Source organism: Clostridia bacterium, assembly GCA_026414765.1.
Classification (GTDB): domain Bacteria; phylum Bacillota; class Clostridia; order Acetivibrionales; family DSM-27016; genus SKW86.
Genome location: JAOAIJ010000052.1, coordinates 115,343 through 161,134, shown reverse-complemented (window position 1 = coordinate 161,134; position 45,792 = coordinate 115,343). Strand labels below are relative to the sequence as shown.

36 protein-coding genes, 2 tRNA genes and 1 other annotated feature (1 of these 39 running past the window's edge) are annotated in these 45,792 nt (G+C 37.1%); of the genes, 13 read left to right on the top strand and 25 right to left on the bottom strand.

Annotation, left to right across the window (positions count from 1 at the left end; all coding sequences use genetic code 11):
* Positions 1–201: 201 nt before the first annotated feature.
* Both N3I35_19700 and N3I35_19695 read right to left on the bottom strand, forming a co-directional pair.
* Complete coding sequence (locus N3I35_19700; GenBank protein MCX8132305.1) at positions 202–345, bottom strand: hypothetical protein; 144 nt, start codon at positions 343–345, stop codon at positions 202–204.
* A gap of 133 nt (positions 346–478) precedes the next feature.
* Positions 479–802: a helix-turn-helix domain-containing protein gene (locus N3I35_19695; GenBank protein ID MCX8132304.1), complete on the bottom strand. Its 324-nt coding sequence runs from the start codon at positions 800–802 to the stop codon at positions 479–481.
* Between the two features lie 181 nt (positions 803–983).
* Here N3I35_19695 and N3I35_19690 point away from each other — a divergent pair, with 181 nt between their 5' ends.
* The 4 genes from N3I35_19690 (at position 984) to N3I35_19675 (ending at position 4,192) form a co-directional block, all read left to right on the top strand.
* A complete protein-coding gene (locus N3I35_19690) occupies positions 984–1,364 on the top strand; it encodes a helix-turn-helix domain-containing protein (protein ID MCX8132303.1) in 381 nt (126 codons plus the stop codon).
* Between the two features lie 31 nt (positions 1,365–1,395).
* Complete coding sequence (locus N3I35_19685; GenBank protein ID MCX8132302.1) at positions 1,396–2,250, top strand: hypothetical protein; 855 nt, start codon at positions 1,396–1,398, stop codon at positions 2,248–2,250.
* Positions 2,251–2,342: 92 nt separating this feature from the next.
* Positions 2,343–2,462: a cyclic lactone autoinducer peptide gene (locus tag N3I35_19680; GenBank protein ID MCX8132301.1), complete on the top strand. Its 120-nt coding sequence runs from the start codon at positions 2,343–2,345 to the stop codon at positions 2,460–2,462.
* Between the two features lie 260 nt (positions 2,463–2,722).
* The gene (locus N3I35_19675) at positions 2,723–4,192 is read left to right on the top strand and encodes a recombinase family protein (protein MCX8132300.1); all 1,470 of its coding nucleotides are present in this window, start codon (positions 2,723–2,725) and stop codon (positions 4,190–4,192) included.
* Here the strand turns inward: N3I35_19675 and N3I35_19670 are convergent.
* Positions 4,171–4,254: transfer RNA gene (locus N3I35_19670), tRNA-Leu, on the bottom strand. The two genes, N3I35_19675 and N3I35_19670, sit on opposite strands and share 22 nt — an antisense overlap.
* Before the next feature lie 76 nt (positions 4,255–4,330).
* A complete protein-coding gene (locus N3I35_19665) occupies positions 4,331–4,504 on the bottom strand; it encodes a hypothetical protein (GenBank protein ID MCX8132299.1) in 174 nt (57 codons plus the stop codon).
* A 418-nt stretch (positions 4,505–4,922) separates the two neighbouring features.
* On the opposite strand from N3I35_19665, the gene N3I35_19660 reads away from it, so the two are divergent.
* Complete coding sequence (locus N3I35_19660) at positions 4,923–5,750, top strand: metallophosphoesterase (GenBank protein MCX8132298.1); 828 nt, start codon at positions 4,923–4,925, stop codon at positions 5,748–5,750.
* A 49-nt stretch (positions 5,751–5,799) separates the two neighbouring features.
* Here N3I35_19660 and N3I35_19655 read toward each other — a convergent pair whose 3' ends face one another.
* The 3 genes from N3I35_19655 to N3I35_19645 all read right to left on the bottom strand — a co-directional run bounded on the left by N3I35_19655 (position 5,800) and on the right by N3I35_19645 (position 8,584).
* Positions 5,800–7,152, bottom strand: coding sequence for a glucose-6-phosphate isomerase (locus N3I35_19655; GenBank protein ID MCX8132297.1), 1,353 nt, complete (start codon positions 7,150–7,152; stop codon positions 5,800–5,802).
* A gap of 238 nt (positions 7,153–7,390) precedes the next feature.
* Positions 7,391–7,534 carry a hypothetical protein gene (locus tag N3I35_19650; GenBank protein MCX8132296.1) on the bottom strand — a complete coding sequence of 48 codons (144 nt, stop codon included), beginning with the start codon at positions 7,532–7,534 and terminating at the stop codon, positions 7,391–7,393.
* A 462-nt stretch (positions 7,535–7,996) separates the two neighbouring features.
* Entirely contained in the window at positions 7,997–8,584 is a 588-nt protein-coding gene (locus tag N3I35_19645) for a protein-L-isoaspartate(D-aspartate) O-methyltransferase (protein MCX8132295.1), read from the bottom strand.
* Positions 8,585–8,843: 259 nt separating this feature from the next.
* Here N3I35_19645 and N3I35_19640 point away from each other — a divergent pair, with 259 nt between their 5' ends.
* A complete protein-coding gene (locus tag N3I35_19640; protein ID MCX8132294.1) occupies positions 8,844–9,065 on the top strand; it encodes an alpha/beta-type small acid-soluble spore protein in 222 nt (73 codons plus the stop codon).
* 68 nt (positions 9,066–9,133) lie between these two features.
* Here N3I35_19640 and N3I35_19635 read toward each other — a convergent pair whose 3' ends face one another.
* From N3I35_19635 to N3I35_19590, 10 genes are all read right to left on the bottom strand, one after another.
* Complete coding sequence (locus N3I35_19635) at positions 9,134–10,135, bottom strand: aldolase catalytic domain-containing protein (GenBank protein ID MCX8132293.1); 1,002 nt, start codon at positions 10,133–10,135, stop codon at positions 9,134–9,136.
* Positions 10,136–10,211: 76 nt separating this feature from the next.
* Entirely contained in the window at positions 10,212–12,653 is a 2,442-nt protein-coding gene (gene pheT / locus N3I35_19630; protein ID MCX8132292.1) for a phenylalanine--tRNA ligase subunit beta, read from the bottom strand.
* 42 nt (positions 12,654–12,695) lie between these two features.
* Positions 12,696–13,715 (bottom strand): phenylalanine--tRNA ligase subunit alpha, encoded by a 1,020-nt coding sequence (pheS, locus tag N3I35_19625; protein ID MCX8132291.1) that lies wholly within the window; start codon positions 13,713–13,715, stop codon positions 12,696–12,698.
* 79 nt (positions 13,716–13,794) lie between these two features.
* Positions 13,795–14,113, bottom strand: a binding site (T-box leader).
* 49 nt (positions 14,114–14,162) lie between these two features.
* Positions 14,163–15,521 (bottom strand): MFS transporter, encoded by a 1,359-nt coding sequence (locus N3I35_19620; GenBank protein MCX8132290.1) that lies wholly within the window; start codon positions 15,519–15,521, stop codon positions 14,163–14,165.
* A gap of 115 nt (positions 15,522–15,636) precedes the next feature.
* Positions 15,637–17,208: an L-lactate permease gene (locus N3I35_19615; GenBank protein ID MCX8132289.1), complete on the bottom strand. Its 1,572-nt coding sequence runs from the start codon at positions 17,206–17,208 to the stop codon at positions 15,637–15,639.
* A 243-nt stretch (positions 17,209–17,451) separates the two neighbouring features.
* Positions 17,452–18,135: an RNA pseudouridine synthase gene (locus tag N3I35_19610; protein MCX8132288.1), complete on the bottom strand. Its 684-nt coding sequence runs from the start codon at positions 18,133–18,135 to the stop codon at positions 17,452–17,454.
* A gap of 20 nt (positions 18,136–18,155) precedes the next feature.
* Positions 18,156–19,019 carry a class I SAM-dependent methyltransferase gene (locus N3I35_19605; GenBank protein ID MCX8132287.1) on the bottom strand — a complete coding sequence of 288 codons (864 nt, stop codon included), beginning with the start codon at positions 19,017–19,019 and terminating at the stop codon, positions 18,156–18,158.
* A 109-nt stretch (positions 19,020–19,128) separates the two neighbouring features.
* The gene (gene galE, locus N3I35_19600) at positions 19,129–20,115 is read right to left on the bottom strand and encodes a UDP-glucose 4-epimerase GalE (protein MCX8132286.1); all 987 of its coding nucleotides are present in this window, start codon (positions 20,113–20,115) and stop codon (positions 19,129–19,131) included.
* Positions 20,116–20,117: 2 nt separating this feature from the next.
* Positions 20,118–21,308, bottom strand: a complete 1,191-nt coding sequence (locus tag N3I35_19595; GenBank protein ID MCX8132285.1) for a galactokinase — start codon at positions 21,306–21,308, stop codon at positions 20,118–20,120.
* A 24-nt stretch (positions 21,309–21,332) separates the two neighbouring features.
* The gene (locus N3I35_19590) at positions 21,333–22,892 is read right to left on the bottom strand and encodes a UDP-glucose--hexose-1-phosphate uridylyltransferase (protein MCX8132284.1); all 1,560 of its coding nucleotides are present in this window, start codon (positions 22,890–22,892) and stop codon (positions 21,333–21,335) included.
* Between the two features lie 307 nt (positions 22,893–23,199).
* Here N3I35_19590 and N3I35_19585 point away from each other — a divergent pair, with 307 nt between their 5' ends.
* The 4 genes from N3I35_19585 to N3I35_19570 all read left to right on the top strand — a co-directional run bounded on the left by N3I35_19585 (position 23,200) and on the right by N3I35_19570 (position 25,879).
* The gene (locus tag N3I35_19585; protein MCX8132283.1) at positions 23,200–24,027 is read left to right on the top strand and encodes an AraC family transcriptional regulator; all 828 of its coding nucleotides are present in this window, start codon (positions 23,200–23,202) and stop codon (positions 24,025–24,027) included.
* A 102-nt stretch (positions 24,028–24,129) separates the two neighbouring features.
* Positions 24,130–24,205: transfer RNA gene (locus tag N3I35_19580), tRNA-Val, on the top strand.
* Between the two features lie 110 nt (positions 24,206–24,315).
* Positions 24,316–24,786, top strand: a complete 471-nt coding sequence (locus N3I35_19575) for a chemotaxis protein CheX (protein MCX8132282.1) — start codon at positions 24,316–24,318, stop codon at positions 24,784–24,786.
* A gap of 238 nt (positions 24,787–25,024) precedes the next feature.
* Positions 25,025–25,879, top strand: coding sequence for a L,D-transpeptidase family protein (locus tag N3I35_19570; GenBank protein ID MCX8132281.1), 855 nt, complete (start codon positions 25,025–25,027; stop codon positions 25,877–25,879).
* 18 nt (positions 25,880–25,897) lie between these two features.
* Here N3I35_19570 and N3I35_19565 read toward each other — a convergent pair whose 3' ends face one another.
* A complete protein-coding gene (locus N3I35_19565; protein ID MCX8132280.1) occupies positions 25,898–26,677 on the bottom strand; it encodes a hypothetical protein in 780 nt (259 codons plus the stop codon).
* 210 nt (positions 26,678–26,887) lie between these two features.
* On the opposite strand from N3I35_19565, the gene N3I35_19560 reads away from it, so the two are divergent.
* Positions 26,888–27,385, top strand: coding sequence for a hypothetical protein (locus N3I35_19560; GenBank protein ID MCX8132279.1), 498 nt, complete (start codon positions 26,888–26,890; stop codon positions 27,383–27,385).
* A 79-nt stretch (positions 27,386–27,464) separates the two neighbouring features.
* Here the strand turns inward: N3I35_19560 and N3I35_19555 are convergent, their stop codons facing one another.
* The 7 genes from N3I35_19555 to N3I35_19525 all read right to left on the bottom strand — a co-directional run bounded on the left by N3I35_19555 (position 27,465) and on the right by N3I35_19525 (position 44,590).
* The gene (locus tag N3I35_19555; GenBank protein ID MCX8132278.1) at positions 27,465–28,814 is read right to left on the bottom strand and encodes an aspartate kinase; all 1,350 of its coding nucleotides are present in this window, start codon (positions 28,812–28,814) and stop codon (positions 27,465–27,467) included.
* A gap of 76 nt (positions 28,815–28,890) precedes the next feature.
* Positions 28,891–30,141: a homoserine dehydrogenase gene (locus N3I35_19550; GenBank protein ID MCX8132277.1), complete on the bottom strand. Its 1,251-nt coding sequence runs from the start codon at positions 30,139–30,141 to the stop codon at positions 28,891–28,893.
* Between the two features lie 13 nt (positions 30,142–30,154).
* Complete coding sequence (locus N3I35_19545; GenBank protein MCX8132276.1) at positions 30,155–30,598, bottom strand: ACT domain-containing protein; 444 nt, start codon at positions 30,596–30,598, stop codon at positions 30,155–30,157.
* Between the two features lie 239 nt (positions 30,599–30,837).
* Positions 30,838–32,844 carry a HAMP domain-containing histidine kinase gene (locus tag N3I35_19540; protein MCX8132275.1) on the bottom strand — a complete coding sequence of 669 codons (2,007 nt, stop codon included), beginning with the start codon at positions 32,842–32,844 and terminating at the stop codon, positions 30,838–30,840.
* Positions 32,845–32,861: 17 nt separating this feature from the next.
* The gene (locus N3I35_19535; protein ID MCX8132274.1) at positions 32,862–41,975 is read right to left on the bottom strand and encodes an amino acid adenylation domain-containing protein; all 9,114 of its coding nucleotides are present in this window, start codon (positions 41,973–41,975) and stop codon (positions 32,862–32,864) included.
* Between the two features lie 353 nt (positions 41,976–42,328).
* On the bottom strand, positions 42,329–43,837 hold the full coding sequence (locus N3I35_19530; protein MCX8132273.1) for a DUF3369 domain-containing protein: 1,509 nt from the start codon (positions 43,835–43,837) through the stop codon (positions 42,329–42,331).
* 507 nt (positions 43,838–44,344) lie between these two features.
* On the bottom strand, positions 44,345–44,590 hold the full coding sequence (locus N3I35_19525) for a hypothetical protein (protein MCX8132272.1): 246 nt from the start codon (positions 44,588–44,590) through the stop codon (positions 44,345–44,347).
* Positions 44,591–44,770: 180 nt separating this feature from the next.
* Here N3I35_19525 and N3I35_19520 point away from each other — a divergent pair, with 180 nt between their 5' ends.
* Positions 44,771–44,989, top strand: coding sequence for a cation transporter (locus N3I35_19520; protein ID MCX8132271.1), 219 nt, complete (start codon positions 44,771–44,773; stop codon positions 44,987–44,989).
* A gap of 12 nt (positions 44,990–45,001) precedes the next feature.
* A protein-coding gene (locus N3I35_19515) for a Gfo/Idh/MocA family oxidoreductase (GenBank protein MCX8132270.1) crosses the window boundary here: on the top strand, positions 45,002–45,792 show its 5' portion. It continues 298 nt past the right edge of the window; the window shows 791 of its 1,089 coding nt (coding positions 1–791); it begins with the start codon at positions 45,002–45,004; its stop codon lies beyond the right edge, outside the window.

Below are 45,792 nucleotides of genomic sequence, written 5' to 3'. Positions count from 1 at the left end.
ATGTAACAATTGTTTCTAAATTTAACCGGCACTGCTCAGGACTATTTTTTATATTTGATTTGTTCCAGTTCAATAAATTTTCGATCTCTTTCATTGCCTGCTTTTTCAAATCATTTATTGCTTCTAAATTAGGCATTGTATTCACCTCCCTCATGACACCATTAACGAACTGCTATTCCCATAACATTGTATTAATCAGTTTTATAGAGGCTTAATACTCTTAATCTTTATAACATCAAGTAAAAATTGTAGTATTTTATCTTCCTGTTCTGGGCTTGGAGCAAATTCACCAATTTTTGTTACTTGGCCTGTTTTTAAATCAATTATTCTTGTAACCTCATTCATAAATTCTCACTCTTTTCTATGAAAGTCTCTTATTCCTATCCTTTTATTTTTTCATCTACACATATTCTAAAAGACTAACACTCCTAGCAAGTGTTAGACTCTTCTTAATCGTTGTATTCTTTACGACAAAGTCTTATCCCGCCCTTTCACTAGAAGAATTTTTCTTTCTAAGTTGGTTTTCAGTTATTAGTACTTCTGCTAGTTCTCCATGTTTAAAACCATATACGCTTTCAACTTTATAAAGAATAATTGAATTAGGAAGAATCCTTTTTTCGTTTTCGAGTAGAGATAAATACATGGGTGTTATACCTATTTTCTTTGAGGCAGCAACGAGAGAAAGGCCTCTCTTCTTATTTTTACCGTTATAGTAATTAATCCTTGCACAGAGTATTTTCTCAGAAAACTTTATGAAATCTTCAGGTTTTTTTTTGAAGTATAGCTCTTTATAGTTAGTCATCCTATCACCCCCGTCTTCAACTTATGTTTACATTATATTTAAATCATGGTTTAAATTTCAACCTTACCGAAAGGCAATTAAGTCATTTTTTTCAATTTATTGCTATTTATCTTGACATATGGCACTTTTTTGCATACAATGATTTTAAACTACGGTTTAACTTTAAATGGGAGGTGAAATTTTGAGTCAGAAGATGCAAAGAGCAAAGGACATTATTCTATTCCTAAGAAATAAACATGAACTTACCCAGCTAGAGTTAGCAAAAAAGGCAAGGGTTTCAAACGTAACGATTTCTGACATTGAGGCTGGGAAAGTTATACCGCGTCCAGAAACTTTGGAAAAGATAGCAAATGTCTTTGGCATGGATATGGTTGAACTTTTACAGTGTAATGTAGAAAGGATAGACAGAAGGGAAGTTAGAGAACTATCACCGGATGATAAGGAAATTCTTGACTGGGCGGCAAATCCAGAGAATATAGAATATATAAAATTTGCCTATAACATTGCAAATAAGGGAGTTCCTAAATCAATGTTACACAGCTTAAAGATCGAGATTATTTAGGTAACTTCAAAAAAATAACGGAGGTCAGTCTATGGCACTAATTAGTTTATTACTTAGAGTTGTTCTTATTTCTATTCCAGAACAAGCATTTATTGTTTTGTTTGCATTAGGATTATTAGGGAAAGAAAGCAAACTGCTTCTTAAAACAAATCGGATTAGTCTTGTAGTAGTAATTATCTGTCAATCCGTATTAAGCAATCTGATAAGGATGCTTGGTTTTAGTAGTTCTATTATAGGACCAATATTTCTATTTTTCGAATTATCTCTTTTATTAGTAGTTATTGAGAGAAGAAATGCTAAAAAGATATTAGTTTATACTTTTATTTCGATATTGGTAATTATGATAACTGAATATGCCTGCGTAAATATAATTCTATATTCAACTTCAATAAAAATATCTGATTTTGATAGCAATGTACTATTAGCTTTTGTAGCTACTTTGCTAGAAAGGTCCTTACAATTTTTATTGTTATATCTTGTTATTTCTAGAAAAATAAAACTCACTAACGGTAAGGAAAAAAATATTTTAGAAGTCTTAATTTCTTCACCAAAAAAGCGTAGAGTAACAACCTTATCGATTATCTTAAACATTGCTTTTTTAATTGTTACGGGAAAGGTATTCATGTTTGAAAAAATACTTTCAAACTTACCTATGATAAGTGCAATAATAGTATGCACATTTTCTCTTTGTATGCCTTTTATGTCCTTGATTCTATTAGTATACTTTGCTAAACAAAACTGTATAAACAACGATGCTTATGTTAATTTGCTTGTTTGGGAAATGAAATGCCGAGCTGAATCAATTTTAGAAGAGGCAAAAAAAACAAATAATCAAGATATTAGGGATACTGTTAATAGTATTTTAATGAGTATGGAAGGCACTTAACTAAGTAACTAAATTGGTTCTTTTCCTTGTTTCTTGATGGTACTTATGAGAAAATATGAATATGATACTATACAGGAATAGGAGATGATCAGATGAAGTTCAAAATTCTTAAGGTTTTATCCACAATGTTGACGGTGCTTGCGCTAGTAGTTGCATCGTCAGCATCTTTCTGGGTATTCTATCAACCTAGAGAACCAAAACACATTAGATAAAAAGACAAAAAAAAGATGGCTAACGGAGTAGGCCACCCAAATATAACATTGCTGTATAAATAATAATACAAAAACCTTAAAATGTCAACCATAGATTACAAATATACATAGTTCGCAATTATTGTATATCATGTTATACAATTACATATTTTATATTTTTTCCCTTTTTCGACAATTTACACTTATTTTTTAAAAGTTATTCTAGCTAATTCTACTTACCACTCTAAAAGGTACTCGATATTATAGAAAGGATGATTATATTGAGAGGAGTAACGTACGATAGATACTCTTCTGATTTACAAGAAGATAGTTCAATAGAAGCTCAGTTACGAGAAAACTATAAGTATGCCAAAGAGCATAATATAGAAGTTTTACATGACTATATTGATGAAGAAAGATCAGGTAAATTTGATACTAGAGAACAATTTCAGAAAATGATAGCTGATGCAAAAAAGGGATTGTTTGATGTTATAATCGTACATAAAATAGATAGATTTGCAAGAAATAGATATGATTCAGCTATTTATAAGGCTCAGCTAAAAAGGCTAGGAATAAAAATTCTATATTCAGCACAACACATAACTGATAGCCCTGAGGGCAGATTAATGGAAGGAATACTTGAAAGCTTTGCTGAGTATTATTCTGACAACCTTGCAACAGAAGTTCTAAAAGGAATGAAAACTACTGCTTTGCGTGGGAACTTTACTGGAGGGTATCCTCCTCTTGGTTATGATATCAAGGATAAAAAATATGTAATAAACGAGTATGAGGCCAACATAGTAAGAAGAATATTTGATTTATATGCTTCAGGTGCTTCATATGGTGATATTTTTGCTGAAATGAAAGCTAAGGGTTACAAGACTAAATTTAACGCTGATTTCGGCAAAAATAGCCTCTTTAGCATACTATCAAACAAAAAATATATTGGGATTATGGAATATAATAAATCCTTGCCAAGGACACCCGGCCATCGCAATGGGCATAAGACAAAAGCAGAAAGTGAAATAGTTGTTGCTGAAGGTGTAATTCCACAAATTGTTTCAAAAGAAACTTGGCTAAAAGTTCAGAAAAGAAAATTGGACAGCAAACATAAGGCTCAAAACAAGGCTGTAGAAATGTACCTTCTCACCGGCTTGCTTGAATGTGGTAAATGTGGTTCGAGAATGGGTGGCCACAGAACATCAAATAGTCAAAAGAAAATATATAGCTATTATGTATGTAAGACATGCGGTAACAAAACCAAAAAAGAAAGAGCAGAAAATCTAACTTTTGAAGTAATGCTTAATGATATGTTCTCAGATAATTCTATTGAACGCTATGTGGCAAGGTTAAATGAATTTATTAAAAGTAAATTTGATAAGACAGAGTCTGAATTACTGCGTTTGAAATCTGTTGTATCTAAACTAGAAAAAGAAATCAATAATATCGTTAATGCAATAGCCAGCGGTATTACGTCTCATGCATTACTTGATAAGCTTCAAACACTTGAGCAAGCTAAGAAAGACACCACGTTTGAAATGCTAAATGTAAAAAATGCTCAGGAAGTAATGTTGTATAGCCCACTGGAGATAAAAGAAAACTTAGAGCAATATAAAAAGTACTTAAGAGATAAAGATGTACAGAACACAAAGCAATTCATTAAAAATTTCGTTAAAAAAACAGTATGCATAGACGACATTATCATCTTTACATACTGTTTAGATACTACTGGTGCGGGCGAAGGGACTTGAACCCCCACGCTCGTCGCACAAGATCCTAAATCTTGCGTGTCTGCCAATTTCACCACGCCCGCATATCACTTGTAAAGCTTTATTATTGTAGCACAAAAGTTTTTACTTTGCAAGTGGAATTTTATAGTTAATCACAAACTATATCAGGTTGTTGGCTGATAAAAATACAATACCGGCTACAATAAACACTGTTAATAATAAAGTAAGGTATAGTAATATCTTCTTAACATACACACGCTTTTTTTTCTTATAACTCTTTATTGCGTAAGTCCTCGGCGCTACGGAAGAATTATCATCAAATAACTGGAACATACTTTGACCCCCTCAAATTTATAACCCAGAAACATTCTATCCCCAAATAAACATAAAGTAGTTAAAATATTTTTAAAATGTTGTCGAAAATATTAAACCACCAAAAACCTCCGAAATCTACAGGTGTTTTTTTCTTCTTAATCCAATCAGCCCCAGCATATTCATCCAGCTATAAACCTCTCTTCCTAAGACAGTTAATTAACACCTGTCGTACCTGGTGATCCGGTAGACACCAGTAAAATTCGACCTGAGGGATGCGGTTTTTGGGAATAAAATTTATATGATCAACGCGTTAATTATTGATGATAATACAGTCAACTGATATAGTAATAAAAGAAGCTTGATTTGTTATGAATAATGAGAAATATCCCGCTGTCTGAAAAACGTGACGATGCTGTATAAATCCCGGAGGGTATCAATGAATTTCTTACACATAATACTGATAATTATAGTTATTACTTTAGTATACATGCGGATAGAGACAAGGTTTGTTCAAGTCAAAGAAGTAATGTTTACAAAAAACAAAAACTGTTTAAAAATAGTGCAGCTGTCAGATATACATATCAATTTCCTCGGAGTACCGGCAAGAGTAATAAGGGAAGTCATCTCAAGTGAAAAGCCGGATATTATACTTCTCACAGGGGATTATGTAAGCAAACCCTCGCATGTTGATGCTTTTCTAAATTTTCTCAAAGAAATAAACTGTGGGCACAATATGTACTTATCTCTTGGGAACCATGACTTCAAAGCTTTTCTAAAAAACAAGAAAACGGGCACTGTTGATACTGATGCCCTGGATAAATTCATAGAAAGTATTCAAAGTACCAATATTTCAGTTCTTCATAACCGTTCCATATGTTTTGAAAAAAACTCTAAGAAATATAACATAACAGGCATCTCGGATATGAAATACCGGATGCATAATATTGAAAAAGCATTCACTTCTGCATCCCCCGATTCCTTTATGAATATAACAATCTCGCACAACCCGGACATAGTATTTGACATACCTGAAGGAAAAGCGGATTATCTATTCTGCGGGCATTTCCATGGCGGACAGATATGGGCGCCATTTGGCATAGAGTTCCGACTGATGAGAAGGGAAAAACTATGTAAAATAGGCATCAGGCATGGATTGCACAAAGTGAATGGAATTAATCTTTACATAAACCGTGGAATAGGAAATGTGCTGTTTCCTTTAAGGTTTTTATCACGTCCGGAAATCACAGTATTCTATTTACCGTAAAAAAGAAAACCGGATATCAGTACAGATATCCGGTTTTACTTATATATGATTACTTTCCAAGTCTTGCTTCAAGTTTTTTCTTCTCTTCCTCATATCCCGGTTTGCCCAGAAGTGCAAACATATTCTTCTTGTACGCTTCAACTCCGGGTTGGTCAAAAGGATTTACGCCCAGCAGATAACCGCTTATTCCACATGCCTTTTCAAAGAAATAAACAAGATTACCAAAATAATAATCATTCAATTCAGGTATGTTGAGTATTAGGTTAGGCACTCCTCCGTCAGTATGCGCAAGAAGCGTTCCTTCAAAAGCTTTCTTATTTACAAGATCAATTTCTTTTCCGGCAAGGAAGTTCAAACCGTCTACATTATCTTTGTCTTCCTTGATAACAATCGTCTTTCTGGCTTTTTCAACATTCAAAACTGTCTCAAAAATATTTCTCAAACCGTCCTGAATGTATTGACCCATAGAGTGCAGGTCGGATGAAAAATCAACTCCTGCGGGGAAAATTCCCTTCTGGTCTTTCCCTTCACTTTCACCATAAAGCTGCTTCCACCATTCTGTAAAGAAGTGAAGAGCAGGTTCATAGTTAACCATTATTTCTGTTGTTTTATTTTTTCTATATAGAGCATTTCTTGCAGCCGCGTACTTATAACAGTCATTCTCCATAAGGTTAGGATTGCTATAAAGCTTATATGCGTCAGCAGCACCTTCCATTATCTTTTCTATATCTGCACCGCTTACTGCTATAGGAAGAAGCCCTACAGCCGTCAGTACTGAGAATCTTCCACCTACGTCATCAGGAATTACAAAACTTTCATAATGTTCTTCATCAGCAAGTTTTTTAAGAGCTCCCCTAGCTTTGTCGGTAGTAGCATAAATTCTTTTTTGAGCACCTTCCTTGCCGTATTTGTTTTCCATGTATTCTTTAAAAATTCTGAAAGCAATTGCAGGTTCTGTAGTTGTTCCTGATTTTGAAATTACATTTACAGAAATCTCCTTGCCTTCTATAGTCTCAAGCAAATCAGCTATGTATGTAGAACTTATATTGTTTCCTACAAAATAGATTTCAGGATTTTTTCTCTTTTCCTTGCTCAAGCTGTTGTAAAATGAGTGCGAAAGCATTTCTATAGCGGCTCTCGCTCCAAGGTATGAGCCTCCGATTCCTATTACGATAAGCACTTCAGAATCTGATTTGATTTTTTCTGCAGCAGCCTTAATACGCTTGAATTCATCCTTGTCGTAGTTTACAGGCAGGTCTACCCATCCAACGAAATCATTTCCGGCACCGGTTTTGTTATGCAGCATATCATGTGCAGCTTTTACATAACTCTCAAAATAAGCTATCTCATACTCATTCAAGAAATTTCCGGCTTTTGAGTAATCAAAACTCAACTTTTGCATTTGTTTTACCTCCCAAACATGTAACTTGTTATTCTTTCTGTTTTTTGTGCTATAGGTATTGCAGACTTTAATAATCCATACCTTTTCAAGTGAGTAGAATGCTATTTTACCAAACACACCCACTATAATATTTCTGTTTAGTAGCAAACAGGAGTTAGAAAATAATTCTAACCCCTGTTAGTATAACACTTTAACATATTTTTTAAAAGATTTATCTGATATTTTTATAACAATCAATTCAACTGCACTTAAAACACTTATAATACTGATAAAGCAGCCTGTCAAGTTCAACCTTTACAACCTTTATCTCTTCCCTGTTATATTTATCATTATTCCTTACTGAATCCAGTATCAAATTCTTTTCAAAAATCTGCCTTTTCAAATCTTTAATATTCGGGGCTATAGCAATCCCTCCTCCCCCAAAAACAGTTTTTATTGTGTTCCTTTACTATAATCGCTTGAATCTGACAACCTAAGCACCTCCATATCTTTTACTTCCGATATTTTTTGTATTTCCCAAATACTATAAAAACAAAGAACCGGAATCACTCGATTCCGGTTCCTACCATTTATGCATGATTAATAAATATAGCTAAATAAGTAAGTCCGAGGCCGAGCTTTAAACATTAAAGCACAATGTGCCAAGCAATATTCTGTTGAATCCATTTCTTTTGTAGTTATCTTTAACATTTAACTCACCTCTTTCTTTTATAGTAGAAGTTTTTGTGTAATAAAAGCGAAGCAACTAAGTATATTTGAACCACATTAGCTATTATAGTTTCGACCATGTCAAATGTCAATGTTTTACAGTCAATTGTCACAATATTGTAATATTTCCATAAACTCAGCTTTTCCAACCATACTGCCCTTTAAACTCCACAAATACAACTTCCCCAAGGGATTTCTTTATTACAGACCCATCTTCTTTTTTACTGAACTCAAATAATTCCTGCAATCCTTTTTTACCCACAGGTATAAGCATTTTCCCTTTAAGCCCCAGCTGTTCGAGGAGGATGTCCGGCACTCTTCCTGCTGCAGCAGTAGCTATAATCCTGTCATAAGGGGCAAATTCCCTCCATCCCTCACTTCCATCTCCAACCCTGTACTTAATATTTGTGTATCCAAATGCATTCAACCTTTCCTGAGCTTTTACAGATAAGCTTTCTATTCTTTCAATTGTATATACTTCTCCTGCAAACTCTGCTAGGAATGCAGTCTGATATCCCGAGCCTGTCCCGATTTCCAGCACCTTGCATTGCTTATTCAAATCCAGTTTGGATGTCATATGGTAAACCATGGTAGGCTGTGATATTGTCTGCTCGTGTCCTATAGGTAACGGTTCGTTATAGTGTGCATACTTTTTATATTCATTATCTATAAAAGCAGATCGGTCAAGATTCTTAAAAAAGTTATACAATTCACTATTCTCCATATTATCCTCCGTTTGCTTCAAGTTAACAAACCGTGTAAATTTAGCTTAGAAAGTACGTTAAGTTTACAGTTATACTATAAAATACTACAAAGCGAATTAAGTTCTAGTATTCTTTATTATTTCTATTTTAAGAATTAATTAATACGTAAATAATTCAGAATTCTGTCTAAACTACTATTGTAGTAAATACAGATTTAGTTTAACAGCAAAATGATTTTTAATACTGATGAAAATCTTGTTAATAAGGTAGGTGAATAACATGTCGAGACCAAGAACCCCATTGGTTCCTGATTCAAGAGAAGCTTTGACCAGGTTTAAGATGGAATGCGCTCAGGAAATTGGGCATTTACAATATGTAAAAGAAAATAACGATCATTATAAGGGAGATGTAAGTTCCAAGCAGAACGGCCAGGAAGGTGGCCCAATCGGTGGCCAGATGGTTAAGAGAATGATCGCTATGGCAGAAAGCCAGCTTAAATAATTAAAAACCGGTAGAAGCCATCATACTTCTACCGGTTTTAATCTGATTCGAAAAATCAACCTGTTTCATCAAACATTGTCAATACTCATATCATAGAATTTCACATACTGAGTATTGCCTTCGCCGGTTGAAAATTTGATTGCATCCTTGGGATGCTGGTTCAATTGTCCAGAAATCATATATGGTATGTCAAAGCCCCAGGTAATCTTTTGTTTTATTGGAATGATATTTTCTTCTATGCACTTTAATATAGGTCGCAAATGATACTTTGGGTTTTTAAGAAATCCAAGCAGCAATTCCATATTACAATTACCCGCGCCTCTACCCAAACCTCCAATTGTTGCGTCCAAATAGCTGGCTCCGTATATCAGAGCCTCTATTGTATTCGCATATGCCAGTTGTTGGTTGTTATGAGCATGAATACCGATTTTTTTACCTGTTGCATCAGCGTAACTCAAGTACTTTGCAATTAACTCCTGAATGCTTTCTGAGTAAAGGGAACCGAAGCTGTCTACCAAATAGATTACGTCTACCTGTGTCGAAGTCAGCATTTGCAGGGCTTCGTCCAGTTCATGTTCCTTTACCATTGAAATGGCCATCAGGTTGACAGTCGTTTCGTATCCCTTGTTGTGAGCATCCTTGATCATTTCTATAGCCTCAGGAAGCTGATGAATGTAGGTAGCAATACGGATCATATCAATAACACTTTCTTCCTTAGGAAGTATGTCCTTAGTGTAATCAGTGCGCCCAGCATCAGCCATTACGGATATTTTCAGGGATGTCTTGTTTTCTCCTACAATTCTGCGGATAGCACTTTCATCAGAAAACTTCCATGGGCCGAATTCCGACTCGTTAAAATACTTTCTGGAAGCTTTATAGCCAAATTCCATGTAGTCCACTCCAGCTTCCACATTGGTGTCATATACCGCCCTTACAAAATCATCCTCAAACCTGAAGCTGTTCATAAGGCCACCATCCCTGATTGTACAATCCAAAACCTTGATATCCGGCCTGTAAGAAAGAAGTGAACCTTTCTTACTCAAAAAACTGTTCTTTTTTTCACTATTCATTTTAAACCCTCCTACCATTCTACAAAATAATTTATATTTACCCTACAAGACCTACCATTTTACACTTTATAACATATTACTCTCTTAATTGCGCATCTATGTTGTTTTTAAGTCCGTCAATCACTTTAGCCATAGCTTTGTTTACATCTTCATCAGTTAATGTCCTGTCTTCCGCTCTGAAGGTGACAGAGTATGCTACGCTCTTCATTCCGTCGGGAATCTGCTTTCCTTTGTATACATCAAACAGCTTGATGCTTTCAAGAATCTTACCGGCACGCTGCTTTATTATTTCTTCTATCTGTTTTACCATAACCTCATCCTTAACCAGCATTGCTATATCCCTTGATACAGCCGGATATTTGGGTAACGGCTTATACTGCGCACTCTCACCTGCATTTTTAATAAGCATTTCTACTTCTATAATACCGACATAAGCCTTGGCTGCTATATCATATTTATCCAGTACATCCGGATGTATTTCTCCGAATATACCGGCAGTCTCTCCGTTTATAGCCAATACAGCTGTTCTTCCTGGATGGAATGTTGGATTCTCTGTTTCTCTGATAAACTCATAATCTGATATCTTGAGTTCTCCAAGCAATCCTTCGATTACACCCTTGATATCAAAAAAGTCTACATTACCGTACATACCCAGGGTAAGTGTTTCAATCTCATCAGGAAGGCTGCTTTCATCTATTCCCTCAATCTGGTTTTCTCTGGGCTTGCTCTTTGAATAAGTATATGACAGTTCAAAAAGCCTTGCTTCATCAATTCTTCTGTTATAATTTCTCGATAGCACTTCAAGCATGTCAGGAATCGTAGTTGTTCTCATTATGCTGTAATCTACTCCTAGAGGGTTGGAAATAACAACAGCATTTCTAAGTGGGCTGCCCTCAGGAATGTTGATTTTGTCGAATACACCGGGACTTGTAAATGAGTAGGTATATATCTCGGAAAGCCCCGAAGCAGTTATAGTATCACGTATTCTGTCTTCAATCTTCTGTTTGAAGGTTTTTACTCCCCTTGAAGTCTCTTTTCCCTGCATGAGTGTGGGCTTTATTGTATTATATCCGTAGAATCTGGCTATTTCCTCTGCCAGATCAGCCATTTCTTGAATATCCATTCTGAAGGTCGGCACTGTAACCTTATTTAAGGCTTCATCCACTTGAATATCAACACTTCTCAATATTTTTACCATATCTTCCTTCGAAACATCGGTTCCAAGAAGAGCATTAATTTTCTCACATTCAAGATTGATTACCTTTGGTTCTACTTTTTCCGGGTAGCAATCAATCACACCACTCACTACCTCGCCCGCGCCTAACTGAATAATAAGCTGAGCGGCTCTGTTAACAGCGTTTAGTGTATTATTTACATCGAGACCCTTTTCAAACCTTGATGAGGCCTCGGTCCGCATTCCAAGCTTCTTTGAAGTTATTCTCACTGATGTACCATTAAAGCTTGCAGATTCGAAAAGAATATTTGTTGTCGCATCTGTAACTTCAGAATTACCGCCACCCATAACTCCTGCAACTGCGACAGGCCTTTCACTATCTGTAATAACAAGCATACCGGCTTGAAGCTTTCTCTCACTACCATCCAGAGTTTCTATAGTTTCACCTTCCGCAGCTCTTCTGACAACAATCTTTGAACCCTTGATATTGTCAAGATCGAAGGCATGCATAGGCTGACCCATTTCCAGCATTACATAGTTTGTTATATCTACTATGTTATTGATAGGCCTGATTCCAGCAGCTCTCAACCTCTCCTTCATCCATTCCGGTGAATCGCCGATTTTTACATTTCTGATAATTCTCGCCGCATACCTGGGGCACAAGTCTGCATCCCGTATTTCAACACTTGCAATCTCATTTACATTACCACCTGCTTCCGTAACGCTTATGACAGGTTTCTTAAAGGTTGTTCCCAGAGTTGCTGCTGTTTCTCTGGCTATTCCTATTATACTAAGACAATCGGGTCTGTTTGGAGTTATTTCAAACTCTACAACATCATCATCTATTCCCAAAACTTCCCTTATATCCATCCCAAGTATACTCTTATCCGCATACTTTTCTTTTATCAGTTTTGCCGGCAGAATATAGATTCCATCCTCATCCGCGTCAGGAAAATCATATTTTGTATAGCCAAGTTCATTGACTGAACACATCATTCCATTTGACTCGATTCCCCTCAGCTTGCCTTTTTTAATTTTTTTCCCGCCCGGAAGTTCAGCACCATCAAGGGCAACAGGTATAAAATCTCCCACACTGATATTCTGTGCACCTGTAACCACCTGAATGATTCCGCTCCCGATATCAACCTTGGATACCTGGAGTTTGTCTGCATCAGGGTGCTTTTCAAGAGATATTATTTTTCCGGCAACTACATTTATAACCTCTTCCCCCTGCTTTTCAACTCCCTCAACCTTGGATCCCGACATAGTCATAGCATCCGCATAATCCTTGGGGGTTACATTTATATCAACGTAATCTCTCAACCATCTCAAAGGTATTTTCATAATAAAACTCCTTTCAATCTTATTCAGCAACCTAGCGTCGCATTAGAATTGTTTAAGAAAACGCACATCATTTTCAACCAGAAGCCTCATATCATCAATATTAAATCTTGACATGGCTACTCTCTCTACGCCTAATCCAAAAGCAAATCCACTATACTCATCAGGATCTATTCCACACTCTCTTAAAACCTTTGGATTCACCATACCAGCTCCCAGTATTTCTACCCAGCCTTCGCCCTTACATATCCTGCAGCCTTTTCCACCACAGCCCCAGCAGGATACATCCACTTCTGCGCTTGGTTCGGTAAAAGGAAAGTGATGAGGTCTTAAACGTATTTTTGTCTTTTCTCCAAAAAGAGCCTTTGCAAAAACCTGCAGAGTACCTACCAGGTCTCCCATAGTTACACCTTTATCTATAACCAGTGCCTCAATCTGGTGGAATACAGGCGAATGTGTAGCATCTACATCATCAGAACGGTAAACTCTACCGGGACATATTACTCTTATCGGAGGTTTCTGTGTTTTCATCACTCTTGCCTGTACCGGTGATGTATGGGGTCTCAGTACTACATTTTCATCAATATAAAATGTATCCTGTACATCTCTTGCAGGATGGTTTTTAGGAATATTCATAGCTTCAAAGCTAAAATAATCAAGCTCCACTTCCGGTCCTTCTGCAATCTGGTATCCCATACCAAGGAAGACTTCCTTGATTTCATCTATTACCTGGGTCAATGGATGTTTTCTTCCGAAGTCTTTTTTCTTACCAGGCATGGTAATATCTATTACCTCCTGCTTAAATTTCAACTCTTTTTCCTTTGATTCCAAATCACACTCTTTTTCATCTATCTTACCTTCAATATATGCTCTCACTTCATTAGCCAACTGCCCTATAACAGGCCTTTCTTCTGCCGACAGAGCACCCATACCCCTTAGTACGGCTGTGAGCTCACCTTTTTTTCCAAGATACTTTACCCTGATATTCTCAAGTTCCTGCATTGCCGATACTGTTGAAAGTTCTTTTTCTGCCTGGATTTTGATATTATTCAATTGATCTTTCATTTTGTGATTCCTCCTATCTATGAAAATTTTGTTTAAATAATTGGTTATTTATTCAAAAACACAAAAAAACTTTCATCCCAAAAGGGACGAAAGTTATCATTCCGCGGTACCACCCAAATTTTCACTGCATAATACAGTAAACTCTTGCTAGAATAACGTACTCAAAAACACGTCGAGTTATTATTCTCTTACTTTAACGGGTTTGCTCCGTCATCGCCTACTCTATATGGAAGTCTGTAACATAACCTCAATATGTTCAGGATGCAGCTCCAGAGGGAACTTCAACGTTTCATTTTACAAGAATACTTTCAGCCGGAAAAACATTATTATATAGCTTTTCAGGTATCCTCTCTCTGAATAAAAAATCCACGCCTACTTTTCTCTTTCATAGCATTTAAGTAAATTAATTTGTATTATTATACCACAAAACTTTATATCATACAACACTTATGAAATTTTTTCTGAATGTTGATATTTATCCTTTTTTCCGCTAATCTTACCATTTTCACTTAAAACACGGTGTATAAATGCAACACAGCCACAAAGGAAAATTCCTGAAAGCCCAAATACAACCTGCATATTTCCTATTGAAAAACCGGATATCATGAGTTCATGCCCCTCCAGGCTTCCTACCACAAATGAGCCGAAAAAGGCGGTTAGAAACCCCACAATACCACCTAGTGCTGCGTTGAAACCCAAGTAGACAGTCCTTCCTTCTTCTGGCGAATAAGCAAACTGTATGTTAAAAAGTGATATATTTATGCCTGCCCAAGCTGCTCCCCCCAGAATAAACCCAACCGGAACAAGAATATATGCCGTTATCGGATTTACAAAAAACCACATGCAATGGCAGACAGCTAAAATACCTATAGACATTTTTGTAGTAAAGGTCCAGGATCTTTTATCAGCAAGTTTTCCCCAGTACCTCACAAGTATCACACTGGTGATTGCCTGAAGCATACTCATGATCATAATATAAGTATATTTCAGCTTCAAGCCCGTAACCAGATACACCCCAAAAAACGGTCCGCCAACCTGCAGGCCTACATTCCACAATACAAACAACATAACTATTTTTCTGAACTTTGTATCCTTCAAAGGTACTGTAAGTACGCTCTTTATATTAAGCGGAACTCTATTTACAGAAACAGCAGGTTCTTTTATTGATGAAATAATTGTAAAGTTAGTCACTGCCAGGATGATAACAAACACAAATACCAGTATGAACCCGGTGTACGTATCTCCATTGTTTTTATATATATCAAGTATCTTGCCCATAAAAAGTGAAATAACTGTAGTCAAAGCCAGCACATATGAATCTTTTCGCCCGAAATACCTGCCCCTCATACTTTCAGGTGTAAGGTTTATAAGCCAGTTAGATGCAGCAGGCGAAATGAATGAAACCATGAGGTACGCTGCAAGATACATCCCAAAAAGGAGACTCAGCCTCATAAGCTTACTTTCTACAAGTAAAGGTATAAAGACCATTGTACCAAGCAGCAACCTGAAAATTATACAGAATAAAGATATTAGAAACTTTCTCCTTGCCAGTTTTTCAAAAATCATAGGTGAAATCACTTGAATTACACCTGACAAGGCAGGGACTGCGGCAATAATACCATTAAACTGATCATTTGCTCCCAGGTACTCTGCATAACCTGCCAAAAACGCGCCGCTTGTGAGCGTAAAAATACCCGTAGCAGTCACATTTTCAAAAATAAACAGAGTTCTGCTCCTATGATAGTCAGCTTTTGTAAGCGGAGAATGGCTAAAATAAATGCTGCTGAATAATCCTTTTATACTCATTTGAAAGACCCCGCAAATATATGTTAATCAACTTATATTCTATACCATAAGCAGCAACATTTTAAGCCATAAAACTATACTAAATAAGTCTATTTTTTTGTACATAATTCTTACTTTAATTTATAAAGAAATAGTTAATGGAATATACAAAAATCCCAAGTAGTATTACAAAGCCCGCAGCGTATTTCATTGTCTTTGAAAGTATCTTCGCTTCACTTCCGGAAAGATTTGTTGCTGTCGTTGCTATTGCTATGCTCTGTGGTGAAATCATCTTTCCGGCTGTAGCTCCGCTTGCGTTTGCGGCAGCAATCCATGAAGGATTTGCATCTATCTGCAATGCGGTCTGCTTTTGCAATTCTCCGAAAAGTACATTTGCTGACGTATCACTGCCTGTAATAAATGTTCCCAGTGCCCCTATCAATGGAGATATTAACGGGAAAAAGCCTCCTGTAATATTTGACAGTGCTGCAGCAACAGACGATATCATTCCGCTGTATCCCATGATCTTAGCAAGAGAAACTATGGACAGCACTGTAGCTATGGTCTTCGCTATCTGTTTTAAAGTAGCCCACGCTACAATAAACATTGTTTTTACCGGCACCCCCTGAAAAGCTGCTCCTATCAGAGCCGAAACAACAATTACAGTCCCGGGGTTTGTGATAAGCTTAAATGACATTGGTTTTCCGCCCGGTCCAAAGTAAAACTGCTGTTTTAGCTCAAAGGGAAAATGATTCAGGAAATCCAGGAAAGGAATCATTCTTGTTACAAGTATGAGAACAAGTATCAGTATATATGGGCTCCAGGCTTTTAGTCCTTCAACAAAATCAATATTCAGAGTTGTCTTTATTTTGTTACAATTCTCCCCCGGAAAATACCAAGGAATTTTTACAGGCAGAAGTTTAATCCATACAATTAAAAGGCCCAGGGCACAAAGCGAACCAATAACAGCTGACAGCTCGGGTCCTATAAACCAAGCAGTCAACGTTTGACCCATACCAAACGCTAGACCACTGGCCAAAGATATTCCCCCTACACCTTTCAAACCTTTCAGATTGCCTGTTGTAAGCACAACAAGAAATGCAGGCAGTATCAGTACAAACGGCAGAAGCTGCAGTGCAGTATAAATCGTCAACGAATTTACCGGAAGCTTTGTCACTTCTGCAAGAGTAGTTATCGGTATTCCGACAGCCCCAAAAGCAACAGGTATTGTATTTGCAACCAGACAAATTATTGCTGCAAATAATGGTTCAAATCCCAATGCTGCCAATATTCCTGCCGGAATTGCAACTGCAGTGCCAAATCCTGCTGCAGCTTCAAGAAACCCTCCAAAGCCAAACGCGAGAATTAATGCTTGAATTCTTCTATCGGGAGAGATTCCTGACAACATTGTCTTAATTTTTCCCATCGCCCCACTTCGTACAGAAAGGTTATATGTAAATACCGCAGAAAAAACCACCCATAGTATGGGCCAAAAACCCAGTATTATGCCTTCCAACAATGACTGTGCCGTGTATACCAAAGGCATTTTCCATATGAACACTGCCGGAAGTATACTAATTGCTACTGCTATAAGGCTGACTTTATATGCGGGAAGCTTGAATTTCAGCATACCCAGAAATATCCACAGCAATGGAACAATTGCTATAACTGCTGCTGGATAAATATTTACCGGTAACTGTTGCCACATATTATCCACCTCCAATGTAATCAGTTATGCCGACCTGCCAGATTAACCTATTGCGGTAGTATGATAAGCTCTTTAAATAGTACATATCATAAGACTCAGTAAAAAAATCAGCTTACACGACAAGTTTTCTATAGCTAAACAGTTGCAAAACCGATTGCTGCAAAAATGTATTGCTATTACAGAATATAGTTACCCAGAAAATCGGCCAGAAAATCATAAATATAAAAACTTGATAAAATTTTATCAAATCCCATCAAGTCCAAAAACACTCCACGGAAAAGCATCCGGAGGTGTACATTTAAACACAACTTCAGTTCGAAGAACCGGATGATTTAAGACTATCGAGTACGACCATAAGGCAATCTGCTGCCCTGCTTTGTTCTTATCCGCACCGTATTTCTGGTCACCATATAAGGGGTGTCCGATATGTGAAAACTGTACACGGATCTGATGAGGGCGTCCTGTATGCAGATTAATTCTGGCCAGACTCAAGTCATCTGTGTTGTCCAGAATTTGATAGTCAAGAACAGCCTCTTTTGCTTCCTTATGTGATTTATCAACCACCCTTACAGTATTTGTTTTACCATCCTTAATAAGATAATCCACAAGCTGATTGCTTACATTTTCAGGTACACCATGTATTGCAGCCAGATAGGTCTTTTTGAATTTCCTTGTCCGTATCTGTTCTGATAACCTTGAAGCTGCTTTTGAGGTTTTTGCAAAAACCATAACGCCACCTACAGGCCTGTCCAAGCGGTGAACCAAACCTAGAAAAACCTCTCCGGGTTTGCTATACCTGACCTTGACATCCTGTTTCAGAAGTGTCAGCAAATCAGCATCCCCTGTCTCATCAGCCTGTGATAGTATATTTACCGGTTTTTCAACCACAAGCAAATGATTATCTTCATAAATAATTTTTATGTTCATGCCACGCACCTCTCTCCCGCTTATGCTTCCCATCTGCCTGAAGCACCGCATGGCAGCACTAACTGCGATAAAGTGGATGGCAAACCTATTTCATCACTGGTAACTCTTCCCCCAAATTTTCTGCTCATAGACAGGGAAAGAATATTGTTCAGTACTGTTGGTGCAAGTCCTGTTGTATATGAATTTATGAGAAAGAATACAGGTCTGGGACATAGTATGTCTATGCAAAGAGTAACAAGCTTATAAAGCTCATCTTCTATCTTCCACAGTTCCCCTCCCGGACCTCTTCCATACGAAGGCGGATCCATTATAACTGCTTCGTAGCAGTTTCCCCTGCGTTTTTCACGTTCAACAAACTTAATAACGTCATCAGTAATAAACCTTACAGGTTTATCAGCCAGCCCTGACAACTGTATATTCTCCTTGGCTCTTGCCACCATTCCTTTTGAAGCATCCACATGACATACTTCAGCACCGGCATATGCAGCAGCAACTGTTGCACCACCCGTATATGCAAACAGATTGAGAACCTTTACTTTATCTTTTGAAGAACGGATTTTGTCAATAATCCATCTCCAGTTTACCGCTTGTTCAGGGAATAAGCCAGTGTGTTTGAAGCCGGTAGGCTCAACATGGAACTTTAACTCTCCATATGAAACTATCCATCTTTCAGGCATCTTTGTTTTATATTCCCAAGTGCCTCCACCACTCTTACTTCTATGATAATGTGCACTGACCTTATCCCACTTGCCTGACTTGTCCAATATGGGCCATATGGCTTGCGGGTCCGGGCGCCTTAATATGTATTTACCCCAGCGTTCTAGCTTTTCTCCCCCGCCGGTATCTATCAACTCATAATCTTTCCAATCATCAGCAAGAAGCATCTTTAGCACAACCCCTTATAGTTTTATCTGGACTATTTTACCACAGTAAAATCAAAAATAAAAGCTATTATACTAAGCTTGCCCAGTATAACAGCTTTTTATAGATTTATCAGTCTCTGTAGCCTTCAGGGTTGTTTTTATGCCAATTCCATGCAGTTTCAATAATCGTTCTTAAATCATTATATTTGGGCTGCCAGTTAAGTTCCTTTCGTATCCTTTCCGAGGATGCCACTAATACAGCAGGATCGCCGGCCCGCCTTTCGGAAATCACAGCTTTTATATCTTTACCTGTCACCTCTCGTGCCAGTTCAACAACTTCCTTTACCGAGAAGCCTTTTCCATTACCAAGGTTATAAATTCTGCTATCTCCCCCGGATTCCAGCTTCTTTAATGCCAAAATGTGAGCTTGGGCAAGATCGGTAACGTGTATATAGTCCCTGATACATGTACCATCCGGTGTATTGTAGTCATCACCGAATATGCTTACTTCTTCTCTTTTTCCCAAAGCAACTTGAAGAACAATCGGGATCAAATGACTTTCCGGGTTGTGATCTTCTCCTATAATGCCGCTCATATGAGCACCTGCAGCATTAAAGTATCTTAGAGAAGTATATTTTATACCATATGCATTATCTGCCCATTTTAAAGCTTTTTCAACTGTAAGTTTGGTCTCTCCGTAGGGATTTGTCGGAACTGTCCTGTCTGTTTCAAGTATCGGAGTATTTTCCGGCTCGCCATAGGTAGCAGCCGTCGACGAAAAGACTATCTTATTAACACCGTGTTCTTTCATTTTATTCAGTAGTTTCAAAGTAGAAACAACATTGTTATTGTAGTACTTGAGCGGTTCTCCTACACTTTCCCCGACAAGCGAATCTGCTGCGAAATGTACTACTGCCTTAATATCATTTTCGCCAAACATCTTATCCATGAATTCATCATCCCGGAGGTCTCCCTGATAGAATTTACCGCCAACCACTGCCTCTCTATGCCCTTTTTGCAAGTTATCCAGTACAACTACCTCTTCACCTGAACTCAATAATTCAGCAACTGTATGGCTCCCTATATACCCGGCACCACCCGTTACCAAAACTGCCATATTTACACCTCCTTTATTTCTCTTCCTCCATCACCTGTTTCTGTTACATAGAATTCCGCATTGTGTCCTATTTTCTGTAAATAAGCTTCTCCAACCTGTTCTATAAACTCTTCTATATTCTCTTCTCTGACAATACTTACAGTGCATCCCCCAAAACCGGCTCCTGTCATCCTTGACCCAATCACTCCATCAATTTTCAGAGCTTCTTCAACCAGTGTATCAAGTTCTTCACCCGTAACTTCAAAAAGATCCCTCAAAGAATTGTGTGACTCAACCAAATACCTTCCAAACAACTCTATGTCTTCCCGTTCCAAAGCTTCAATAGATCTTAAAACCCTGTCGTCCTCATATATGACATGCTCTACCCTTTTTCTGACTATCTCATCCTCAATAATGTGTTTATATTTTTCAAACTGCTCTACCGATATATCCCCCAGACATGTTACTCCGGGTAATGCAGTTTTTAAAACTCCAAGTCCTTTTTCACACTCAATTCTCCGCTCATTATATTTTACAGATGCCAGACTTCTCTTCTTTTTAGTATTTGAACAAATAATCTTATACCCTTTGATATCAAGTGGTACATGTTTATAATTCATATCCCTGCAATCAAGAAAAATGGCATGCCCAGCCTTTCCCATAGCAGATGCGAACTGATCCATTATACCACATTTTACACCAATATAGTTATGTTCGGCAATCTGACTGATTTTTGCCATATCAATCATATCTATAGCTTTATCTATACCATGTATTTCGTTTCCCAGAGTAACAAGGGTTATGGCAGTAACAATTTCTATGGCCGCTGAGGAAGATAGGCCGCTCCCTAAAGGAACAGCATCATAAAAAAGCATGTCACATCCGGTAAGCTTGTACCCGGCTTTCTGCAATTCATCCGCCACACCAAGCTGGTAATTTCCCCACTTTATCTCCCTATAATTATCAAGTTCATCAAGTGATGCAGAAACCATCACGCCCAGATCGTCTGCTATAAGGTTAATGTGTCTGTCTTCACGCGATCTTGCAACTACTGTAGAGTTTAATGTAAGAGCAGCTGGGAAAACGAGGCCGCCATTATAATCCGTATGTTCTCCTATAAGGTTGACACGTCCCGGAGCTGAGAATACTCTCAGATTTTCCCCGTTATCTCCGAAAATCCCAATGAATTTCTCTATCAGATTCTTTATTTTCATTATTTTACCTCCAGTTTACAAAAATTAATTCGCCTTAAATCCCAAATGATCCATAAACCTGATAAATGAATCTGTGCCATTCTTATTCCGTTTAAACACTCCTGCATTCTCAAGAATACAGGCAAATATCTTCCCTATTTCAATGCGCAGTATTTTAGTGGCTTCTGTTTTTTCATTATTTGTACCATATTCAGAAACCATTTTCTTAATCCATGGAAAATGTTTTGCAAGTCCTTCATCATTTTTTACTTCTTTTTCATCAAACTCCCTATTACCCGTAAGGATGGATTCTATTTCTTTCATCTCTTCATCCAGCCTTCCCGGCAGTACAGCCAGTCCCATAACCTCTATAAGTCCGATATTTTCTTTTTTTATATGATGGAATTCTTTATGTGGATGGAATATTCCATCCGGATATTCCTCTGAGATACGATTATTTCTTAGTACCAGATCTAATTCAAATTCCTGGTCCTGATTTTCCCTTGCAATAGGTGTTATTGTATTATGAGGAACGCTTCTCCCATTTTCTTCGCTGAATGCCAGTACATCTGCCGTATTATCGCTATACTTTCTCCATTGTTCCAATATGTATCCAGCCACTTCCGCCAGATCATATTTACTTTTACCTGCTATCCTGATAACAGACATAGGCCACTTTACAATCCCAATCTTAACACCCGGATAATTCTTATATGTAAAAGCTCTCTCTACCAGGGCCTTTTCCATCGGGAATCTGTGGTGTCCCCCCTGGAAATGCTCATGACTCAGTATTGATCCGCCAACAATAGGCAACTCGGCATTTGATCCGAGAAAATAGTGAGGTACTTGCTCTACGAAATCAAGCAGTCCAACAAATGTTTTTTTATCTATTTTCATAGGGCGATGTGTTTCAGAAAAAATAATACAGTGCTCATTATAGTAAACATAAGGTGAATATTGAAAAAACCATTGTTCATTGCTTAGCTCAATCGGAATCACTCTGTGGTTTTGCCTTGCAGGATGGTTTACTCTACCGGCATACCCTACATTCTCAACACATAGCAGACACTTAGGGTAATCGCTCTTTTTCATATTTTTTTCCGCTGCTATAGCTTTTGGGTCTTTTTCAGGTTTTGATAGGTTTACAGTAATTTCAATATCTCCATATTCTGTTGGCGAAACCCAATACAGATTCTTTTCAATCCTGTCCGTCCTTATATAGTTTGATGCTTTGGACAATGAATAATACTCATCTGTAGCTGCCCTTACGGATTTTTCCCTTACTGTATCATAAAAATTCCTGATTAACTGGGACTGTCCCGGCATCATCAGACCCATTATTTTTGTATCCAGCAGATCTCTATAAGTTATTGAATTCTCTTTTAAAAGACCTGTCTGGAAAGCATAATCAAGCAGGTTGTTCAGAATTCCTGCAGGGCAATTATCTACCTTCTCATCTACATTTCCTTCAAACGGCTCAAAAATCTGAAGAAGGTCCAGTATTGCATTCCGTACAGGAACAATATCCCATTTGCCCAACAAGCCCCAGTGTTGTCCAAATTTGAGGAGTCTTTCTATTTCATAAGCAGGTTCTATCTTATGCATGATTTGCCTCCTATTGATATCATATATGATATGATTATTTTGATCAGTCCATTCTGCAATCCGCTTTTGGTCGAATAAACAAAGAAGAGGAATTCATCCGTAATTGATATGTTCCTTATAGTTTCATTTTAAGTCATAGCATTTTAAAGTAAATAGCAATATGTTATGTAAATATGTTATAATGTTGTAAAGCTTTAGTTTACCTGAGTAAAATCCACATAATACAAGCATCTATTCTAAGCTTTATTGCCAAATAATTTCAATTTGCTGTATATACGAAAACATTTATGGAAACAGGTGAAATGTTTTGTTAGAAAAGATATATATTAACAAGCCTGTTCATACAGATTTGAACATGTACAGGTGTGGCATAGAAGACTGTACCCCCGGACACTATTGGGGACCGGCGGTAAGGGATCACTTTTTAGTACACTATATCATAAAGGGAAAAGGTGTATTTCAAACAGGAAACAACTCCTATGAATTAAAAGCCGGCCAGGGATTTCTTATTTGCCCTAATACAGCAACTTATTACCAGGCTGATAATAAAGATCCATGGAGATACTCCTGGGTGGGCTTCCACGGAGTAAAAGCTGAGACATACCTAAAGCGTGCAGGTCTAACTGCAAATACCCCTGTATTTACATATGACAATGACGACTTCTTAAAAGATTGTCTTTCACAAATGATTGCTTCAAATAACTTGGGGAAAGGAAGAGAAATACGTATGCTCGGCCTTTTATATGTTTTCCTGTCCCAATTAATTGAAACTTTAGGTAGTATCCATACTTATGACAACAATGAAAATAAAAAGGAGATCTATATAAAGAAAGCAGTAGAATATATTGCAATGAACTATTCACGTGAGATCAGCATATGTGAATTGGCGTCTTATATAGGTCTGGACAGGAGCTACCTCTATTCTGTTTTTAAAGAGTATCTTAAGGTATCTCCGCAGGAATTTTTAATAAACTTCAGGATTGATAAAGCTTGTGATCTCATGCACAACCGTATTTTATCGATAGGCGACATCTCCCGTTCTGTGGGATATGAAGATCAACTGTTGTTTTCAAAGGCGTTTAAAAAAATAAAGCACGTTTCTCCGAGGGACTATAGAAAATCACTTTGTATTTGAGAAAAGATTAACACTTGACAGCATTTTATCTAGCATTTAAAATATTATCTATAATATAAATTAACCTTATATACAACATCAATTGATTTATCAAGTTTTTACGGGCAATTAACTCAGCTGGTAGAGTGTCATCTTGACGTGGTGAAAGTCGGGGGTTCGAGCCCCTCATTGCCCACCATTATCCAGAGAGTTTTATTAATAAAACTCTCTGCTTACTTTTTCAAGCACTTCCTAAATGTTATTTTAGCAATTTCATTGTAAACAATACAATCCACAGGAGAAAACTCTATGAATGTACAATATATCAATCCATTTATCGAAGCGAGTAAAAATGTACTTAAGGAAGTAGCAGCAATTGATTTAACATTAGGAAAAGTTTATGTAAAAAATGCTCCGTATTCAAGCAGTAATGTTGTTATTATAGTAGGTATAACCGGGAAAATAAAGGGTCAGGCAGTTTTCTCCATGAGCAAGGACGTAGCACGCAGTATAGCATCCGCAATGATGATGGGCATGCCCGTAACTGAGCTGGATGAAATGGCAAAAAGCGCATTGTCAGAATTAGGAAATATGATAATGGGAAATACCGCCACAGTTTTCTATGGTAAAGGCCTAAATATAGACATTACCCCTCCGACAATACTTACAGGCGATAACATGCAGTTTTCACCAAATAAGCTGACTACAGTATCAATTCCTCTCATGCTAAATGTTGGAGGCTCTTTGGAAATTGACATATCTTTTATAGAAAACGATTGATTACCCACTGATTCCTTATGATTTCTGATAAGAATAAAGTACCGCGACACTGCTAAACTCCTTTTTAGAAGGAGTTTTTTATTTCACACTTTTTTTGGATATAGCTCATCCCTATCCGCTGGCAATTTTTTTTAAAAATAGACTTGCACCCTTAATATATAACATCAACTACCTTCATATAAATAATGTATAACAAATTGTTCAAATTCTACTATAGTAAGTTTATGGGGGTATGATTTTGCTGCATAAGAGATTTATAGTTATTCTGTGCGCCGCACTTTTCTTCCTTATAGCATTTTACCTGTGGGATAATATCTTAATACTTGACGACTCGCATCCAAGCTATCTTGAAACTACACAGATTGAAGGTTCACCTCTCAAGGATCCGTCAGAATCTCAAAAAGATGCAAAAGAAGATAAAACACCGGTTAGAAAAGGGTATCATATACACATCAATCTTGACCAATTGATGCTGTATGTATATAAAAATGACCAGCTCCTTAAAACCTATCCTGTTTCAGGCGGTAAACCAACTACCCCTTCTCCTTTAGGAACGTGGAGAATAGTAAATAAAGATAAATGGGGGGAAGGCTTTGGAGGTTCCTGGATGGGTTTCAACGTACCCTGGGGTAAATATGGAATACATGGAACTGTCTATCCCTGGTTCATAGGAAAATCAAATTCTTCAAAAGGTTGTATACGGATGAAAAATAAAGATGTTGCAGAATTATATAAAATGGTTCCTCATGGTACTACAGTGACAATTTCACACACAAATAGAGTATTCAGAGTACTTAAGAGTGGTGATATCGGATCAGATGTGCTGGAAGTGCAAAAAAATCTTAAGGAACTTGGGTATTTCCATGGTTATCCTAATGGAGTTTTCGGCAGCAGCCTTTCAAACAGCATAAGGAAATTTCAAAAGGATAATAAAATCAGGGTTAACGGAAAAGTTACAAATCAAACTTACAGTCTAATATTGGAAAAACAGAAGCAGCGTAGTGAACAGAAGAAAAAAGAACAGGAAAAACTTCAACAAAAAATACAAGCACCCCCGGAGCTACCTCCACAAGAAAACAAAACAGGAGAATGAAAAATCATTCTCCTGTTTTTAGTACTCAAGATCAAAATACATCAGTCCCACAATTCTAATCTCTATCAAGCTTATTATTGTGCTGACAAAGGATTCAACAAAAAAAACAATAATCCCATTATCCTGAGCCGGTACAAAAGATACGGCAAAAAACATAAACACAAGAGATAGGAACTTAAAAATCAGGATAATACTAAATATTTCTATCTTATGCCCTTTGGTTAGATTTGAGCTTGCCCTAAAGGCACTGAAAATTCTACTTCCCTTATCCTGTATATAACATGTACTGAATATCAGAACAAAATATAAGACTATGAAGAAAACAGCAACAAGTGTAAAGATACCTGACGCCACATAAGCTGTCAAATCCGGCAGTTTGAGCAGTAGCGCATAAACAGGAATATAAATGAAAACCGTAAGATAAGTAAATACTATCATTATGGAGTTCTTACCTGTTACAGCGATACTATCTTTCAACTTGCATACCTCACCTTTCAATTCTCTGATGTATGAATGCAAGTAAACTGCAGAAATAAGATTCGTCAGAATATTAGTGACAAAAAAAACCAATATCATCTGTGAGGAAGCGGCTTTTAAGTTCTCCAGACCTTCAGGTTTTGAAAAATCTATATCGTAAGAAATAGATCCAAAAAGATAATAACTTAAGAAATTTACCGCTAAAACAAGTACAAAAACGACAGGAGCTGTGTACTCTCCTTTTAAGTCGTAGAATTTGGTAGATTTAGATAGATACTCGCTTACGCTTTTCAGCATTTTGGGCTTATAATTTGATTCCATTTCACTCTCCATGTAAACATAATCTTACCCTACTATTTTCTAAAATGTAGAAGACTTTGTCAAATACTTTTTCAGTTCTTTTGCCTCGCAGAAGGGATACTTCCCGCAGCTTTACATATAAATATCTCTGATTATTATGTTTTTACACACATTTGCAATAAAGGTGTATTTAATATAGAATTAAGATATCTTTTTACAGGAGGTTGACAAATGTTTTCTGGGGAGTTTGGGCTTCTTGGCATTGCTGGTACAATACTTGCTTTAGGAGCCGCTGTTTTATTGCTTGTTGTGCTTATTGGTATTTGTCTATACATACTCGCGGCCTGCGGACTGTATGGAATGGCACAGCGCCGTGGAATAGAGTTCGGCTGGCTTGCATTTATTCCTGTTTTGCAGCTTTATATAGTAGGCAAGCTGCTTAATAGACTTAGAATATTCGGTATAGATATAGCCAGGCCGGAGTTTTTCCTTCCTGCCGCATCTTTAATTGTAATGATATTTGACAGGGTTTACTTCCTTGGCTCCTTGCTGGGTTTTGCCAATCTGATCATTTCGATAGCAGCACTATATTATCTGTACAAGATGTACAGGGGTAAGAACAAAGCATTACTATACACAGTATTAAGTATTTTCCCGGCATTCTTGCTTCCGATATTCTTGTTCAATTTAAGAAATTCCGATCCTATTTGCGATCCATATGAAAAATAAACAAAGAACCTATTCTACACTAGGTTCTTTGTTTAGACTTCTCTTTATTTCTTATATCTTAATTATGCTTATCATAAAATCAGCTAAAAAATTCTTTATATAAAGCCTTCAAAGCTTTGGTAGCGTCATTTGCTTTTACACCAAACATCATACTTACTTCAGAAGAGCCCTGATTTATCATTTCAAGGTTAACATTTGCAGATGCAAAGGCTGAGCTTGCCCTGGACATAATCCCGACAGTGTTTCTCATTCCTTCTCCTACAATCATAACCATTGCCAGATCATGTTCAACAGAAACATCATCTACATTCAGTTCATCCTTAATACGCCTTATGATACGCTCTTCCTTGTCATTATCCAGCTGCTTTTCTCTTAATATTACTGAAATATTGTCTATACCGGATGGAGTATGTTCATAAGCTATATCTTCATCTTCCAGTATCTGCAGCATTTTACGTCCAAAACCTATTTCCCTGTTCATCATGTATTTACTTACATATATGCTGCAAAAGCCCTTGTCACTTGCTATACCTACCACAGGACCGTCAGTGTTCTCTCTGTCAGGAACAATAAAAGTACCCGGTGCTGACGGATTGTTTGTGTTCTTTATATTTACGGGAATACCCATACGGTATACAGGCTCAAGAGTTTCTTCATGCAAAACGGAAAAACCTGCATATGATAATTCTCTCATTTCCCTGTATGTAACAACAGAAATCGGTTTTGGATTTTCAATAATATTAGGGTTTGCAGCAAATACTGAATCAACATCTGTAAAATTCTCATAAACCTCTGCTTTTACAGCAGCAGCCAGTATTGACCCGGTTATGTCAGAGCCACCCCTCGAAAAAGTTACTACATCTCCTGATTTTGAATATCCGAAAAATCCGGGGAAAATCATAATTCCATTATAGCTTTTCAGGGCTTTTAAATTATCATAGGATTCTGGAAGCACCCTCGCATTACCGAACTCATCACTCAGAAACAAGCCCGCCTCCCTTGGATCTACATAACGTGCTTCAATACCCTTACTGGCTAAATAATCTGCTACAAGCTTAGCACAGTTATCTTCACCTGCAGCCTTTAACGAGTCCATAAATTTTCCCGCATTATCCGTATCTGCCGATAGTCTTTGTCTGAGGTCATTTTCTATAACCTCAACTATTTCATTTGAAAGGTTGAAATCAGCAGCGATTTCTGCATACCTGCCTACAACAGCCATAAGTTCTTCTTCCGCAGAACCGTTTTTAAGAAACTTTTCTGCACAGTTTATAAGAAGGTCAGTTACCTTTATATCTTCTTTATAGCGCTTTCCAGGCGCCGATACAACTACGAGCTTTCTTTCAGCATCTGCCAGCACAATGTCGCATGCCTTTTTTATCTGTTCTGCATTAGCCATAGAAGTACCACCAAATTTTGCTACTTTCATCGAATAATCCCCCGTTCTGTTTAAACTATCCTTAAACCTAATTAATTATGAACAGCCATGCATCCCGACCTATACCCTATTCATCCAAAACCCTGATCATGTTTGCTATATCAATAACAAATTCAAAATCCTTCAGTTTATTAACAATTTCCGCAAGGCGTTTTTCAGGTATTCTTCCTGTTACAAAAGCAACTTCATCCTCAACAGATATATTCCCTGTTTTGACCCTGTTTATATTTCCAAATAATTCCCCTATGGAAATCTCTGTTCTTTTTATATCCTCAGTTTTTACTCTTATGAAAAATTTTGTCTCTACTTCATCTTTATTAATTGTGTTACTCTCTTCCTTTACTACCCATGTAGTCCCTATAGTGCCTTCCGCATGCTTCACTATATCAATTACATCTGCAACCACTGCACTTGCAGTAGGAAGCTTTCCTGCACCGCGTCCATAAAACATTGCATCTCCAATAGCATTACCTTTAACAACTATTGCATTAAATACATCCTCAACGTTAGACAATGGGCTGGTTTTACTGACCAACGCCGGACTTACCCTCGCAAAAACCTTTCCATCAATACGTTTACTCATTCCAATGAGTTTTATTGCAGAATTCATAGCTTCAGCATAATGCATATCCTCAAGACTGATTCTGGTAATTCCTTCAGTGTAAATATCTTTATAGTCTACAAATTCATTATATGCAATTGATGATAAAATAGCTATTTTCCTGCAAGCATCATGTCCCTCGATATCAGCAGTGGGATCTGCTTCTGCATAGCCTTTTTCCTGAGCTTCCTTCAGTGCTTCAGCAAAATTTTTCCCATCCCTCTTCATCTGGGTAAGAATGTAATTGGTTGTCCCATTGAGTATTCCAATGATTCCGCTTATCTCATTTGCAGCCAGACACCTGTTTAAAGGCCGTATGATCGGTATACCTCCACCAACGCTTGCTTCAAAAAGATAGCTTACATTATTCTCCCTGGCAAGTTTTAGAAGTTCCGGACCGTGTGTTGCAACCAATTCTTTATTTGAGGTTACTACACTTTTACCCGCTTGCAGGGCCTTTTTAGTAAAATCATATGCTATTCTGGCTCCACCAATTGTTTCTACTACTATGCTTATTGAATCATCAGAGAATATATCATCCGAATTTTTTGTCAGGACATCTTTGTCAGGGCTGTCAGAAAAATCACGGATATCAAGAATTTTCTTTACCTTGATTTCTTCTCCTGCCCTTACTTTTATACTGGAGCTGTTTTTTCTGATAACTTCAGCAACTCCAGATCCAACAACACCATAACCCAATATACCTATATATACCATAAACCTACCTCCATCACTCTCTTGCTAGAATTTCCTGTCGTCTTACACCTTCAAGCTTGCTTATCTCATCCATTAATTCTTCCAGCTCTACTACCATCCCCGCAGTTTCTATAGAGATGGTCACGTCAGCAAGACTATTAATGGGAATATTCTGATTTATAGTCAAAATGTTAGCTTTTGCAGCAGCAATTTTATTGATGATACTCGATAGGATGCCCGAAAAATCTTCCACAACAAAGAATAAGGTAATAACTTTACCTCTTGAGGTCTCATAAAAAGGAAATACAAAATCCTTGTATTTATAGTAAGCACTGCGGCTTAATCCCACTTCCTTGACAGCTTCATTTACAGCCTTGATTTTTTCCTTACTTAGAAGCTTTTTTACTTCTATGACTTTCGAAAAAACCTCAGGCAATACTGAAGCGTCGACAAGAAAGTAAGTAGAATTCTTATTCATAAGCCCTCCGTGTCCTCGTGCGGTGCACACTTGTATTCTCTTTGTGTATATTAGCATATTTTCATAGAAAATTCAATATATACAGAAAAATTATTCAAATTTTGTATATAGTATAGATTATTGTAGAATATTGTGATGCAGTAAACATGAATTCATGTCATAATACAAAATATACAAAAAAAGAAGATCATATTTGATATAATCTTCCTTTTCTTTATTACCTGACTTTGCTCATCAACTTATTTCACAGGTATATAGATATAAAATGCAGTTCCTTTTCCCTCTTCTGATTCGAACCTCATTTTCCCGCAGAATCTGGCTTTAATATTCGAATAAGACATGTATAGACCCAATCCCGTCCCCTTAGTACCTTTTGTGGTCACCATCTCTTTAAACAGCTTGCTTTGCAGGTCTGCAGGTATACCTCTTCCATGATCTCTGACTATAAATTCTATAACCTTTTCACTCCGGTTAACAGTAAGTTCAATATTTCCACCTGAACTGTCATATGCATCTACTGCATTTACAATAAGATTATTCAAAACCTGTACAAGTACGCTTATATCGCCTTGTATCCTTGTATCCATATCCATATTATACACTGTGTTCAGTTTACAGTGCTGTTTTCGCAGCTCATATTCAAAAAGAATTTCTATTCTTTTATGGAGTTCATAAAGTGTGAAACTGTTCTCTTCCTGATTTCCCTTTTGTACAGTCTGTCCTTTTACCGCAGTGATAATATCGGACATATATGTACAATACGGCTTCATCTTCTCAATCCATGATTTCATCTCTTTTGCTATTTCGTGGTGGTCTTCTCTTGTTACTTTTTCATCATCAATTGATTCGTCATACTCTTTTATAAGATCCTTCAACCCCTCTATAGCTCCGGCAATGGACATGATAGGCGTTCTCAAGTTATGGGCGATTCCTCCTATTAGCTGTCCTAAAGATGCAAGCCTCTCCTGTTCCATCATAATCGCATGTTTTTCTTCTATTTCCCTTATATGCTCTTTTTCTCTTTCCTGAATCTTGTTGAAGGATATTACCAAATCAGCTAATTCGTCATTTGATACAACTGCCAGCTTTCTATCAAGATCTACATACTCACCCTCAGCAATTTCCGTGAGACTGTCCGCAACGAGGGAAATTTCACCCGATAAAGACTTCGAAAAAAAGTATAAGACAAAAATATTAAATATAAGAAGAATAAAAAATGCTGCCAAAAAGAATACTACTGTTCTTTCTGAGGCTACCTCAAATCTTATTCCAACGAGAAAATCACCATTCTTCCCTTTGACTCTGGTTTCTACCCCTTGGACTTCTGTAGTGTCACCATATATTCTGTCGCCATTCAGCGGATTTTTTACATAATAGTTAAAGAAAGCTGTAGGTTTATATCCGTCTGAAGCAATAAACTTCCCTTTTTCAGTAACAACAAAATAGCTTATTTTTGTCCCCTCTATCTCCAAGCCTTTTAACGTCTCAAAAATTCTTTCGGGCTCTTCTGCATCTCCTATCTTTTCTACAGTTTCGAACAGATAGTTTTTACAAATTTTATAGACCAGGTCGCCCTTTTCCTCCATTAATCTGGAGTATCCGAGCATCCCGGTGAATAGAATTGCAACAATGGATATAGGAAGCATCTGAAGGAATATTTTCTTTCTCAGACTTATTCTAATTCCCTGCAATTCCTCTCCCTTATATGTCTTCAGAAGTATTTGCGTGAATATACGCTTAGAAAAAGTATGTGATACGATAGCAGCAAGGGAAAAGAATGAAAATACAGCTGTAATTATCTTCAATAAAGTAACAACAGGAATTTTAGTAATGATATAAACGAAAATCATAACCAGTATTATTGGGATACTAATAAAAAATATCTGGAATATATATATTAAGTAAGGTATATTTATGCACTTTTTTCTTATTTCCTGAAGCTGCTTGGTGTATTCCGTACTTGAGGCTATAAATTCACTCCACTTTCCTAAACCTTTAAAAGCTGTAATTAGTGCAACGGTACCAGTGGTTATCGCCAGAACCAGAATAACAATATACTGTAACAAGTAGCTTGTTCCAAGTGTCTGCGTTACTGGCAGAAATCCTGGAGGATAGCCCATAATAACAGGAAGTATAGGGAAAAACACAATACCGATAACTAGCGTTACTACGTTATAAGTAAGAACTATACCCATCTTACTATGCCGCATAATGAAAGTTCCTACAGACTTTTTACCACCCCTCATAATACACCCCCAAATAATTAGTTCGATAAGAAATTTACTGATTTTAAATAGTTTACAACTTTACTAATATAATCCATATCTATTTCAGGCCACATAAAGCCTAGTTCATGTAAATAAGCGGTTGTATTTTCTGATTTGATTTTAATATTTTTCCCGGTATTCTTTCCAAGTCCATAGCTCAATTCATTTACTATACCAATCAAATAGTCTCTTGTATCTTTCTTTGCAGAAACTTCCCGGATATAGCAATCAAAAGAGTGTCTGTCCAATACTTTAATCTGCTTGTCCAATAACCCAACTCTATCTCTAAATTGTTCCATAGATATATATTTATGGTTGAATAAGTGATATACCTTTCCATAAGAACCTGCTGAACTGCATATACGCATTATTGCATTGCTGCAGCAGTCGACAGGAGTAAACTCCAAATGTCTCCCCAATAATTCATCGGAAACTATGCCCAAATCCATAATAGATTTTAAAATATTGTAAAAATTGTTTTCTTTTATATTGATTTGGAATTTACCGTCAGAGAATCTTCCTGTAAGATTACCTACTCTGACAATAACAGCATCCAACCCGTTGATTATTGCTTTAAAGGTTATTTTCTCCGCCTCAAACTTACTCTTCACATATACATTATCTGAATAATCCTGTCCTATATAAAAGTCATTCTCAGTGTAGTTAACCTCACCCAATCCCTGTCCGGTTGTTGTTCCTGATACACTGATGGTAGAAATATGACATAGCTTACAATTGAATTCTTTGCAGAAATCTAAAACATTCTGAGTACCAAATACATTTACCTTCTCAAATACCGAATAATCACCATAATGCTTAACAAGTGCAGCCGAATGAATAACCAGGTCAATCTTAGTTCCGAGCTTCCCATATTCTCTATCCGAAAGTCCTATTTTATCTAAGGAAACGTCACCATTGACGATAAATATCCTTTTCCCAAGCTGATGGATATATTTATCTCCGAAATAAAATGAAAGCAACCTTTCAAGCTTTTCTTCAGCACATTTTACATTATCACCTCTTACTAGACAATGCACATTTGCCCCGGTCTTCTCAATAATTTCAGACAGAATATGAATTCCAAGATAACCTGTAGCTCCAGTCAATAGTATGTTTTTCAACTCCAGATTACAGCTTGCAAATCCACACTCATTTCCTACCCGGGTTAATTTCATATCTGCAATCTCATCAATATTTTCTTTATCATTACACCCGCCAGCTGCTTCATCCATGTTGCCTCTAATTTTATCAGCCATATCTCTGAGTGTTCTGAGTTTGTAAAAATCCTGCATTTCCAGATTCCACCCATACTGATATGTACTTGCCAGAACTTTTAGTATGGAAAGTGAATCCCCTCCCAGCTCAAAGAAGTTGTCTCCTGCGCCAACCCTACTGAGCCCCAGAATTTCCTTCCAAACCTCTGCAAGCTTCTCTTCTGTTTCATTTGCTGGAGCTTCATAGTTTTCAATGATATTTGATTCTTTATCTGGTATGGGCAGAGCTTTCCTGTCAATCTTACCGTTTGTTGACAGCGGAAGCTTATCCATCCTGGTGAAATAAGCCGGTACCATATACTCAGGAAGTTCCTTCAGAAGGAATATCCGCAAGTCCTGAACAGGAATAGTTTTGTCCGACACATAATAAGCGCACAGGTATTTGCTGCCGTTCCCATCTTCTTTTGCTACAACCACAGCATCCTTAACATATTCATGGAGTAATAGCCTATTTTCAATTTCACCAAGCTCTATCCTGAATCCCCGTATCTTTACTTGATAATCTATTCTGCCGATATATTCTATGTTGCCGTTCGGCAACCACCTTACCAGATCCCCTGTCTTATATATTTTCTCCCCATCTATATAAGGATTGGGAATGAATTTTCTGTTTGTCAATTCAATATTGTTTCTATAACCCCTGGCAAGACCGTTTCCTGCAATACACAATTCACCCGCAACTCCCACAGGCTGTAGCGTATTATACCTATCCAGCACATATGCCCTATAGTTTTTAAGAGGTTTCCCTATAGGTACATTACTGCAGCATTCCAGTCCGTTCAAACTATATCCTGTAGCATAAATTGTTGCTTCCGTAGGCCCATACAGGTTTTCCAGCCTGACTCTCTCTGTAAGCTTGCAGAACATTGGTACAATATCACTAGACACAGCTTCTCCTGCAAGAAAAATGTATTTCAGTTTATTTATTATCCGTATATCCTCTTCCTTCAGCATATACAGGAAAGCCTTAAACATGGATGGTACAAAATTCAGATGAGTTATGTCATACTTGTCAATAGCTTTCAGTATAGCCCGGGGCTCTTTTTCTGCTCCTTCTTCAAGTAGTATAAGCCTTCCTCCGCCTAAATACCATCCGAATATTTCTGCAACAGATACATCAAATGTATACGTTGTTTTTTGGAGGAAGGAATCCGATTCCAGAAGCGGATACTTCTCCTGAAGGGCAAAAAGTACATTTACTACACTCTGGTGGCAGACCATTACCCCTTTAGGCTTTCCGGTTGATCCCGAGGTATAGATTATATATGCTAAATCCTTTTGTGTATTCACCCTATCAAGGTTTCCTAATCCCGCCGAGTATGACTCTTCTCTCAATAAATCCAGAATAGTGCCGCTAAAATCTGCACAGCTTAATGTATTCCCACAGGTCAGTACAATGTTTATACTACTGTCCTTCAACATATATTCGATTCTCTCTTCCGGATATGACGGACTAATAGGCAGATACGCACCTCCTGCCTTCAGGATTGCCATTATTCCAACTATCATCTCCGGTGAACGTTCCACCATTATCCCAACTATGGTATCAGACCCGACACCCTTACCTCTCAGTACCCACGCCAGCTGATTTGCCTTTTCATTAAGTTCTTTGTAAGTGAGCTGTCTGTCCTGATACACCACTGCAATATTATCAGGAGTCCGCTCTACCTGTTCCTCAAAAAGCTCGTGTATGGTCTTTTCTTTTGGATACTCTGCTTCAGTTCTGTTGAATTCATATAGCAGCCTGTTTTTTTCTTCTTCTGTCATAATCTCGAGTTCACAAATCTTGCAAGAAGGCCTTCTGACAATATCACTCAACAGGTTCAGAAAATGATTTTTGAATCTTTCCATAGTCTCGTGTCTGAACAGCCCTGTACAATAATCCAGATTGAAATTAATCGCTTCTGCCTTTTCCACAGCCTGGATGGAGAAATCAAACTTTGATGTTTTGCAGTCAAGCTCATAGGGAGAAAAAACAAGGTTGTCTCTCCTCAACTCTGATACATCGATATTTTGAAGCGTAAACATAGTATCAAACAAAGGATTTTTACTCAAATCTTTTTTTACATTCAGTTTCTCTAAAAGCTCCTCAAATTGGTAATCTTGATTTTCATATGCTCCTATGGCATTTTGTCTTACTTCCGATAAAAAATCCATAAAGGTTTTGTCATAGGAAGGATAATTTCTCATAGCAAGAGTATTGACAAACATTCCAACCACATTTTCAAGATCAGAATGCCCTCTCCCTGCGACAGGAGAACCAATTACAATATCCTCCTGGCCTGTATATCTGCACAACAATACATTATAAGCAGCAAGCAGCACGATATATAATGTTGTACCCGTATCAGCCGCAAGCTGCTTTAATCTGCGGGTCAATTCATCATCGGGAGCAAAGCTTATCCTGTCGCCTTCAAAACTCTGTATGGGAGGTCGGTTGTAATCCATAGGCATATTGAGCACCGGAAGCTCACCTGAAAGTTTTTCTATCCAATAAGCCTCTTGTGCCTTTATTTCCTCACACTTGAGAAATTCCTTCTGCCATACGGTATAGTCCTTATACTGCAGTTTTAGTTCCGGCAAATTCTTTCCGGCGTACAGATCTGCAATTTCCTTTATAAGAATGCTGCAAGAAATTCCGTCAGATATTATGTGATGCATGTCTATCAACATTATGTTCTTTTCTTCGGACTCGCTTATAAGTTCAGCCCTAAAAAGTGGAGCCTTACTCAGGTCAAAAGGACGGACAAATTTTCTGACTTCTGTACTGATCTCCGACCCGGCAATTTTCATACTTTTAAAGGTAAGCTTGACCTTCTCATTTACCTTTTGTACTACCTCACCGTCTAATAAATGAAAAGAAGTCCTGAAGGATTCATGTCTTTCTATTATTTTTTCAAGTACATGTCTTAAGTGCTCTGAATCAAGTCTGCCTTTGATCAGAATTGCACCCGGCATATTATAGCTGATGGAGTCAGCATTTGATCCATTAAGTACAAACATACGTTTTTGTGAGGATGAAACCGGATAGTAATCACTTTTCTCTGCAATTTTAATTGAAGAAAAATGCTTTATATTACTATTTCCAACTTGTTTTGACAGTTCCTTCAGTACTGGGTTTTCAAAAATAACGCTAATAGGTATTTCAACACCAAACTCCTTATATATACTAGAAATAAGAGTTATGGCTTTTAGTGAATCTCCTCCGAGTTCGAAGAAGTTGTCCCCTGCGCCGACCCTCCTGAGTCCAAGTATCCCCTTCCAAACCTCTGCAAGCTTCTCTTCTGTTTCATTTGCAGGAGCTTCATAGCTTTCAATGCTATTTGCATCTTTATCAGGTTCAGGCAGAGCCTTCCTGTCAATCTTGCCGTTTGCAGACAGCGGAAGCTTATCCATTCTGATGAAGTAAGCCGGCACCATATAGTCCGGTAATTTCTGCAGAAGAAATGTACGCAGGTCCGAAACAGAAAGTGTTGTGTCTGAAACGTAATACGCACACAGGTATTTTTTACCGTCCTCATCCTCCCTAGCCTCAACTACAGCCTCTTTTATGCTCTTTTGCTTCAACAGCCTGCTTTCTATTTCTCCAAGTTCTATCCTGAATCCCCGTATCTTTACCTGCCCGTCTATTCTGCCCAAAAACTCAATATTCCCATCAGGCAGCCATTTTGCATAGTCCCCTGTTTTGTACATTAATTCTCCTGCTATGAATGGGTTTTGTACAAATTTCTCCGCCGTGAGCCTCTCTTTTCCAATATACCCCATAGAAATACCCGAACCAGATATGCATAACTCACCTGCTACGCCAATAGGCTGTATTTGGTTATGCTTTCCTAAAATATACAGCTTTGAATTATGGATAGGTCTTCCTATAGGCACCGTTTTAATATTCTTATCCTTCTCTTTCTCCAATAAATAGTAAGCGGATATATCGGTGCATTCAGTCGGTCCATAGATATTTCCAAGTATGCATTTGCAGTCAGAGCTGTCAAGCCACGGCTTAATTTTAGAAATACTCATTGACTCGCCACCTAAAAGAAGATATCTTAAACTTTTAAGTTCCCGGTAATTATTATCTCCCCCAGCCAGCTCAATCACCGGATAAATTGCACTAGGTACACAATTTATGAGCGTTACTCCCTTTTCAAAAATTAATTTTCTGACAGTATTTGCATTAAAATACCCTACCGGTGCTAACAATAATTGTCCTCCAGCAATCAGGGGCGTTAAAATGTTCTTTACTGAGGCATCAAAACAGAAAGGTATCATCATCAATACTTTTGAATTCTCTTCAATACCAAACTCTTTCCTATACCAGCAGCACAAGTTGACAAGCGATCTGTTTGCAACCATGACACCTTTTGGTTTGCCGGTAGAACCCGAAGTATATATCACATATGCAATGCTTTCAGGTTTGTTTATCTTTTCAATATTTCCCACTGAGATATTATTCTCGCTATATTTATCAAAATATAGTGTTTCTCCGCTAAAAGCCGGGATATGGCAATACGCTTCCCTGGTCAGCAACATGATAGCGTTGCTGTCTTTAAGCATATAGTTTATTCTATCTTCCGCATATTCCGGATCAATAGGCAGATACGCGCCTCCTGCCTTCAGGATTGCGATTATTCCAACTATCATCTCCGGTGAACGTTCCACCATTATCCCAACTATGGTATCAGGCCCGACCCCCTTACCTCTCAGTACCCAAGCCAGCTGATTTGCCTTTTCATTAAGCTCTCTGTATGTCAGTTGTCTGTCCTTATACACCACTGCAATATTATCGGGTGTACACTCTGCCTGTTCTTCAAAAATTTCATGTATGGTCTTATCTTTCGGATAGTCTGCTTCCGTCCTGTTGAACTCATACAAAATTTTATATTTCTCATCTTCAGATAACATCTGCAGCTGATGAAGCTTTTTGGATGGATTTTTTACAGCGTCAGTCAGAAGATTCATCATATGGTAAAACATGTATTCGATTTCGCTTTGGGAAAAAGCGTCTGCAAGGTAATCAAAATCGACCTTATACTGCCCTTCGTTGTCTCTGTCGTTTATATGAATACTCAGAGAATTTGTCTGATGACCGTTAAATTCCCATTTGACATCATAATCTGCTTCTAATTTATCAAGTTCTGCATTTTGGAACGAAAGTACTATATCATATAAATTATCACTTATACCGTGCCTTTCCCTGAAGTCTTTCTGAATCAGATTGAAAGGGTATTTCTGATTTTTCAGTACAAGCATCCACTCCCGGGATACACCTGTTACAAATTTATTGAACTCAATATCTGTATCAACATTCAACCGTACAGGAACTACACTAACAAACATTCCTGCCATCTCTTTTTCTCTGGAACCAGATCTGTTCAGGATCGGAGACCCCAATACCATATCCTCCATCGAAGTTATTCTATTCAGATATATGGAAAAAACCGATAGAAAAACAGAGAATACCGAGCTTTTGGTTTCCCTACTATAAGAATTTATTGCAGATGTGAGTTCTTTTGTAATCTTAAAAGTCCTTCTCTCTGCCTTTGTTTCCCGACAAACCGCGGCTGCAGGTTTTAGGCTTATTAATTCCGGAATGCTCTCAAATTTGTTTTTCCAGAATTGTTTTTGCATTTGAAACCTGTAAGAATCAAGAAATCTTTCTTCACTTGAAATATAGTCTATATAAGACGGTTTATCTAATTTACTTACGGAAATTCCTTTCTTCAGCTTTGTATAGTATTCTACTATTTTGCTAATAGAAGCAGACATTGACCATGCATCAGAAATCAAATGGTGCATTTTGATATAAAATCCACCTTCATTATTATCAAGTTTAAAAAGTGCAAAATAAAACAAATCAGAATTTATTATGTTGAAATGCTTAATATTCATATTTTCAGTCCATCTAGAAAATTCCTCTTTGCCGTATTGTCCATCAAATTCAAAAATATCGCTGTTTATATACTCATAGCTTGAAACAAACTGGCGTGGCTCACCACCTATTTCTACAAACCTCATTCTAAGCGCATCATTTTTCATAACTACCAAATTTATTGCCCTGTTTAGCAGTTTAAAATCAATTTTATCTTTAATCCTTACTGTACTTGTAATATTGGCAAAATTTGTTCCGGGGTAGACCTTTTCCGTAAACCATATTGCCAGCTGAGGATGAGTCAGGTTGTAATACCTTGGAATATGGACCATATTTCCTGCCAAAAGCTTTTTATATTCAAGCATGCCCTTGCGGTTTGCCATAACTCTCCCTATCGTTGTTATTTTACCTGTCTCCCTTACTTTACTTTTTTCAATAACCTGACTTCCGAGTTTAAAACATATACTAAATCTTTTCTTACCCATACTTTCATAATATTCAGACAATTCTACCACGAGTGTTCCGAGAATTTTATCGATTTCCGGATTTTCTTCTAAAAAATAAATCCTGCAGACATCATGCATCCTATCAAGATTAATTCCCTCGGGGTACGATTCAGCTACAGCATAAGCAATACCTATACCATCCTTCACTACCCTCCATAGATTTCTGTCCATAGTTATGTCAAACACCCCAAAAGCCTCTTTGATTTCAGATTGATCCAGCTGCTCTTCACAGTAACCGTATGCACCAATCTCCAAAGGAGATAGTGCTTCATTACAGAATCCGATGAAGCTGCTGATATCCCTGCAGGGCTCACAAGAATAGCCGTAATTATCTGCCCTTTTTTCTTTTTCCTCGCATAAATATTCGATATTGTATATCGCATCAAAACAAAATTTAGCCTGATCGGAAATTACATTCGATATGCTGCTGAACATATCCCTCTGCTGCTTGAATTCCCTTGTTATATATGAAATATAGTATTCAAAGCAGCGATTGCTTAGCATATTGTCCGCCAATCCAATATATACGTCATTATTGATTTCAGGATCCAGTTTGGTTTCAGGCAGCGAATACAGCTGATAACCATAGAAAGTCCTGTTGTATATCCTCATAGCAACTCCGAGATTATACACCATGTCTTCTTTTATGTATGCTAGCCCAGATGAAATAGAAGATTTGGAATATAGTTTGTTAAATGTGTTGATAAACTTACCGTAATCATATCCGGTTTTTTCGTTGCTCTCAATATAGGCGCTACTAGCATTTTTGAAAATACTGCTAATATTTTCCACAGACAATTCATTAAAAGACCTTAACTTTGGGTACAGATTTTTGTAGACATAATTGAATAGCACAAGCTGCTCGCTCCAATTAATATTATTTATGCTTATTCCATAGATATGTTCGTTATTCCCGTCAATCCTATGGTGGCACACGGTTCCATCCACATGTATACCTGCAGTGTGGGGAATTTTTATAAAAGCATTTTTTATGAATTGATCCTTTTCATAAGAAGCTTTATCTGACACAAAGGATAATCCTTTTATACTTATATCATTCACTCTGAAATTTTTGTTTTTTCCTTTGATGCCTAAAAGCACAGTATCTTCTTTTCCGATTCTGTACCTGGGCACCTGCCTTCTGAAAGAAATACTGAGAGCTGAAGGTAATTTTATGTCATAATTATTTTCCAGAGAGTATATCACTACACTTCTAAATAAATAAATATCCTCCTCATTAGATATTTCAATATTGATCTCATTACCCGGAATTAATCTTGGAAACAGTATATCATCAATTTTTACTGAAGGTTCACTGCCTCTCTTACTCGTAAAGTGCATAACAGCATCAGTTTTATTTCCCATACAACTGACTGATACTGGAATACTTTTTTGCTTTGATAAGTTCCTAAAATATTCAAGAATATACTTCTGATTTTTCACTTCTTTGTTGCCTATCATTTCTTCTCCCCTAATAATCTGATTAAACATAGCATTTATCCGTTTTATATATAATCATGGGTACAAATTCCCTAATTTTCTTTAAAATATTACATTTTTCTACAAAATTTTTATAATTTCAAAAGATATTATATAATTTAGTCGAAAAATGTCAACCCCGGTTTACAAATCGTACTCCTTACTATACATTCGTAATGGAGTATCCAGCCTTTCCGGTAGAAATTAAGAAAATTTTTAAAAAATTAATGGTGTAATATAACAAACAGATAAGATTGTGAAAAATGAGGAGAAAATAAAAAGCAACCGGATATCCTATTAAGGAATATAATCCAATTGCTTTCAGTCTTTATCGGCTATTTGAAAGTATGCTTGATTTCTTTCTGCATATTTTCATATTCAGAGTCTAATAACTTAATAAATTTATTAACTATACAACTGTCAAACTGTGTACCTGACGCTTCGACCAACTGCATTTTGGCTTCTTCCAAATTCAATTTGGATCTGTATAGCCTGTCTGAAGTCATTGCATCAAAAGCATCAGCAACTGATAATATTCTCGCCAGGAATGGAATCTCTTCCCCCTTCAGCCGGTCAGGATATCCCTTTCCGTCAACTCTCTCATGATGACACTTTATAAGCGGAATTACTTCCTTAAACATTGATACAGCTGATAATATATGTGCACCCTTTAGGGTATGTTTCTTAACCTCGTCATACTCCCTGTCATCCAGACTCTCTGTTTTAAAAAGGATATCGTCGGCAGTTCCGATTTTTCCTACATCATGAAATACTCCTCCAAGCCTGAGCTTTTCCAATTCTTCTTCAGGCATGCCAAAGGCCTTACCGATTCTCTCAGCATAATAAGCTACTCTGTCAGAATGCCCTCTCGTATACACATCCTTAGCATCAACAGCTAGTCTGAGTACTTCTATTGTATCCATATATCTTGTTTTCAGCTCTTCATAAGTTTTATTCAGCTCTTCATTCTTCATATTAACAAGTGAATGAAGAAATGCATTGCTTAAGGATGATGCAGCCTGTTTTGAGTATAAATCCAGCAACTGTATTCCCTCACCCAGTTCACTGGTTTCAATATATATGACACCCATAGCTTTCTGGAATTCATTTACCAGAGGAAAAATAGCTCCTTCCTTAAGGTTAACTACTTTCCCACTCTCCCTGGCATATCCTATATTCGCCAGAAAATCAGGATTTATCATGGACATAAACTCGTCAAGGCTTACATCAAATTTTCCTATGCCTTTAAATATGCCTTTTCTTTCATTGTCATTATTCGAGCTATTTGTATCATCCAGTATAAAAGCATTTTTACTGTTTACAAGCGGCATTATTCCGACTAGTATCTCTTCAAGTATGCTGCTAATAGGCTTTAGCTGATAAATCTTCGGAACGGCTTGCAAAATCTTATTCAATCCATCCTCAAATTTCCTTATACGCCTCATCTGGCTGACACTTTTAACTCCTGATTCTATAAGTAAAATCAATTGGTCAAAATTGTCACTTTTCTCGCAATATCCTTGTATATCAAGTTTTTTTAGCGTCTCAAGGGGTGGCGCTATATCTTTGTGTCCAGTAAGAAGTAGTATGTAAATTCCCTGGTCAAACTCCCTGATTTTTTCTACTACCTCGTCTCCATGCATAATGTCCATTAAATAATCCAGAATAATTATGTCATAATGCTCGTTACGCAATTCTTCCAATGCTTCAAAGGGGTCATTAAAACCTTTGAAGCCATACCCTGCACGTTTAAGCAGAAGGGACACGGAATCAATTATACCTGTCTCATCATCAAGTATTGCAATCTTGTACTCTGAAGATATTTCTTTAACCGATCTCCTCATCAATTAGCCCCCTTGTTTTTGTTTTTTCCCAAGAACTACAATTTCAGGGCACTACTATACTGCTTCCTATACTATTTGATTAAATAATAAATTACCAAGGAAGCCTCCGCTCTTGGTTTTCTTCATTAGTTAATATTTAAGAATTCGAACATTGCACTTATAAAAAACATTAATTAATAAACATAAAACATTTATTATAATTTACTAATTGCTTCACAAAATCAAATATGTCTCATACTTTAATATGCTTTTTCATATATCTGCCGATAAAACCATTCAACTAAATATCATTTTCATTTATTTACATTTCGACATTTTATACAAGGAAATTATATTATAATTTTACAATCTGTACAAGTAGATTTCTTAAAGGATTTGTAAAACATATTATACTGTAAATCGACGTTTTTGTCATATTATGTAAATATTTGAGAGAACGCCGCAAAATTATGGTTTTTTAGCGTTCTCTATGTATTACTGAAAGCAAATACTTGTTAATTGTATTCTTCATTTCATAGTCACTGTTTTGACCTGGACTCCGTCAAGAGCTTCTAACTCTTCAGCCAATGATGATATTTTCTCGCTCTTGTCTCTGACATTTAGTGTTATTATCCCGTGTTCTTCCTCTCCGGGATCATGAATTCCTACCCTTGAAAGTATGCTATCACCATACTTTGTCAATATTTCCTGAACCCTTGGTGCAGATTTGGTCCTTTTATCAACCAGTATACCCATCATACTTAACTTTTTCACTATATCCTCTCCTTGTAAAAAATATTGCTCACAATATTTATATTGCTTCTCTTACTCAGTTTTATGCAATAATCTGAATTTAGCTACAAGCTGCTGCTTACAGATGTTCTTTGAAACACCGCATAATAATACTTGTTTTACAAATAATAAGCTAAAATAAAGCTTGGGAGGATTAGCAGAATGAAAGCAAACAAATTTATTGTTACCGGTTTGAGGGATGCTGACAAAATAAGAGATATTGAGCAGTCTCTAAAAAATTCACATAACGGTATAAATGCAGTGCGCATCGATATGGAAGCCAGTACTGTAACTGTTGACTATGATGAAGCCAGATACAGCGAAGGTGAAATAAAGGACTTTGTAAATCAGACAGGTTTAAGTGTAACAAAAGTACAATAGAGGAGAATAAGCATGGACAAAATACGCCTTGGTGTTATAGGAACCGGACTGGCCTGGGAAAGATTGCATTATCCGGCGATACAGGAGCTTGGTGACAAATATGAAATTGTTGCTCTTGCCAACCGTACTGTAGAAGATGCACAAAACTTTGCCGGAAAAATAAATTTGGATTTAAAAAACGTATATAGTGATTATAAAGAACTTCTTAAAAGAACAGATATCGATGCTGTTGATATTCTTGTCCCTATAGAGCTAAATTTTGAGGTATCCGAAGATGCTGCAAAAGCGGGTAAAAACATAATATGTGAAAAACCCCTTGCTGCAAACAGGCAGCAAGCCGAAAAATACCTGGAAATTGCCAGAAACTACCCTGTAAAAATCATGATTGCCGAAAACTATAGGTACAATGAGGAAAACAACAAAATAAAAGATATTGTTAAATCAGGCAAAATTGGTGACATTGTTTATTTTATCAGAAATAATATAAACTGTTTTCCTTGTGAAATGACAAAAGATACATATGCGGGAACCGAATGGCGCCAGCATCCCGAATATATAGGAGGAGCTTTTCTGGATGCAGCAGTTCACGACATTGCAGCTTTAAGACATATTTTTGGAGAAGTGAGTTGTGTCCAGGCATTTGGCAAGCCGCAAAAGGAAGATTTCAATCCATATGTATCGGTAAATACCAATATATTGTTTCAAAACGGCATCACTGGATACTTCACTTATTTCCCGTCAGGCATGGAACCCCAAAGGCCTCTTGTAGGCTTCAGGATATTTGGAACCAAAGGGGAATTGTA

What these genes read in the sequence shown, in the direction of transcription:
- N3I35_19700 (MCX8132305.1), bottom strand. Translation starts at nt 345, where the DNA reads ATGAATGAGGTTACAAGAATAATTGATTTAAAAACAGGCCAAGTAACA.
- N3I35_19695 (MCX8132304.1), bottom strand. Translation starts at nt 802, where the DNA reads ATGACTAACTATAAAGAGCTATACTTCAAAAAAAAACCTGAAGATTTC.
- N3I35_19685 (MCX8132302.1), top strand. Translation starts at nt 1,396, where the DNA reads ATGGCACTAATTAGTTTATTACTTAGAGTTGTTCTTATTTCTATTCCA.
- N3I35_19680 (MCX8132301.1), top strand. Translation starts at nt 2,343, where the DNA reads ATGAAGTTCAAAATTCTTAAGGTTTTATCCACAATGTTGACGGTGCTT.
- N3I35_19665 (MCX8132299.1), bottom strand. Translation starts at nt 4,504, where the DNA reads ATGTTCCAGTTATTTGATGATAATTCTTCCGTAGCGCCGAGGACTTAC.
- N3I35_19660 (MCX8132298.1), top strand. Translation starts at nt 4,923, where the DNA reads ATGAATTTCTTACACATAATACTGATAATTATAGTTATTACTTTAGTA.
- N3I35_19655 (MCX8132297.1), bottom strand. Translation starts at nt 7,152, where the DNA reads ATGCAAAAGTTGAGTTTTGATTACTCAAAAGCCGGAAATTTCTTGAAT.
- N3I35_19645 (MCX8132295.1), bottom strand. Translation starts at nt 8,584, where the DNA reads ATGGAGAATAGTGAATTGTATAACTTTTTTAAGAATCTTGACCGATCT.
- N3I35_19640 (MCX8132294.1), top strand. Translation starts at nt 8,844, where the DNA reads ATGTCGAGACCAAGAACCCCATTGGTTCCTGATTCAAGAGAAGCTTTG.
- N3I35_19635 (MCX8132293.1), bottom strand. Translation starts at nt 10,135, where the DNA reads ATGAATAGTGAAAAAAAGAACAGTTTTTTGAGTAAGAAAGGTTCACTT.
- pheT (MCX8132292.1), bottom strand. Translation starts at nt 12,653, where the DNA reads ATGAAAATACCTTTGAGATGGTTGAGAGATTACGTTGATATAAATGTA.
- pheS (MCX8132291.1), bottom strand. Translation starts at nt 13,715, where the DNA reads ATGAAAGATCAATTGAATAATATCAAAATCCAGGCAGAAAAAGAACTT.
- N3I35_19620 (MCX8132290.1), bottom strand. Translation starts at nt 15,521, where the DNA reads ATGAGTATAAAAGGATTATTCAGCAGCATTTATTTTAGCCATTCTCCG.
- N3I35_19615 (MCX8132289.1), bottom strand. Translation starts at nt 17,208, where the DNA reads ATGTGGCAACAGTTACCGGTAAATATTTATCCAGCAGCAGTTATAGCA.
- N3I35_19610 (MCX8132288.1), bottom strand. Translation starts at nt 18,135, where the DNA reads ATGAACATAAAAATTATTTATGAAGATAATCATTTGCTTGTGGTTGAA.
- N3I35_19605 (MCX8132287.1), bottom strand. Translation starts at nt 19,019, where the DNA reads ATGCTTCTTGCTGATGATTGGAAAGATTATGAGTTGATAGATACCGGC.
- galE (MCX8132286.1), bottom strand. Translation starts at nt 20,115, where the DNA reads ATGGCAGTTTTGGTAACGGGTGGTGCCGGGTATATAGGGAGCCATACA.
- N3I35_19595 (MCX8132285.1), bottom strand. Translation starts at nt 21,308, where the DNA reads ATGAAAATAAAGAATCTGATAGAGAAATTCATTGGGATTTTCGGAGAT.
- N3I35_19590 (MCX8132284.1), bottom strand. Translation starts at nt 22,892, where the DNA reads ATGCATAAGATAGAACCTGCTTATGAAATAGAAAGACTCCTCAAATTT.
- N3I35_19575 (MCX8132282.1), top strand. Translation starts at nt 24,316, where the DNA reads ATGAATGTACAATATATCAATCCATTTATCGAAGCGAGTAAAAATGTA.
- N3I35_19565 (MCX8132280.1), bottom strand. Translation starts at nt 26,677, where the DNA reads ATGGAATCAAATTATAAGCCCAAAATGCTGAAAAGCGTAAGCGAGTAT.
- N3I35_19560 (MCX8132279.1), top strand. Translation starts at nt 26,888, where the DNA reads ATGTTTTCTGGGGAGTTTGGGCTTCTTGGCATTGCTGGTACAATACTT.
- N3I35_19555 (MCX8132278.1), bottom strand. Translation starts at nt 28,814, where the DNA reads ATGAAAGTAGCAAAATTTGGTGGTACTTCTATGGCTAATGCAGAACAG.
- N3I35_19550 (MCX8132277.1), bottom strand. Translation starts at nt 30,141, where the DNA reads ATGGTATATATAGGTATATTGGGTTATGGTGTTGTTGGATCTGGAGTT.
- N3I35_19545 (MCX8132276.1), bottom strand. Translation starts at nt 30,598, where the DNA reads ATGAATAAGAATTCTACTTACTTTCTTGTCGACGCTTCAGTATTGCCT.
- N3I35_19540 (MCX8132275.1), bottom strand. Translation starts at nt 32,844, where the DNA reads ATGAGGGGTGGTAAAAAGTCTGTAGGAACTTTCATTATGCGGCATAGT.
- N3I35_19535 (MCX8132274.1), bottom strand. Translation starts at nt 41,975, where the DNA reads ATGATAGGCAACAAAGAAGTGAAAAATCAGAAGTATATTCTTGAATAT.
- N3I35_19530 (MCX8132273.1), bottom strand. Translation starts at nt 43,837, where the DNA reads ATGAGGAGATCGGTTAAAGAAATATCTTCAGAGTACAAGATTGCAATA.
- N3I35_19520 (MCX8132271.1), top strand. Translation starts at nt 44,771, where the DNA reads ATGAAAGCAAACAAATTTATTGTTACCGGTTTGAGGGATGCTGACAAA.